Annotated in this window: 52 protein-coding genes, 9 tRNA genes, 3 rRNA genes and 1 pseudogene (2 of these 65 only partly in view); 49 read left to right on the forward strand and 16 right to left on the reverse strand. The window is 48.1% G+C overall.

Features of this window, described 5'->3' with window-relative positions:
- Nucleotides 1-1151: the 5' portion of a 3-phenylpropionate MFS transporter gene (locus tag BBI11_RS02625; RefSeq protein ID WP_068460372.1), read on the reverse strand. 1 nt of this gene lie to the left of the window's left edge; only the first 1151 of its 1152 coding nucleotides appear in the window; its start codon is at nucleotides 1149-1151; its stop codon straddles the left edge of the window (only 2 of its three bases are visible, at nucleotides 1-2).
- 124 nt (nucleotides 1152-1275) lie between these two features.
- On the opposite strand from BBI11_RS02625, the gene BBI11_RS02630 reads away from it, so the two are divergent.
- Nucleotides 1276-2139, forward strand: coding sequence for a M15 family metallopeptidase (locus tag BBI11_RS02630; protein WP_068460374.1), 864 nt, complete (start codon nucleotides 1276-1278; stop codon nucleotides 2137-2139).
- A 905-nt stretch (nucleotides 2140-3044) separates the two neighbouring features.
- Here the strand turns inward: BBI11_RS02630 and cls are convergent.
- The 5 genes from cls to BBI11_RS02655 all read right to left on the reverse strand — a co-directional run bounded on the left by cls (nucleotide 3045) and on the right by BBI11_RS02655 (nucleotide 8633).
- Entirely contained in the window at nucleotides 3045-4502 is a 1458-nt protein-coding gene (gene cls, locus BBI11_RS02635) for a cardiolipin synthase (protein ID WP_068460375.1), read from the reverse strand.
- A gap of 178 nt (nucleotides 4503-4680) precedes the next feature.
- A complete protein-coding gene (locus tag BBI11_RS02640; protein WP_068460377.1) occupies nucleotides 4681-5511 on the reverse strand; it encodes a squalene/phytoene synthase family protein in 831 nt (276 codons plus the stop codon).
- A 167-nt stretch (nucleotides 5512-5678) separates the two neighbouring features.
- The gene (locus tag BBI11_RS02645; RefSeq protein WP_237150312.1) at nucleotides 5679-6398 is read right to left on the reverse strand and encodes an HAD-IIB family hydrolase; all 720 of its coding nucleotides are present in this window, start codon (nucleotides 6396-6398) and stop codon (nucleotides 5679-5681) included.
- Nucleotides 6343-7605, reverse strand: coding sequence for a glycosyltransferase (locus BBI11_RS02650; RefSeq protein WP_068460379.1), 1263 nt, complete (start codon nucleotides 7603-7605; stop codon nucleotides 6343-6345). Before BBI11_RS02650 ends, BBI11_RS02645 begins: the two co-directional genes overlap by 56 nt.
- A 155-nt stretch (nucleotides 7606-7760) precedes the next feature.
- Nucleotides 7761-8633 carry an MBL fold metallo-hydrolase gene (locus BBI11_RS02655; protein ID WP_068460381.1) on the reverse strand — a complete coding sequence of 291 codons (873 nt, stop codon included), beginning with the start codon at nucleotides 8631-8633 and terminating at the stop codon, nucleotides 7761-7763.
- Between the two features lie 131 nt (nucleotides 8634-8764).
- On the opposite strand from BBI11_RS02655, the gene BBI11_RS02660 reads away from it, so the two are divergent.
- The gene (locus BBI11_RS02660) at nucleotides 8765-9886 is read left to right on the forward strand and encodes an NAD(P)/FAD-dependent oxidoreductase (protein WP_068460383.1); all 1122 of its coding nucleotides are present in this window, start codon (nucleotides 8765-8767) and stop codon (nucleotides 9884-9886) included.
- Nucleotides 9887-9939: 53 nt separating this feature from the next.
- Here BBI11_RS02660 and BBI11_RS02665 read toward each other — a convergent pair whose 3' ends face one another.
- Complete coding sequence (locus BBI11_RS02665) at nucleotides 9940-11169, reverse strand: helix-turn-helix domain-containing protein (protein ID WP_068460385.1); 1230 nt, start codon at nucleotides 11167-11169, stop codon at nucleotides 9940-9942.
- Nucleotides 11170-11385: 216 nt separating this feature from the next.
- Here BBI11_RS02665 and BBI11_RS02670 point away from each other — a divergent pair, with 216 nt between their 5' ends.
- From BBI11_RS02670 to BBI11_RS02680, 3 genes are all read left to right on the forward strand, one after another.
- Nucleotides 11386-12675, forward strand: coding sequence for an MFS transporter (locus BBI11_RS02670; protein ID WP_068460388.1), 1290 nt, complete (start codon nucleotides 11386-11388; stop codon nucleotides 12673-12675).
- A 127-nt stretch (nucleotides 12676-12802) separates the two neighbouring features.
- Nucleotides 12803-13657, forward strand: coding sequence for an SDR family oxidoreductase (locus tag BBI11_RS02675; RefSeq protein WP_068460390.1), 855 nt, complete (start codon nucleotides 12803-12805; stop codon nucleotides 13655-13657).
- Between the two features lie 88 nt (nucleotides 13658-13745).
- Nucleotides 13746-14063, forward strand: a complete 318-nt coding sequence (locus BBI11_RS02680; protein WP_068460392.1) for a DUF5658 family protein — start codon at nucleotides 13746-13748, stop codon at nucleotides 14061-14063.
- Nucleotides 14064-14099: 36 nt separating this feature from the next.
- On the opposite strand, the gene BBI11_RS02685 is transcribed toward BBI11_RS02680, so the two are convergent.
- The 4 genes from BBI11_RS02685 to BBI11_RS02700 all read right to left on the reverse strand — a co-directional run bounded on the left by BBI11_RS02685 (nucleotide 14100) and on the right by BBI11_RS02700 (nucleotide 18471).
- Nucleotides 14100-15287, reverse strand: a complete 1188-nt coding sequence (locus tag BBI11_RS02685) for an MFS transporter (protein WP_068460394.1) — start codon at nucleotides 15285-15287, stop codon at nucleotides 14100-14102.
- Nucleotides 15288-15426: 139 nt separating this feature from the next.
- Nucleotides 15427-17814, reverse strand: a complete 2388-nt coding sequence (locus BBI11_RS02690; protein WP_068460396.1) for a heavy metal translocating P-type ATPase — start codon at nucleotides 17812-17814, stop codon at nucleotides 15427-15429.
- A 66-nt stretch (nucleotides 17815-17880) separates the two neighbouring features.
- Nucleotides 17881-18102, reverse strand: a complete 222-nt coding sequence (gene copZ, locus BBI11_RS02695) for a copper chaperone CopZ (protein WP_068460398.1) — start codon at nucleotides 18100-18102, stop codon at nucleotides 17881-17883.
- A 48-nt stretch (nucleotides 18103-18150) separates the two neighbouring features.
- Entirely contained in the window at nucleotides 18151-18471 is a 321-nt protein-coding gene (locus tag BBI11_RS02700; protein WP_068460399.1) for a metal-sensitive transcriptional regulator, read from the reverse strand.
- Nucleotides 18472-18756: 285 nt separating this feature from the next.
- Between BBI11_RS02700 and BBI11_RS16430 the strand changes: the two genes are divergently transcribed.
- Complete coding sequence (locus BBI11_RS16430; RefSeq protein ID WP_167358136.1) at nucleotides 18757-18900, forward strand: Lmo0850 family protein; 144 nt, start codon at nucleotides 18757-18759, stop codon at nucleotides 18898-18900.
- Nucleotides 18901-18944: 44 nt separating this feature from the next.
- On the opposite strand, the gene BBI11_RS02705 is transcribed toward BBI11_RS16430, so the two are convergent.
- The gene (locus BBI11_RS02705; protein WP_068460401.1) at nucleotides 18945-20126 is read right to left on the reverse strand and encodes an FtsW/RodA/SpoVE family cell cycle protein; all 1182 of its coding nucleotides are present in this window, start codon (nucleotides 20124-20126) and stop codon (nucleotides 18945-18947) included.
- 157 nt (nucleotides 20127-20283) lie between these two features.
- Here BBI11_RS02705 and BBI11_RS02710 point away from each other — a divergent pair, with 157 nt between their 5' ends.
- The 7 genes from BBI11_RS02710 to BBI11_RS02740 all read left to right on the forward strand — a co-directional run bounded on the left by BBI11_RS02710 (nucleotide 20284) and on the right by BBI11_RS02740 (nucleotide 28475).
- Complete coding sequence (locus BBI11_RS02710) at nucleotides 20284-21054, forward strand: hypothetical protein (RefSeq protein WP_068460402.1); 771 nt, start codon at nucleotides 20284-20286, stop codon at nucleotides 21052-21054.
- Nucleotides 21055-21303: 249 nt separating this feature from the next.
- Nucleotides 21304-22374: a D-alanine--D-alanine ligase gene (locus BBI11_RS02715; RefSeq protein WP_068460404.1), complete on the forward strand. Its 1071-nt coding sequence runs from the start codon at nucleotides 21304-21306 to the stop codon at nucleotides 22372-22374.
- 13 nt (nucleotides 22375-22387) lie between these two features.
- A complete protein-coding gene (locus tag BBI11_RS02720; protein WP_068460406.1) occupies nucleotides 22388-23746 on the forward strand; it encodes a UDP-N-acetylmuramoyl-tripeptide--D-alanyl-D-alanine ligase in 1359 nt (452 codons plus the stop codon).
- The gene (locus BBI11_RS02725) at nucleotides 23743-24438 is read left to right on the forward strand and encodes an alpha/beta hydrolase (RefSeq protein ID WP_068460408.1); all 696 of its coding nucleotides are present in this window, start codon (nucleotides 23743-23745) and stop codon (nucleotides 24436-24438) included. The genes BBI11_RS02720 and BBI11_RS02725 overlap by 4 nt, the downstream gene beginning before the upstream one ends.
- Before the next feature lie 336 nt (nucleotides 24439-24774).
- Nucleotides 24775-26280 carry a degradosome RNA helicase CshA gene (gene cshA, locus BBI11_RS02730; RefSeq protein WP_156889025.1) on the forward strand — a complete coding sequence of 502 codons (1506 nt, stop codon included), beginning with the start codon at nucleotides 24775-24777 and terminating at the stop codon, nucleotides 26278-26280.
- A gap of 151 nt (nucleotides 26281-26431) precedes the next feature.
- Complete coding sequence (locus tag BBI11_RS02735) at nucleotides 26432-26911, forward strand: PH domain-containing protein (protein ID WP_068460409.1); 480 nt, start codon at nucleotides 26432-26434, stop codon at nucleotides 26909-26911.
- On the forward strand, nucleotides 26904-28475 hold the full coding sequence (locus BBI11_RS02740) for a PH domain-containing protein (protein WP_068465558.1): 1572 nt from the start codon (nucleotides 26904-26906) through the stop codon (nucleotides 28473-28475). The genes BBI11_RS02735 and BBI11_RS02740 overlap by 8 nt, the downstream gene beginning before the upstream one ends.
- Nucleotides 28476-28491: 16 nt before the next feature.
- Here the strand turns inward: BBI11_RS02740 and BBI11_RS02745 are convergent, their stop codons facing one another.
- The gene (locus tag BBI11_RS02745; protein ID WP_068460411.1) at nucleotides 28492-29106 is read right to left on the reverse strand and encodes a rhomboid family intramembrane serine protease; all 615 of its coding nucleotides are present in this window, start codon (nucleotides 29104-29106) and stop codon (nucleotides 28492-28494) included.
- A 68-nt stretch (nucleotides 29107-29174) separates the two neighbouring features.
- Here BBI11_RS02745 and acpS point away from each other — a divergent pair, with 68 nt between their 5' ends.
- The 30 genes from acpS (at nucleotide 29175) to tsaD (ending at nucleotide 48243) form a co-directional block, all read left to right on the forward strand.
- Nucleotides 29175-29528: a holo-ACP synthase gene (gene acpS / locus BBI11_RS02750; protein WP_068460414.1), complete on the forward strand. Its 354-nt coding sequence runs from the start codon at nucleotides 29175-29177 to the stop codon at nucleotides 29526-29528.
- 16 nt (nucleotides 29529-29544) lie between these two features.
- The gene (alr, locus tag BBI11_RS02755) at nucleotides 29545-30693 is read left to right on the forward strand and encodes an alanine racemase (protein ID WP_068460415.1); all 1149 of its coding nucleotides are present in this window, start codon (nucleotides 29545-29547) and stop codon (nucleotides 30691-30693) included.
- Nucleotides 30694-30736: 43 nt separating this feature from the next.
- The gene (locus BBI11_RS02760; protein WP_068460417.1) at nucleotides 30737-31021 is read left to right on the forward strand and encodes a transcriptional regulator; all 285 of its coding nucleotides are present in this window, start codon (nucleotides 30737-30739) and stop codon (nucleotides 31019-31021) included.
- Between the two features lie 4 nt (nucleotides 31022-31025).
- Nucleotides 31026-31376 carry a type II toxin-antitoxin system PemK/MazF family toxin gene (locus tag BBI11_RS02765; protein ID WP_058381776.1) on the forward strand — a complete coding sequence of 117 codons (351 nt, stop codon included), beginning with the start codon at nucleotides 31026-31028 and terminating at the stop codon, nucleotides 31374-31376.
- A 177-nt stretch (nucleotides 31377-31553) separates the two neighbouring features.
- Nucleotides 31554-32384, forward strand: coding sequence for an RsbT co-antagonist protein RsbRA (locus BBI11_RS02770; protein ID WP_068460419.1), 831 nt, complete (start codon nucleotides 31554-31556; stop codon nucleotides 32382-32384).
- Complete coding sequence (locus tag BBI11_RS02775) at nucleotides 32381-32743, forward strand: STAS domain-containing protein (RefSeq protein ID WP_068460422.1); 363 nt, start codon at nucleotides 32381-32383, stop codon at nucleotides 32741-32743. The genes BBI11_RS02770 and BBI11_RS02775 overlap by 4 nt, the downstream gene beginning before the upstream one ends.
- A gap of 2 nt (nucleotides 32744-32745) precedes the next feature.
- Nucleotides 32746-33147 carry an anti-sigma regulatory factor gene (locus BBI11_RS02780; RefSeq protein ID WP_068460424.1) on the forward strand — a complete coding sequence of 134 codons (402 nt, stop codon included), beginning with the start codon at nucleotides 32746-32748 and terminating at the stop codon, nucleotides 33145-33147.
- A gap of 12 nt (nucleotides 33148-33159) precedes the next feature.
- Nucleotides 33160-34161: a PP2C family protein-serine/threonine phosphatase gene (locus BBI11_RS02785; protein ID WP_068460426.1), complete on the forward strand. Its 1002-nt coding sequence runs from the start codon at nucleotides 33160-33162 to the stop codon at nucleotides 34159-34161.
- A 95-nt stretch (nucleotides 34162-34256) separates the two neighbouring features.
- The gene (locus tag BBI11_RS02790) at nucleotides 34257-34589 is read left to right on the forward strand and encodes an anti-sigma factor antagonist (protein ID WP_068460429.1); all 333 of its coding nucleotides are present in this window, start codon (nucleotides 34257-34259) and stop codon (nucleotides 34587-34589) included.
- A 2-nt stretch (nucleotides 34590-34591) separates the two neighbouring features.
- Nucleotides 34592-35062, forward strand: coding sequence for an anti-sigma B factor RsbW (gene rsbW, locus BBI11_RS02795; RefSeq protein WP_068460431.1), 471 nt, complete (start codon nucleotides 34592-34594; stop codon nucleotides 35060-35062).
- Entirely contained in the window at nucleotides 35040-35822 is a 783-nt protein-coding gene (gene sigB, locus BBI11_RS02800) for an RNA polymerase sigma factor SigB (RefSeq protein ID WP_068460433.1), read from the forward strand. The genes rsbW and sigB overlap by 23 nt, the downstream gene beginning before the upstream one ends.
- Nucleotides 35822-36421, forward strand: a complete 600-nt coding sequence (locus BBI11_RS02805) for a PP2C family serine/threonine-protein phosphatase (RefSeq protein ID WP_068460434.1) — start codon at nucleotides 35822-35824, stop codon at nucleotides 36419-36421. The genes sigB and BBI11_RS02805 overlap by 1 nt, the downstream gene beginning before the upstream one ends.
- Before the next feature lie 98 nt (nucleotides 36422-36519).
- Nucleotides 36520-38700 carry a Tex family protein gene (locus BBI11_RS02810; protein WP_068460436.1) on the forward strand — a complete coding sequence of 727 codons (2181 nt, stop codon included), beginning with the start codon at nucleotides 36520-36522 and terminating at the stop codon, nucleotides 38698-38700.
- A gap of 1 nt (nucleotide 38701) precedes the next feature.
- Nucleotides 38702-39166, forward strand: coding sequence for a SprT family protein (locus tag BBI11_RS02815; RefSeq protein ID WP_068460438.1), 465 nt, complete (start codon nucleotides 38702-38704; stop codon nucleotides 39164-39166).
- 360 nt (nucleotides 39167-39526) lie between these two features.
- Nucleotides 39527-39601: transfer RNA gene (locus BBI11_RS02820), tRNA-Asn, on the forward strand.
- A 7-nt stretch (nucleotides 39602-39608) separates the two neighbouring features.
- A tRNA-Glu gene (locus BBI11_RS02825) sits at nucleotides 39609-39683 on the forward strand.
- A 67-nt stretch (nucleotides 39684-39750) separates the two neighbouring features.
- Nucleotides 39751-39827 (forward strand) — tRNA-Met (locus BBI11_RS02830).
- A 3-nt stretch (nucleotides 39828-39830) separates the two neighbouring features.
- A tRNA-Asp gene (locus BBI11_RS02835) sits at nucleotides 39831-39906 on the forward strand.
- 9 nt (nucleotides 39907-39915) lie between these two features.
- A tRNA-Gln gene (locus BBI11_RS02840) sits at nucleotides 39916-39990 on the forward strand.
- A gap of 88 nt (nucleotides 39991-40078) precedes the next feature.
- Nucleotides 40079-40164, forward strand: a tRNA-Leu gene (locus tag BBI11_RS02845).
- Between the two features lie 17 nt (nucleotides 40165-40181).
- Nucleotides 40182-40258 (forward strand) — tRNA-Arg (locus BBI11_RS02850).
- A gap of 19 nt (nucleotides 40259-40277) precedes the next feature.
- Nucleotides 40278-40351, forward strand: a tRNA-Gly gene (locus BBI11_RS02855).
- A gap of 228 nt (nucleotides 40352-40579) precedes the next feature.
- Nucleotides 40580-42130 (forward strand): 16S ribosomal RNA (locus BBI11_RS02860).
- A gap of 191 nt (nucleotides 42131-42321) precedes the next feature.
- Nucleotides 42322-45255 (forward strand): 23S ribosomal RNA (locus tag BBI11_RS02865).
- A 65-nt stretch (nucleotides 45256-45320) separates the two neighbouring features.
- Nucleotides 45321-45436 (forward strand): 5S ribosomal RNA (gene rrf / locus BBI11_RS02870).
- The 16S, 23S and 5S rRNA genes sit together here with 9 tRNA genes alongside, the layout of an rRNA operon.
- A gap of 9 nt (nucleotides 45437-45445) precedes the next feature.
- Nucleotides 45446-45518, forward strand: a tRNA-Asp gene (locus BBI11_RS02875).
- A 119-nt stretch (nucleotides 45519-45637) separates the two neighbouring features.
- Nucleotides 45638-46090, forward strand: a complete 453-nt coding sequence (tsaE, locus tag BBI11_RS02880; RefSeq protein WP_068460440.1) for a tRNA (adenosine(37)-N6)-threonylcarbamoyltransferase complex ATPase subunit type 1 TsaE — start codon at nucleotides 45638-45640, stop codon at nucleotides 46088-46090.
- Nucleotides 46087-46779, forward strand: coding sequence for a tRNA (adenosine(37)-N6)-threonylcarbamoyltransferase complex dimerization subunit type 1 TsaB (tsaB, locus tag BBI11_RS02885; protein WP_068460442.1), 693 nt, complete (start codon nucleotides 46087-46089; stop codon nucleotides 46777-46779). Before tsaE ends, tsaB begins: the two co-directional genes overlap by 4 nt.
- Entirely contained in the window at nucleotides 46776-47231 is a 456-nt protein-coding gene (gene rimI, locus BBI11_RS02890; RefSeq protein ID WP_068460443.1) for a ribosomal protein S18-alanine N-acetyltransferase, read from the forward strand. Before tsaB ends, rimI begins: the two co-directional genes overlap by 4 nt.
- Nucleotides 47224-48243, forward strand: coding sequence for a tRNA (adenosine(37)-N6)-threonylcarbamoyltransferase complex transferase subunit TsaD (gene tsaD / locus BBI11_RS02895; RefSeq protein WP_068460445.1), 1020 nt, complete (start codon nucleotides 47224-47226; stop codon nucleotides 48241-48243). Before rimI ends, tsaD begins: the two co-directional genes overlap by 8 nt.
- Before the next feature lie 364 nt (nucleotides 48244-48607).
- Here the strand turns inward: tsaD and BBI11_RS02900 are convergent, their stop codons facing one another.
- Nucleotides 48608-50551, reverse strand: coding sequence for an ABC-F family ATP-binding cassette domain-containing protein (locus BBI11_RS02900; RefSeq protein WP_068460448.1), 1944 nt, complete (start codon nucleotides 50549-50551; stop codon nucleotides 48608-48610).
- A gap of 130 nt (nucleotides 50552-50681) precedes the next feature.
- Between BBI11_RS02900 and BBI11_RS02905 the strand changes: the two genes are divergently transcribed.
- From BBI11_RS02905 to tatC, 3 genes are all read left to right on the forward strand, one after another.
- Nucleotides 50682-51314 (forward strand): redox-sensing transcriptional repressor Rex, encoded by a 633-nt coding sequence (locus BBI11_RS02905; protein ID WP_068460450.1) that lies wholly within the window; start codon nucleotides 50682-50684, stop codon nucleotides 51312-51314.
- A 90-nt stretch (nucleotides 51315-51404) separates the two neighbouring features.
- Nucleotides 51405-51608: a twin-arginine translocase TatA/TatE family subunit gene (locus BBI11_RS02910; RefSeq protein ID WP_068460452.1), complete on the forward strand. Its 204-nt coding sequence runs from the start codon at nucleotides 51405-51407 to the stop codon at nucleotides 51606-51608.
- Nucleotides 51609-51628: 20 nt separating this feature from the next.
- Nucleotides 51629-52402, forward strand: coding sequence for a twin-arginine translocase subunit TatC (gene tatC / locus BBI11_RS02915; RefSeq protein ID WP_068460454.1), 774 nt, complete (start codon nucleotides 51629-51631; stop codon nucleotides 52400-52402).
- Between the two features lie 448 nt (nucleotides 52403-52850).
- Here the strand turns inward: tatC and BBI11_RS02920 are convergent, their stop codons facing one another.
- Nucleotides 52851-53621, reverse strand: a complete 771-nt coding sequence (locus BBI11_RS02920; RefSeq protein ID WP_083388984.1) for a CPBP family intramembrane glutamic endopeptidase — start codon at nucleotides 53619-53621, stop codon at nucleotides 52851-52853.
- A 196-nt stretch (nucleotides 53622-53817) separates the two neighbouring features.
- Between BBI11_RS02920 and groES the strand changes: the two genes are divergently transcribed.
- Entirely contained in the window at nucleotides 53818-54102 is a 285-nt protein-coding gene (groES, locus tag BBI11_RS02925; RefSeq protein ID WP_068460456.1) for a co-chaperone GroES, read from the forward strand.
- 36 nt (nucleotides 54103-54138) lie between these two features.
- On the forward strand, nucleotides 54139-55770 hold the full coding sequence (gene groL / locus BBI11_RS02930) for a chaperonin GroEL (protein ID WP_068460459.1): 1632 nt from the start codon (nucleotides 54139-54141) through the stop codon (nucleotides 55768-55770).
- A 187-nt stretch (nucleotides 55771-55957) separates the two neighbouring features.
- Here the strand turns inward: groL and BBI11_RS16740 are convergent.
- Nucleotides 55958-56142, reverse strand: a pseudogene (locus BBI11_RS16740) (tyrosine-type recombinase/integrase); the annotation flags it as partial.
- A 409-nt stretch (nucleotides 56143-56551) separates the two neighbouring features.
- Between BBI11_RS16740 and BBI11_RS02935 the strand changes: the two are divergent.
- Nucleotides 56552-57671, forward strand: partial view of a HEPN domain-containing protein gene (locus BBI11_RS02935; RefSeq protein ID WP_068460461.1) — the 5' portion only. It continues 671 nt past the right edge of the window; the window shows 1120 of its 1791 coding nt (coding positions 1-1120); the start codon lies at nucleotides 56552-56554; its stop codon lies off the right edge, out of view.

Consider the following 57671-nt stretch of genomic DNA (forward strand, 5'->3'; position numbering starts at 1 on the left):
TAATAAGCAAGGCGTTTACGCGTTAACAATACGAGCACGACGGCCGGGAAAGATGATGCGGCCATCCCGAGAAACGAATAGCCCGGCGAGATCTCGTATAGATAGCCGCCGGCAAACGTCAGCAATGCGACACTTAAGCTCATGCCAAGGGCGGCATACATGCCTTGTGCCGATGGGATATTGACCGGATCGAGCTTTTGGAAGATATAGCGAATAAAGGCGAAATGAGCAACACCGAAAGACACGGCGTGAAGGGTCTGTGTCAAAATGAACACCCAAACCGACGGAAATAGGAAAATCAAAATCCAGCGCAAGGTCGAACCAATGCCTGCGAGCAAGAACATGGAAGATACGGACCATTTCTCGAATAGCGTATCAGCCTTGACGAAAAAAACAATTTCGAAAATCACCGCTACATTCAAAATTAAGCCGATGTAAAAACTGTTGACGCCGATATCCTGCAGATAGATAAAGCCGTAATTATAATACGACGCATGTGCTCCCTGCAGCAGGATGGATACGAGGAGTATCGTTAAAAACCCTTTGGATTTCAGCAGTTCTGCCGTAGCACTTGGCCCTTTCTTTGTTCTCGGTGCGGGCTTTGACTGCAGCGGGACCGGAGACACGAGCGATTGAGTAATCGCCATCAACAGCAAGCCCAGTAACATGATCCATAAAATCGCCTGTTCCTGCCACACCGCGGTAGCAGCTCCGACAATTAATAAGGCGATCGTGTAGCCAAGCGAACCATACGAACGGCTTTTGCCGTAATGAATGCGATCGGTCTGCATCAAGACGGTTGCGCCACTTTCCATCGCCGGCAGCAGGTTCGGGTAGATAAAGCTGAAGGCGAAGGTGATGATGAACAAAAGCGTATAAGAATTCGCTGGGATGTAGAATGCCATGACGACAAACGAAGCGATGGCGAGAAGTTGCATCAAACGGCCGAGCGAGAACAGCCGCGTCAGGAGCGGGAAGAAGAACAATGTCGACAGCGAGCGCGCGACCATGCCGGTTCCCATGATGACGCTGGCAGCTGAAACGCTCAGCTCTTTTTCATTGGTCAACCAGCCAGTCCAATAAGGCAAAAAGACGCCCCATGTAAAGAAAAACGCAAAAAAATTCAGTGAAAGCCATTTTTGATTGTGCATAAGTAAATCTCCACTCTTTTCCAGAAGTCTGATTAAAGTATACCGAAATATTTTCGCCCCAGGGGAATTTCCGGTAAGAAAATGATAGAATGGAAAAGGAATTGACAGGAAAGTTGGCCAGCCCATGAAACCCACAAAAAAGAAAACCGAATTCGATAAGAAATTTTATATAAAATGGATGGTGATCGCAATGACAGCAATCTGGGCAGCTATTGCCGCAGTGTGGCTTTCGATGCACAATTGGGATGCAGAAGAAAGCATGCAAGCATTGGCGCGAGCCTTTACCGAACAACCGGCAGAAACCGAGCAAGAAGCCCCGGCAGAGGAGGAAGCGCCAGTGAAAGACGAACAACCGGCAACAGAAGAAACCGAACAGCCTGAGACACAACCCGAAGAGCCGAAAGAAGAGGCTCCTGCAGCGACACCGAAGGACGCTACCGTTTATCCGGAGATCGATCAATTGCCAGCAGAACCAACGATCGTCAAAGGCATCTTGCTAGCGAATAAACAGCACCCGCTTCCGGAAACCTATGCTCCAGGCGAAAACGCGGAGGCCCGCGCAGCATTTGACTCCATGGCACAAGCCGCTGCAAAAGACGGCTTGCAATTGACCGCCTTCAGTACGTACCGCGCCTTCGATCGTCAGAAACAATTGTACGATGGCTATGTCGCAAAAGACGGCCAGGCAGCAGCCGACCGTTATAGCGCGCGCCCTGGGTTTTCTGAACACCAGACAGGCCTCGCCTTTGATATTGGCGAAGCTGGCCAGGAACAGCACTGGGCTTCTGCGTCGTTCGGGGGCACAGCAGGCGGCAAATGGGTAAAAGAAAATGCCCATAATTATGGCTTTATCCTGCGCTATCCAGAAGGAAAAGAGCAGATCACCGGATATATGCACGAATCGTGGCATTTCCGCTATGTCGGAAAAGAAGCGGCGACAGCGATCTACCAGCAGAACATTACCCTGGAAGAATATTTAGGAATTTAAGTAACGAATCAATAGAACCGGCCGTTTTCCTGAAAAGGGGAGCGGCCGGTTTTTTGTTGGATATTATTTGTGAGGAAGTGTCACTGTTAGCTGTTTTCATCCGCAGGTGTCGACGCTTAGCTGGACTTGATAGTGAGAAGAATCGGCCGTTGATTCTTTTGTCTGGTAGTACCCGCCTCCCGCTTGGGGCAGGCCTTTCGCCATAAGTCAAGAAGGGCACTTGTCTTAAGGCGTCGGCTCGCTCGTATGCGCGGTTCGGCTGTTAGGTTTCATTAGAGGTGGTGTGCGAAGATGATTCACATTTTATTGGTTTCATCCGCTAGTGTCGACGCTTAGCTGGGCTTGATAGTGAGAAGAATCGGCCGTTGATTCTTTTGTCTGGTAGTACCCGCCTCCCGCTTGGGGCAGGCCATTCGCCATAAGCCAAGAAGAGCACTTGTCTTATGGCTTCGGCTCGCCCGTGTGCGCGGTTCGGCTTTAAGATTTCATTGTATGTTAGGTGCGAGAAAGTGTCGCTGTTGATTGGAAGCATTCGCTGGTGGAGACGCTTAGCTAGTCTTGATAGTTATAAAATTACTATGGGCATTCAATTTGGACTTACGAAGCTGATCCGAATTATTCAAACTAAGTTCAGTACCGAAAATATTTCATTTCCTCTTTAAAACTAGAGATGAAGCGAAAAGGGGGCGACGCCTGAGGGACCGCGCGGGCTGGCGAGACAAATGTGTCGCGTCCTTTGCGGCACATTGGCTCAACACCCGCCCCTCGGCAAGCGTGCCCCTTGCAGCGTAATCTCCACCTTCATACATTTCCACTATCTTTTTCTGATTCTAAAACTCCATCACAACTACAACTCACAAAACGAAAAAAACGCCCCCATATGGAAAGGGCGTTCATTAGTTTGATTACAGAATCGGCGCCAATAAGCGAGCGATGGATTCTTTGGACTTGATCATACGGGTTCTTGCCATATACATTTCATAAGTCAGCTCCGAAGACAATTCCGTATCCTGTCTGAACATATCCGCGAGTTCCATCGATACTTTCTCGTCGTAAATAAAGGCATTCACTTCGAAATTCAGCTTAAAGCTGCGGACATCGATATTCGCTGTCCCGACCGTGGATGCTTCGTCATCAATGACAATCATTTTCGTATGAAGGAAACCATTGTCGTAAATGAATACTCGCGCACCCGCCCGCAGCATCTGCCCGGCATAGGAATAGGTCGCCCAGTAGACGAATGGATGGTCCGGCTTGTTCGGGATCATGATGCGGACATCGATGCCTGATAAAGCGGCGATGCGGAGGGCGTCATAGAAGCTTGCGTCCGGAATGAAATACGGCGTCTGAATGTAAATATATTCGCGCGCCAGGTGAATTAGCTTTAAATAGCCATCTTTAATTTGTTCCCATTCCTCGTCAGGTCCGCTAGAGACGATTTGCATCGAAGTCGATCCTGCTTCCGGTTGTGGCGGAAAATAGGCTTCGTCGTATTCGATGTCGTGCCGCGAGGATGCTTGGTTCCAGTCAAGGATAAACCGGGTCTGCAGCGGATACAGGGCATTGCCTTCTATGCGGAGATGAGTATCGCGCCAATAGCCAAAGCGGCGGTTGAGCCCAAGATACTCTTCTCCGACATTAAAGCCGCCGATATAGCCGACTTTACCATCGATGATGGCAATTTTTCGGTGATTGCGGTAGTTCAGCCGGGGATTGATGATCGGCATCATGGAGGGAAAGAATGTTTCCACTTCGCCGCCCGCTGCGGAGAACTCCTTGAAATGGCGCTTGCTCAAACTGCGTGAACCCATATCATCATACAGCAAGCGCACTTTTACGCCTTGTTTCGCTTTGGCGAGCAAGGCGTCCATGATGCGATTGCCGAGCTGGTCCAACCGGAAAATATAGTATTGGATGTGGATATGGTCCTGTGCCTGTTCGATATCACGAATGAGGGCATCGAATTTTTCGCGGCCGTCGTTGAAGATTTTCACTTGATTGTTTTGAGTTAACAAAGCGCCATTATTACGTAGGTGCAGGTAAATCAAATTGCTGTAATCTTTCGTGCTGACGTCTTGAAACGGAAAAGTCCCGTCGTGGATTTCGTTCATTTGGTGGGCAATCAGGCTTTCAATCCCGATCCGTTTCCGGCCTTCCTCCCATTTAAAAAGCTTTTTTTGACGCAGCTTGCGCCCCAGCAAGAGGTAGATAAAGAAGCCGGCAATCGGGATAAAGAACAGCACCAATAACCATGCCCACGTAGAAGAAGCATCCCGGCGTTCCAAAAACACCAGTGCCGCTGCCAAGAAAATATTGAGGATGAAGATTGCAGCGGTCAATACACTGATAATGGTGACGGTCATGGCCATTCTCCTTTGGGGATAGTTGTTTATTGCTTCTAGTATAGACTAGTTGTGTAAGCGAAAGAAAGGAAGAGGTGGATGGATACCATTTCCTTATCTTATTATTATTAGTAATTAAATTCCATATCATTTTAACACTACAAAAAACTGCACTCTGCGGAATAGAGTGCAGTTTTATTTAACTGAGGCGTTCTTCTTCTTTTAATTGTTCGACGATGCCTTCGACTTCTTGGCGGCTCATTTTTTCCTTGCCGGATTTGAGCGCTTTTAAGGTGCTGTGGGCCAGTGCGAGCGGCACTTTGCAGAACATCAGGATGCGTTTGTTTTTAATGGATTTTACGTAATGATCTGCTTGCGACAGGTTCTCGCGTGCGTAGCTGAACATATCATCGCGTGTCCAGCCGTCTGGAACGAATGTGACGCCGCGTTCGTAGTCTTCGTCGTAATTGCGCAGCATATTAACAGCTTGCAAACCGCGGCCAAAGCCGATGGCAAGTTCTGTATCGGTTTCGGTGCCATCATGCCATCTCCACAGGTCGGAGAGCATGACGCCGACAAGTCCGGCAACATAATAAGTGTAGTCATCAAGGTCTTCACGCGTATGAATGACCCAGTCTTTTTCAACCCATTTGGCCATTCCGCCTGCCATTATGGCTGTTGATTCGAGAACTTTTCCGCGGATTTCGGGAGGGCAGACTTCGACCCAATCCGGCAAGCGCATTGTCACGGACGGCAAATAATCCGCGTAAGGGGCGACAAGTGCCGCATATTCTGTTTCATCAATCCCTGTTTCAAGCATATGTTGGATGGAGCGCAGAAGAGACGCTTTCACTTCAGCAGGAAGCTCGGGATGGTCTTCGATTTCATCGATTGCACGCATGCACAAATAGGCGGAGCCGACGGTTTTCTTTAGGACAGGATCCAAAAAGCTGATCGGAATGAAAAAGGTCCGGCTCGTTTGTTTCAGCATCGCGAGTGATTCTTTTTGGAGATTGGCGACTTTGCTCATCTTCAGTCCTCCTTTACGTAAAAATTTAACGTGCTTATGTATGGGCATGGCCCACCTGATTCGTAAAATGTCTTCCCTCTAAATATAAACGAAATAGCTGAAAAAACAAATGATTACCTATAGCGCCAAAAGAAAACCCTTCGGAAGAAACGAGTTCTCCAAAGGGGTCAGTCTGCATGAAAATGGTTCCACGCTTCGTAGATTCCGCCGGCACAATGGCGGTTTGCACGGAAAATGAGTGGATGCTCTTCGTGGTTTTTGAGTTCTGGCTGGGCGTTTCCGACAATAACAGAAGGGAAGCCGAGTGTCAGCATCTCTAAATCGTTTCCAGAATCGCCTGCCACCAGCAGTTTAGCATCGGACATGCCATGGCGTTCAAGCAAATAGCGAAGCGCTTGGCCTTTGCCGCTTGCAGGAGGCAGAATATCCAAGTCTTTGCCGCCGCTGAAAATCAGCTTATGGGGCACTGATTGAGCTTCAAGCAAGGCGCGGAATTGGTCGACTGCTTGAACATCCGTGACGTGATAAGAACGGCGACTGGTCACAGGCAGATCCTGCGGTGTCAGGCCGTCGATGGTGTTGGCCAGTACTTCGACGTGCTCAGGTTTCCACTCATCCATCAAGCGGGTTTCCCAATTTTCATCTTTTTGAAAATCAGGCCCTGTATAAATTTCAGTCCCGACATCCGTGACGAGTGCTTGGGGAATCGGAAGCCCTTCGTCTGCAATAAGCTGGCGTGCAGAAGCAAGATGACGGCCGGTAATATAAATCAAGCCGACTTCGTAAGGCTGCTGTTCATAAAAATCCAGCAATTCCTGGAGTCCGGCGCGGTCACCGACTAAGGTTCCGTCCAGGTCGGTCGCCAGCAAGTGTGTTGCTGCGTTCACGAATCATCACCTCATACAATGTATTTATTTTCTTTGAAATGCTGTTCCAATTAAAGTCTTTGCGGGCAATGCGCATTGCTTGGCGGCTGAGGCGTTCCACCAGTAAAGCGTTGACGGACAGCACTTCCATGGCAATTGCCAAGTCGATTTCATTTTGTGCTTCGACGAGCAAACCGCTGACACCGTCTTCAACAACGTTTTTCAAACCGCCAACTTTCGAGGCGATGACCGGGCTGCCGCAAGCTTGGGCTTCAGCTGCGACCATGCCGAACGATTCGTAAAAACTTGGCACGATGGTGGCGGTAGCCGAGTTGAATAACAAAGCCAATTGTTCTTGGTTTTTCGGGCCAACAAAGCGGACATACTGTTCGATGCCACGCACAGCTTGGCGCAGCTCAGGGTCTTTCGGTAAGCCTGTTTTCGCATCGATGGCATCGGGTTCGCCGCCGGCAATCACCAATCCAGGTGTGTAACGGTCCCCACTTTTTTGAGCAAGGAGTTTAAAGGCTTTCAGCAAGGTGAAGATGCCTTTTGTTGCTTCCAAACGGCCTGCAAAAACGAAGAGGGGATCTTCGTAGCCGAATTTTTTTCGGATATGATGACGGCTGCCGCGGACGCGGAACGCCTCGTCGACTCCGATGGGGATTACTGAGATGGGAGAAGCTGCAGAAACATTTTCTTTAATCATTTGCTTCTCTGTATTGGTTGTCGCCAGAATTCGGTCGCTATGGGCGAGTACCGTTTCTTCTGCTTTTTCGCGGCGGGCATCATGCGTGCCGGTCGCTTCTTCTTTAGCCCACCCGAGCGAATGGGAAGTATGAATATACGGCAAGCCAAACTCTTCTTTGAGTTTTTTGCCGATCAATCCTGACAGCCAATAATGGGTGTGGACAATATCATAAGTTGAAAGCGGCAATAAGCGCTTCATTTCTTCGTAAAAAGCCGGAAGCATGGAGTACATTTCGTTTTTCGAAACGAATCCTTTAACGCCTGCTTCGACACGGATCACTCGGCAGTTTTCGCCGAAATGTTCAATTTGTGGAGCATTTTCATCGCACCAATGGGTCACGACATCTACTTGCCACCCTCTATTTTCAAGAGCGAGTGCCAGTTGCTTGACGTAATTGTTTTGGCCGCCTGCTTGTTTCCCGCCGAGCTTTGCCAAAGGATCGCCATGGTCTGATACAAAAAGCACTTGTTTAGTCATTGTCGTTCATCTCCGTTCGTTAGTTCCTCCTCCATAGAGGAGAGAGTGCATATTATCTATACCCATATTTAGGAAATGGTAAACGGGATATCTGAAAAATCCCAAAACTTTTCTTCATTAAAAAAGAACGCTTATCACAGCGTCCTTTTTGCAAATCATTTGGTGTGGACAAATTTACCGTAAGATGGAACGGAGACATCCGGGAAATGGTCCGCCAATTCAACGAGACCTTGAGCCAATGAAGAACCTTTCATCGGCTTGCCATGGCCGGTAGCAGCAAAGGAAGGTTGCAAGTCTGCCAGTTTACACACCGATTCCCAGGCAGCACGCCAGTCAGTCGTCAAATAAACCGGTGGGCCGTGGACTTCTTTTTTCTGCCGCATGACCTTATAGAGCGAATCCTGTTTGACTGTGACAAATGCATCCCCTGCGATCAGCACGCGGCCAACGTCCTTGAAGAACGACACATGGCCTTTTGTATGGCCAGGTGTATGGAGCCAGCGCCAATCCGGCAAATCAGGAATGCTGCCGTCTGAGGGAAGTTCAACCAAGTGTTCGGAAATATCGATCGCTTTGACGGGGAAAGTCTTGGAGATTTTCGCGACCATTCCGCCTTCTACGCTGGAATCAGGCTGTGGGTAATCTTCGCTTCCGTTCAAGTAAGGAATTTCGTCTGGATGTGCATAGACTGGGACGGGATGCTTTTCAAGGATGTCGATGAGTGCGCCGACATGGTCGAAGTGTCCGTGCGTCAGCAAGATTGCCTGCAATTGCTGATCCGGGCCAAAACGTTTTTCTGCTTCCTTTAAAATCTTTTCCGCGGAATGTGGCATGCCAGCATCCACCAACACCCATTGCGGGCTGGTGGCGGGGTTGCCGATTAAGAAGACATTGGAAATTTTCGTCGTGTAGCAATACGCATCCGGAGCAATTTCGATACCCGAACCGCTGCGGATCGATGTGATTGGCAAGGGAGCTTCGGTTTCAGTGCTGCGTTCCATAACGATTGATTCCTCCTTCAAATTCATCCATTAGATTTTCTTCATATGATTGCTTTACCCGAAATGAAAATTTCAAATCCAGTCCAGTCGGATTTGAGTCTCCTGCCACAATTCGATAGAATGGACAAAAGATTGTCAAGGAAGCAAGGTGCAGAAAAATGAAGTCTATCGTCATCATCGGCTCCGGCATTGTCGGAGCTAGTGCTGCGTATTACGCGGCAAAAGCAGGGAATAAGGTTACATTGATTGACCGCGCGGACCGCGGCCAGGCGACCGGCGCGGCAGCGGGCATCGTTTGCCCGTGGATCTCTCAGCGGCGCAACCAAGCCTGGTACCGCCTCGCTTCAAGCGGCGCCGCCTACTACCCGGTTCTCATTAAAGAACTCGAAGCACTCGGGGAGAAAGAGACCGGCTATAAGCAAGTGGGCATCGTCAGCATTCACGAAGAATCGAAACTCGACAAGATGGAACAAAAAGCGCGCGAACGCCAAGCGGGATCGCCGGAAATGGGCGAACTTGAACGGCTGACCCCGGAACAAACAAAAGCTCGATTCCCGTATGCTGGCGACCGCTACGGTTCTTTGTATGTCAGCGGGGCGGCACGTGTGGACGGCAGTGCGATACGCGATGCGCTCATTCGTTCCGCCAAGCGATTGGGTGCCAAGTACATTCAAGGTGACGCTAAACTGCTACTGGAAGCGGGGCAGGCGACGGGCGTAGAAGTAAACGGAGAGAACTTCGCGGCAGACCGGATCATTTCTGCTGGTGGCGCTTGGGCAGCAGAGCTGTTCAAACCACTCGGGCTTCATTTGAAGGTCGTTCCGCAAAAAGCGCAGATCCTGCATTTGCAATCTGCTGACACGGGAACAGGCGACTGGCCGGTGGCGATGGTGCCATTCGGGCAATACATTGTCCCGTTTGGAGACGGGCGCATTGTTGCCGGTGCGACGCATGAGAACAATGTTGGATTCGATGACAAACTAACCGCAGGCGGCATCTTTCATATCTTGGATAAGACCTTGGACGTCGCACCAGGGCTTGCCGCAGCTGAATTCACGGGAGCCGCGACCGGGTTCCGCCCGGCCACACTGAGCGCCTTGCCATTTATCGGCCAAGTGCCAGGGCAAACGCAGCTGTTCGCAGCCAACGCACTCGGTGCATCAGGGCTTACAGCGGGACCGTATCTCGGCATGCAGCTCGCAAAACTGGCAACTGGCGAAACAACAGACCTTGATATCAGTTTATATGAGATAGGGGAAGCCTTCGAACAAGTAGAATAACAAAACGGCAGGAGACTCGAGTCTCCTGCCGTTTTTTATATGAAGCTGTAGTGTCAATTCGACTCGCCGTGAATTTTCCGGTAGGTGTCCAAGATAAACTGCTTGTACGGAAGGTCCGGCATCGGCTCAATCAGTTCTTTCGCTTTTTGTGCATAAATTTTCGCTTGTTCGTGATCGCCCAGTTGCTCATAGATCAAAGCCATATAGGCTTCTTTTTCGTAATGCATCGACAAGTCGTAAGGGTGGTGGATGAAGCGGTTCATCTGGTGTTGTTTGAAGCAGTCCAACGCTTCCTCAATCTGGCCCATGCCAAAAAGCGCCTTACCTTTTTCCAGGAAGTAAAAATCTTCTTCATCCAGCAGCTGACGCATTTCTTCAAGCCGGCGGTCCGCCTTTTCGTATTCATGGGTAAACGAATTCCAGTAATGAATTTCGATGGCAGTGGCATAGGCTTCGATTTCCGGGTCTTCTGAAAACTCAGCGAACAGCTTAAGTTTACCAACATAATAATCTTTGCGTTCCAAATCCCCAGCGAGCAAGGCTTCAAAGCCAGCTAAGCGATACAGCGCATTGATCTGGTAGAAAATCTGGTGTTTCTTCGAATACGTGATGGCTTCTTCCATCAGGCGGCGAGCGTTTGTTTGATCGCCTGTCGCGGAATACAAAATCGATTCGTAATAATCGAAGTCCAGTTTTTTCAGCGGGTCCAAAACGCCAGTTTGTTCTTCAATAGACTTTCTAGAATCCTGCAATGACGTTAATGCTTCGGCGTATTGATGTTCAGTGAATTTCATCATCGCGCGAAACATATGAAGATCAGCGACGGAATTAATTAAATGCAATTGTTCATAAATCGCTTCAGCACGATCGAACGCCGGTTTCCAATCGTAGCGTTTCGAGTGATAGCAACAGCGGCTGTAGATTTCAAGCAGCCGCGCTGATTCGTAGCTGAACGGTAATTTCTCTACATAAGGGTGAATGCGATCTGCCATTTCCTCATAGCCTGCTAACATTTCTTCACTAGTGCCTGAAACGTTCCGACGCTTGTCTTCAACTTCGTCAAGTAAAGCGCGAAGCTCCGCGGTCGGCATCTCCTGAAGCAATTCCGTCCGATCGATCCCAAGCCGCTCCGCAATGTAAGAAAGGCTCTCCATTGATGGATTCGCTTTATTGTTCTCAATCAAACTGAGCATGCCTTTCGACAACTCATCACCGGCAAGCGCCTGCAAAGTCAGGCCTTGTTCTTTTCGTATCTGTTTAATGCGTGCACCCAAAGTTGCCATAAACTCACCTGCTTTTTTTATAATGTACCATCTTGGTGCTGTTCTTTAGAGCATTTTCATTTCTATTGTAAATGAAGTGAGAAAATTAATGTCGCTCTCCTGTAAAATAGCAATAACCATTGGTTTAATTATATTAAACTTTCTCTTGCATTGCGAATAAATGCGTGATATATTTTGTTTAATTAAATTAAACTTATTAAAAAGGGAGCGAGTAACTTGAACGAAGCAGGTAAAATCAAACAGGCTACGTATCATCTGTACACATTCACCATTAGTAAATTGATTTCCACATTTGGAAGTTCAGTTTACGCATTTGGCATCAGCCTCTACGTCCTGGCTTTGACCGGTTCTGCCGCCAGTTTCGCCGTCAATTTGATTTGCAGCATTCTGCCCCGGACTTTGCTAGCCCCATTTGCCGGGTATATCGCGGATAATTATCCGAAAAAAGCCGTAGTGCTCTTATCTCAAGCGGCGAGCGTCGTTTCTGTTGGTGGGCTCTTGCTTTACAGTTGGTCAAATGGGCTGTCGCTTGCGGCAATCTACACCGCGACTGCATTGATTTCTGCCAGTTCCATGTTTACGAGCGTCGCCTTTTCTTCTTCCATCGCTAATTTGATCGATCCTGACCGTATCCAAAAAGCGATGGGCTATAACCAATCGGCACTCGCTATCGCAACGATCGGCGGGCCGGTCGTCGGCGGCATGCTGTTCGGCTTCGTCTCGATGAACGTCTTCCTGATGATTCAAGTGATTGCCTATGCACTTGCCGCAATGCTAGAAGCGACGATGAATTTCCGGCTCTATACGAGACGCGTCGAAACGGACACGATAGAAGACAAGAAAGGCGTCTGGCAGGGCATGAGAGAAGGGGCTGCTTACCTGCGGAAAAACAGGGTCATTACTGTGATCGTCACAACAGCTGTCGGCTTGAACTTCTTCTTCTCGGCATTGATGATCGGTTTGCCATTCATCGCCGTCCAACAATTAAAAGTGCAAGCGACGCATTTTGGGTTCATTGAAGCGATGATTGCGCTCGGCATGCTGCTGGCATCGATTTACTTTTCAGTACGCAAGGAAGTCAGATTCCCACTGCAATTTTCGAAACGCGCCATTATCGTCATGTCACTGTTGCTTGCGGCCGTGTCCTTGCCGCTGGTCGCTGGTTTGTCTTATTGGGGGAACGTCATCTATCTGCTCGTCTTGATGCTTGGGTTTGGCATTTCCAATGTTTTCGTCAATACGCCGATTGGGGTCATGATGCAAAAAGATGTCGACGAAGAATACCGCGGCCGTGTCTTTGGCATCCTGGAATCGATGGCGATGGCCATGATGCCACTTGGGTATTTATTGTTTGGCCTACTGTATGACCTGGTACCAGCGGAGTACGTGTTATGGGCTTGCAGCCTGTGTTTATTGGTTTTGACCACTTACAGTATGCGGGCTTCCATCATTCGCGAAGCTTATCCGGAACTTGCAAAAAAGCCGCTCCACAAAGCATTATCCTAAATCGGAACCAGCTGCCCAAATGGAATAGGGCAGCTGGTTTTTTGTCCATCGCCAGTTCCATGTTTTAGGAGAACCAGGAAGGGGAAGATGAAACACACAGGAAACCCGAGAAAGGTGGAGGTACTTGATGGAAGATAAAGTGGAAAAAGTTCCGGCGCAGCATCAGGAGCGCCAGCCCGGTTTTGAAAAAGTCATGGAACCAAATCCGGATTTTCAAGGCAACTTGGCCGGAACTTCGCAGCGGCTGCCAGGAAAAGCGACGCTCGTAACTGGGGGAGACAGTGGGATTGGCCGTGCCATCGCCCTTGCTTTTGCAAAAGAAGGGGCAGATGTAGCGATTTCTTATCTGGATGAACACGAAGACGCCGAAGAAACAAAACAGCTTGTCGAAAAAGAAGGGCGCAATTGCCTGCTTATCGCTGGAGACATCGGCGACGAAGCGTTTTGTAAGCAAGTTATCTCCGAGGTGATAGAGAAATTCGGAAAACTCGATGTGCTGGTCAACAATGCCGCAGAGCAGCATGTGCAAAAGTCGCTTCGGGATATTACGGCCGAGCAGCTGGAGAAAACTTTCCGAACGAATGTATTCAGCATGTTCCATCTGACAAAAGCGGCACTCGACCATTTGAAGCCAGGCGCATCAATTATCAATACCACTTCAATTACTGCTTTCCGCGGCGAACCGAGCCTCATTGATTATTCGTCCACAAAAGGCGCCATCCTGGCATTCACTCGCGCGTTATCCGGATCGCTCGCACAAGAAGGCATTCGGGTCAACGGTGTCGCACCGGGACCGATTTGGATGCCGCTCATTCCGGCATCTTTCCCGGAAGAAGAGGTCGAAGGCTTTGGAAGCAACACGCCGCTCGGTCGACCAGGACAGCCCGAAGAACTGGCTCCAGGTTATGTGTATCTAGCTTCAGACGATTCATCCTATGTCACGGGCCAAGTGCTCCATATAAACGGAGGCACTCCATATTAAAGGTTTTCAAGCATCCAATCAGTCTAACTGGTTGGATGCCTTTTTTATCCATAAAAAAAATAATTAACAGGAAAGAGGGGTGCGTGACATGTCCAAACCACTAACAACACCGTTGAAAAAACCAATCGGGGCATTAGCTGTATTGAATTTAGTAGATGGGATTTTGACCTATTGGGGGCTGCTTGCAGGAGCGATTGAAGAAGCGAATCCTTTGCTTAGCGGATTGTCGCCGCTTGCGGTCTTTACGGTTAAACTTTTGTTATCGGTTTGCCTTGCCGCGTTTCTCTTTACCTCACTTGTGCGACTCGAATCCCGGCCCTGGCGTTATTTTCTTTTGGCGGCCAATATCGTTTATGGCGGCATATTGCTGCTTCATGTGATTTGGATCACTTTTTATTATCTATAAAAAAATCCCCGAACAGCTCCACTGTCCGGGGATTTTCTATGCCGGCGTCTGCTCGGCTTGAGTTTCTGTGTAGCGCAAAGATTTTTTCGAAGCTCTGAACAGGACAATCAAGATGATGCTGAAAATGGCCAGTGCTCCGGAAAGGTAATAGATAGCACCGGATTGCATTGTCAGTAGCCAAGTAAAAAACAGCGGGCCGATAATGCGGCCGAGATTGTCCATCGAGTAGGTCATGCCGGCAGCGGTCCCGTACTTGCCGCCCGCTTCTTTTGAAGTGAGCGAAACGAGAACCGTTCGCGCGAGGGCGTTGCCGGCAGTGAAGATGCTGAGTGCGACACCGGCGAATACCAGGCTGGTCGTAAACGGCAATAGCACCAGGCCAAGAGCCGTGACAATCTGTGCCCCGATGATCCATTTCGTCTCCGTCCCATTTTTCACGCGCCGGACAACGCCGCCTTGGATCGCAGCATCCACAAAGCCGGATGCCATGAACAAGTACCCGAGCTGGAGCGGCGTGATCTCAATTTGGTCGATTTGGAACAATTGGAATGTCGACTCCAAACCTGCAAGCAGAAACGTCACCATGAACGAAAACAGGAATAGATAACGGATTCGGTATTGCCAAAGCGCAGTGGCACCTTCAGGGACCAGCTTGCGTTTGACTGCTTCGCCTCGGCGAACCGGTTCTTTTAAGACAATGCTTGCATAGACCATCAACAACAGCACGAGTACAGCGGAAGCGGTGAACGGCAAAGACAGGGACACTGCGCCAAGCAAGCCGCCGATCGCTGGGCCGAAGATAAAGCCGAGACCGATAGACATGCCGAGGAGACCCATGTATTTATTGCGTTCTTCGTCTGTCGTGATATCTGCGACATAACCTGTAACGGCTGTATAAAGCGCCCCTGAGAACAAGCCGCCGATGATGCGCGACATATACAATAGAGCGAGATTATCGAGAAACAGAGAGAACAGGAAAAAGCTGAGCGCGAAGCCAGCAAGCCCGGTTAAAATCAGCTTTTTACGGCCGGTGCGGTCGGACAATCTGCCCCATAGCGGTGCGGTAAAAAAAGACGAAAGGGCATATATCGTGATTAGTCCCCCAACGTGGATATCCGCATAGCCTTGCTGAACGATGACTTCGGGAAGGATGGGGATGATTAAGCCGAAACCAAGGTAAACAAAAAACTGAACGGACATGAGCAATAAAATGGTTTTCTTCATAAAGGAATTCCTGCTTTCTAGAAAGACTGGTGTGTTCATTTTACTCTTGTTTGCCGCTTAGAACAACGGCAGTCGGAAAAAGATGAAAACGAAAAAAGCTCCTGGCAGCCTGATGGCAGCCGGGAGCTTTGGAGATCGTTTACTTATTCAATTTTACGCGTTGCAAACGCAAGGCGTTCATGACAACGGAAACGGAACTGAAAGCCATCGCCGCACCCGCTAGCCACGGTGCAAGAAATCCGGCTGCGGCAATCGGGATGCCGACCGAATTGTAGGCGAGTGCCCAGAATAAGTTTTGCTTAATATTGCGGACGGTGAGGCGGCTCATGCGGACAGCATCTGCGATACGCATCAGATCGCCTTGCATCAAGGTAATGTCGGCTGCTTCCATAGCGATTGCCGTGCCGGTGCCCATCGCCATACCAATATCGGCGGTCGCAAGCGCAGGGGCATCGTTCAAACCATCTCCTGCCATTGCGACTTTGCGTCCCTGTTCTTGAAGTTTTGCGACATGTCCTGCTTTTTCTGCCGGCAATACGCCCGCTACAACTTCATCGATCCCAATTTGCCGGGCAATGGCGTCTGCGGTGCGCTGCTGATCGCCCGTTAGCATAACAACATGCAGTCCCATGTGTTTCATTTCTTCGACAGCGGCTTTTGCGGAATCTTTGATTGTATCTGCGACGGCAATCAGGCCCGCATATTTCCCATCGATGGCAATGAACATGGCGGTCTTGCCGTCTTGCTCCAAGTGTTCGGCCGCGTGCTCATCGACAGTCAAGCTTTCGAGTAAGCGGCGGTTCCCGACCCAGATATCCTGGCCATCGACATGGGCTTTGATGCCTTGTCCCGGGACGGCTTCAAATCTGTCAACTGCAAGTCCGCTGTCCCCGAAGTCCGCAATCGCTTGTGCGACGGGATGTTCGGATTCATGTTCGGCGCTAGCAACGAGCCGTTTCACCCGGTGTTCGTCGAAACCTGACGCTAGGATAAAGTCGGTGACGACCGGTTTGCCGTTTGTGATGGTGCCGGTTTTATCGAGCACAATCGTGTCGATGTGCTTGGTCGTCTCCAGTGATTCCGCCGTCTTGAACAAGACCCCTTGTTCAGCAGCGCGCCCGGAACCGGCCATAATTGAGGTCGGAGTCGCAAGCCCAAGCGCACAAGGGCAGGCGATGACGAGAACGGCGATCGTGCTGGTCAGCGCCGCACTAAAATCGCCAGGAGCGATCAGGAAGTACCAGATCAAGAAGGTCAGTGCCGCGATTCCAACGACAATCGGCACGAAGATGCCTGAAATTTGGTCTGCTAAACGCTGGATTGGCGCTTTTGATCCTTGCGCTTGTTCAACGACGCGGATGATATTCGACAGTACCGTGTCGTTGCCAATCTTATCGGCGCGCACTTTCAATGAACCATTGGCATTTACGGTCGCAGCATAGACTGCATCGCCCGCCGACTTATCGACTGGCAAACTTTCGCCGGTCAGCATCGATTCATCGACGGCGGAATTGCCGGAGACGATCGCTGCATCCACCGGGATGGAAGCGCCGGGTTTGATCAACAGCACATCGCCTTCTTTGACGTCTCCAATCGGAACACTGACGAATTCTTCGCCGCGTTCAACGAGCGCGTGCTGCGGCTGCAGTTTCATCAGTTTTTTAATGGCATCGGACGAGCGGCCTTTCGCACGGGCTTCAAATACTTTCCCGAGCACGATTAAGGTGATCAAGACAGCGCTCGTTTCGAAATACAAGCCCATATTGTGGCCCATCCCTAAGTTTGCGAGGACCAGGTAGACACTGTAAAAATAAGCGGCCGATGTGCCGAGTGCGACCAAGACATCCATATTGGCGCTTTTGTTTTTCAATGCGAAATACGCACCTTTATAAAAAGTAGCCCCGACCCAGAACTGCACCGGCGTTGCGAGCGCCCATTGAACGAACGGGTTCATCAGAAATTCAGGAACATACATCCAAGAGGTGAACGTGAAGTGACTGAACATCGTCCATAGGAGCGGCAGTGAGAAAGCGGCAGATATCCAGAATAAGCGGGTTTTCTTTTTGATTTCCTGCTCTTTGAAATCAGTGGCTTCCTGTTGGTCCTGCTCAAGCACAGCATCATATCCCAGCGACTGAATTTTTTGGACGAATGCGTCCGGAGTCAAAGTTCCTGCGTTATAGACCACATGGCCGCTTTCGAGTGCCAAATTGATTGTCGCAGTGTCGACGCCTTCCATTCGGTTCAGTGCCTTTTCGATTCGTGCGGAGCAGTTTGCGCAAGTCATTCCTTGGATCGAAAAATCCACTTCTTCTTGCTGAATGCCGTAGCCGAGCTGTTCGACTTTTTGATGCAAATCGCTTAACTTGGATTGCTCGTCGTCAAAGCTGATGGATGCTTTTTCGGTTGCGAAATTGACAGTTGCTTGTGACACGCCAGGAAGTTTCTGCAAACCTTTTTCAACTCGGTTGGCACATGCTGCGCAAGTCATGCCAGTTATAGGTAGCTCTGTTTGTTTAGTTGCCATACGAGATTTCGCCTCCATACCTTATAGGGGTATATAGTTTTGAAAAAAATAACTGCGTTTCCGCAGTTATTCGCTTAATGCCGCTACGTCATAGCCTTGATCTTCAATAGCAGAGGCAATTTGCGCCACATCGACATTTCCGCTGTCGTACGTGACATCCACTGCGCCTTGCTCAAGTGACACATCGACTTTTTCAACACCGGACAACGCGCCGACGCTATCTTCTACCGCTTTAACACAATGCTGGCAGCTCATGCCGCTTACTTGTAAATGAACTTGTTCTTTCATGAAAAATTCCTCCTTGGTAAAAGGTAAGCAATTCGCTTCCTTTATCTATTATTTTCTCATTAGCTTTTGAAATGTGACAAGCAGTTCGTCTAGGATCTCTTCATCTCCTGAAGCGAGGCGATCTTTGACACAGCCCTTTAAATGGCCGTCGAGCAGAACTTTCGTCACGCTGTTCAATGCAGACTGAGTAGCTGCTAATTGCGTGATGATGTCATCGCAATAAACGTCCCGGTCCACCATGCCTTTGATGCCGCGCACTTGCCCTTCGATGCGGTTCAGCCGGTTCGTCAAATCCCGTTTGACCGAAGCGGGGTGATGGCTCTTTCTACATGCATCCGCAGTTGGCGTTTCTTCAATTAATTCACTCATTCAAAACCCCTCCAATTTTCGGTTGGCGATTCACTCGCCGGCTTTGGTCTAATCAATCGGTAAACAGTTTTGATTACACCTCGAGTATACCTAAAGGGGGTATGTGATTCAAGAAATTAACTCAAAGTTTGCATTTGTCATCAAATTGATACGTTTGAAACCCTGAAATGATGGTATTATATACGTAGATAAAGAAAAGTCAACTATTTCGAACGGAACCAATCTACCAGCGAGATCTGCACACGTCCAAATTAGCAACAACTACTCTTGAAGAGGTGATCATGGATGATTAAAAATGGAGAGATCCGCAACATTGTATCGAATCTGGCAAAACTTGGCGTCCAAGCGACGATTACGAAATCACGTGTGGAGCTAAGTAAAACCTTGGCCTTGCCGCAGCCGTCCCAAGCATCATCCCATTCTTCATAAAAAACTCCGACGCCCATTGCGCCGGAGTTTTTTTATTGAGCATATTAATTTTGACGTGAACGGTCAAACATATAGTTTTTGTGATGGAACCGCATGCTGAAGACGACGCCGAGCGCGAGCATATTGCCGATCAAGGAGCTGCCTCCGTAGCTGATGAAAGGCAGCGGAATTCCGGTAATCGGCAGCAATTGAATCGTCATGCCGATATTTTGGAAGACGTGGAACGTAATCATCGCAATGATGCCTGCGCAAACATAGGTGCTGAAGGTATCTTTGAATTGCAAAGTGATCTTCGTCAAGTGATAAATGAGCATAAAGAACAATATAATGACGGCGCTGGCCCCGATAAAACCGAAGTCTTCCGAAATGACCGTGAAGATGAAATCGGTATGGTTCTCCGGCACATAGACTTGGCGACCTTGATAGCCTTTTCCGAACACTTCCCCAGAGCCGATCGCGTTCAAGGCGGCAATTAGGTTATAGCCGCCCGACTCTGCATAGGAGTAGGGGTCGAGCCAAGTGTAGATCCGCTCAAACATATACGGCTTCAAGCCGATCTTCCCAAGCAAGTCCTGCATATTGAGCGTCATCCATAATAACGTAGCTCCAATGAGCGCGACGCCGCCAAAGCTTGGCAAAATGATTTTCCATGAAATTCCCGAGACGACGACGATAGCCAATGTGATGGCGATGAATACGAGAGCCGTTCCAAGGTCCGGTTGCAGCAGGATAAAGCCGAGTGGCAAGCCGAGCATGAAGCCGATCTTCCCAAGCAACAATAAATCGGTTTTGAGGGTCCTTAGCAAATGATGCTCATGATGCGCAGAAATCATTTTCGCCAGTGCTAAAATATAGAAGGTTTTCATGAACTCGGCTGGCTGGATGTTAACGAATGGCGTGTGGAACCAAGCTTTGGCCCCGTTGATCGGCTGTGCGATCTGACCCTGTCCATCCGGTGCGATCATCAAGGCAAGCAATAGCACTAAGCCTGCACCATAAAGGTAATAGGCCATTTTTTTGTACTGATCGGTATCAAAGTACATCAACACAGCAATCATCCCGGCTGACACAATGTAAAACAGCGCCTGGCGCGGAACAAAATTGGTTAAATACTGCCCCGAAGTCTGGGCAGAAGAAATCGCGACCAAACTGACGATGAAAAACAGAAATAATATAAAAGTGAGCGACCAATCAAAGCGATCGGAAAAGCTCTTGTTAGTTTGCATATCAATTCACCCATACTTTTCTTAATCTATAACGCCCATCATTATACAGCATACGCGAAACTAATGCGCATGCAAAAAGTAATGACGATTTGAAAACAGGAATGTTTCCTAACAGCCGTACAACCCGTATAATAAGAAAGGAAATGGAGTGGGGCACATGGAGAAAAAGCCGTTGAAGACGGATTTTTACATACAACATTTATATATCTATGTGAGCGAAGCGGATCGAATGGCGCTATTCAGCGGCTTTGGCTTTGAGCACTTCCTAGAAGCGGTCGATATGCCGGAAAACCTATTGCTGTTGAAGCACCCCTACGAGGAAGCATCATTTAATATGCACACCCACTTGGATTTTGCGACGAAAGAAGAATACGGCCAGTTAAAGCGGGCGCGATCCAATCGAAAAAGTGAATTCTGCTGGATCGATTTCCGCAGCGAAAAGCAATTGAACTCGTTGACGGCCCAGGAACAGGCAGAACTTCTATATTTGGGCCATAAAAAAGAACCGGTAAAAAGCCCGTTTTTTACAACCTTGCAAAACGAATATGCGTATCTAGCTGGTGAAGAAAAGGAATGGACAAAGATCTATTTCCGGCGTATGGAAAAACTTAACGCCCTAATCGCCAATCATTTTACGCAAATCATCCGCGAGGAAACGAGTGGCCAGCATTTTTTCCGCCGCAGAACGAAAGACTCGGTCCCACAGCTTCAGAAAGAACATTTTAATAAGCTGCGTCTGGAAATGGGGGAAGGGGTCTTGTTGTCTTTGGCTGACCCCGAAAAAACCAAAAACACGATCGAACTTCACATCCGGACAGTCGGCGAAATTGATTTTATGGATGAATTTTGGGAAGACCTAGCGGAAACAATCCGCAAGCCGCTATCGGGACGAATTGTCTACGATCGAAAACTGAAAGCCTGGAAATGATACTCGGTAAGACGCGGGTATCATTTTTATTTGCCAAAGTTAAAGGCTTCGTGTCCTGCCTATTTAAATAGGTCAGATGAAAGAGTGGAAGGCGTCCGCCTGGAGCGGATTTGCCACTTTCTTTTATGCTATCTAATTCTACAACCTAACTTAATTCAGTGTGATTTTACAGCCGTTGGTAAAAAAATTTTTCGGCTGACAGCGTTCGTGATAAACTAAGCAATATGTAAAACGAAATGAGGGTCATTAATGAAAAAACGAATTGGGCTTTTATACGGCGGCAAATCCGCTGAACATGAAGTGTCGTTGACAACAGCCAGCGCCTTCTCCAAAGCGCTTGATTTTAATAAATACGAAGTTTATCCAGTCTATATCACGCAAGAAGGCGAATGGCGGAAAGGCACACCTTTAACTGGAGCGGTTTCTTCTATAGAAGAACTGCAATTGCCGGGGAACGGCGAACGCCCGAATGATATTTCCGGTTTTCTTCCGACTGATGAGGAACCCGCACTAGATGTCATCATTCCTTTGCTTCATGGACCAAACGGGGAAGACGGAACCGTACAAGGTTTGCTTGAAGTGATGAACTTGCCATACGTTGGCAATGGCGTTTTGGCCTCATCTGCGGGCATGGATAAAGTCGTGATGAAACAATTATTCGACCAGGCGGGCTTGAACCAAACCCCTTATGTCTATTTCCTGCGCCGTGACTGGAAAAACAGCCAGGACCTTTGGCTAGACAAAGTCGAGCAAGAGCTTACATGGCCGGTATTCGTTAAACCGGCAAACCTGGGTTCTAGTGTCGGCATCAGCAAAGCTGAATCACGCGCCGAACTAATTGTTGCTGTGGACGAAGCGCTCAAATTCGACCGCAAAATCGTCATCGAACAAGGCGTTGTCGGACGTGAAATCGAAGTCGGCGTCCTCGGCAATGACGCACCGGAATGTTCCGTAGCAGGCGAGATCAAGCCTTTAAAAGCTTTCTACGATTACCAGGCAAAATACAAAGACGGCAACACCGCGATGATCATCCCGGCGGAACTGCCGGAAGCAGTATACGCAGAACTCGTCGATTCAGCGAAAAAGGCCTTCAAGATTCTCGATTGTACAGGACTTGTGCGCGCAGACTTTTTTGTAACGGAGAGTCACGACATCATCATCAACGAAGTCAATACGCTACCGGGCTTTACGCCGTACAGCATGTTCCCGCTATTATGGCAGCATACCGGCCTTGAGTATTCCGATCTGATCGAGAAACTGATTGAGCTCGCTATTGAACGATACGAAGACAAACAATTATTACAATTTAAAATGGATTGAGTGGGGAGAACCGATGAAAAAAACGATTGAACAGATAGCCACATGGCTGGACATCAAAACGAATTTAAAAGGGATTGAAGTGACTGGCGTGTCGATCAATACGCGGACGCTGAAGCCGGGCGATTTGTTCATTCCGTTCCGCGGCGAAAATGCCAATGGACATAAATATGTCCGCTATGCGATTGAAGCGGGGGCTGCCGCTGCGTTGTGGCAACGTGATGAGCCGGAACCGCCGTCTGACTTGCCGCTACTGATCGTCGATGATTGCGAAAAGGCATTGCAGGAAATGGCACGCGCATATCGTAATGAATTGAAGGCGACCGTCATTGGCATTACTGGCTCAAACGGCAAGACTTCAACGAAAGACTTGGTTGCGAGCGTGTTGAAACCATATTACAAAGTTCAGAAAACGCAGGGCAATTTCAACAACGAATTGGGATTGCCGTTAACGATCTTGTCCTTGGATGAAGACACAAAATACGTAGTTCTTGAAATGGGCATGAGCGGCTTTGGGCAGATTCAATTTCTGTCTGAGCTGGCACGCCCGGATTATGCGGTCATTACTAATATTGGCGAAGCGCATATGCAGGACCTTGGATCAAGAGAAGGCATCGCCGAGGCGAAATTTGAAATCGTCGCAGGGCTTGAGCAGCATGGCAAGCTTTTCTATGATGGCGATGAGCCCTTGTTATTGCCTTTTGTCGAAGATTTTACGCAAGCGGTATCGTTCGGTTTCGGTCCGGATAACGAATTGAGTGTAGCTGACATTCAAGCAACCGAGGACGGCAGCAGCTTTTTAGTCAACGGGATCATCGACGCGAAATTTTCTATACCGGTCCTTGGCGAACATCAAGTGAAAAACACGTTGTCAGCGATTTTAATCGCTCTCGAAGCCGGATTAACCGAAGAAGAAATTCGCCGGTCCTTGAAAAATGCGGCATTGACCGATATGCGGATGCAGCTGATCGCAGCTAACAACGGTGCAGTATTCATCAATGATGCGTACAATGCAGCACCAACTTCTGTAAAGGCAGCGCTGAATTTTATCCGCGAGACCACGATGAAAGAATCTAAGTGGGCAGTCCTCGGTGATATGCTCGAACTTGGCGAAAACGAACAGCAATTTCATGAAGAATTAGCGAGTTCAATCGGTCCAGAGCTAGAAGGCGTCTGCTTGTACGGTCCGCGCATGAAATGGCTTTATGAGAAACTGTCGACTTCTTATGAAGGGAAATTACTGTGGAGCGAAGACGATTATGGGCCGATCATTGACCTATTAGCGAAACATCTTAAAAAAGACACAGCCGTCCTCGTCAAAGGGTCGCGCGGCATGGCGCTTGAAAAAGTAATCGAACCGTTTACGGACCAATGAAAACCGGTGTCTTGTGCATCCACGGCTTTACCGGCGGGCCGTTTGAAGTCGAACCGTTTGCCGATTACTTAAGCGAGCAGACGGATTGGATTATCGAAATCCCAACCTTGCCGGGGCACGGGGAAAAACTCGATCTCGGAGACCAGCGTGCTGAAGTGTGGATGATGGAAGCGGAGCTTGCGCTGAAGCGATTGAAAGCACAAGCCGATCGTGTCATCGTTGTCGGCTTTTCGATGGGCGGACTGATTGCAATGTATTTGTCGATGCGCTACAAAATCGACCGGCTGGTACTGTTGAGCGCAGCGGTGAAATACATCAGTCCTGTGCAGATCCGCGAAGAAGTGTGCGAAGCAATACGTGATTTAGTCAGCAAGCGCATCAATCAAAATGCGTTGTACCATTTATATGAATACAAATTTCGCAACACCCCGATCCGCTCAACGATAGAGTTCTTGCGTGTCGTTAAAACTGTCGAGCCGTATTACCGATTAATCGACGTGCCAGCTTTCATCGTCCAAGGCGAAAAAGACGGTGTTGTCCCGCCTTCCGCAGCGCAGCATATTTACGATCACCTTGGTTCAACGGAAAAGCATCTTTATCATTCGGCGACCGGCAAGCATTTAATTTGTTACAGCGATGATGTCGCTGAATGGTTCCCGAAAGCGCTAGAATTCATGCGCAAGGAACAGTAAACTGATAATTGGAACCTTTGCATATCAATTGCATGTGAAGGGGAAGCGTGTTATTCTGTTTAGAGCAATGGATACATTTTTGAGACACTCTTCCTTCGTGAAGAGGTTTTTTTTGAGCATAAACGGTTTGTTCTACTTACTGGGGAAGACAACCCCGCTGTGCAGACCGCTCGGCAACGACCGAGCTTTTCCTGTTCACACATCCCCTCTGACTTAAAACTCCAGAGCATGATTTTCGACGTGAAAGTTCTTAATAAAGGCTCGACCTTGTCACAAATTCATCTAAAATGTGTACCATTTGTAAATAAGATGAAGACAAAAGGAGATTGAAAAAATTTGGTTAAATTTACAGAATTAAACATCAGCGAAACAACATTGAAATCCGTAAGACGTATGGGCTTTGAGGAAGCGACACCTATCCAGGAAGGCACAATCCGCCTTGGCATGGAAGGCAAAGACATTATCGGGCAAGCACAAACAGGTACTGGTAAGACAACCGCTTTCGGTATTCCGTTGATCGAAAAAATCGACACACGCGACGGAAGTGTGCAAGGTTTGGTCATTGCACCGACACGCGAATTGGCAATCCAAGTTTCTGAAGAGCTTTACAACCTAGGTAAAGACAAAAACGTGCGCATCTTGTCCGTATTCGGTGGACAAGAAATCGGCCGTCAGATCCGCGCTTTGAAAAACCGCCCTCAAATCATCGTCGGCACACCTGGTCGTTTGCTTGACCATATTAACCGCCGCACGTTGAAGCTTGAAAACGTTAATACGCTTGTGTTGGATGAAGCTGATGAAATGCTGAACATGGGCTTCATCGAAGACATTCAGTCAATCATGTCGAATGTCCCTGATACCCGTCAGACGCTTCTGTTCTCTGCTACAATGCCGGATCCGATCCGTCGTATCGCAGAAAAATTCATGAAGACACCTGAAATCGTCAAAATCAAGTCGAAAGAAATGACTGTCGAAAACATCGAGCAGTTCTTCGTGAAATCCGTAGAACGCGAAAAATTCGATATTCTTTCTCGCTTGTTGAACGTTCAACAGCCAGAGCTTGCGATCGTCTTCGGACGCACGAAGCGCCGCGTTGATGAATTGGCACACGCATTGAACCTCCGCGGCTATCTAGCTGAAGGAATTCACGGCGACCTTAGCCAAGCGAAGCGTATGTCTGTTTTGAAACAATTCAAAGCAAACAAAATCGACATCTTGGTTGCAACTGACGTAGCAGCACGTGGACTTGATATCTCAGGCGTATCTCACGTATACAACTTCGATATTCCACAAGACCCTGAAAGCTATGTTCACCGTATCGGCCGTACTGGCCGTGCCGGTAAAAAAGGTGTAGCTGTCACTTTCGTTACACCACGCGAAATGGGCTACTTGTCTATCGTTGAAAGAACAACGAAGAAAAAAATGGAAGCTCTAGTTCCTCCAACTGCTGATGAAGCAGTAATCGGACTTCAGCGCGTTGCTGTAGAGCAATTGGAAACAATGACTGAGAAAAACAACCTCGGTAGCTACCGTGAGCTTGCAACAGAAATGTTGGAAAAACACGATGCAGTTGATTTGATTGCAGCAGCACTTAAAACGTTGACGAAAGATCCGGAAGACGCTCCAGTCCAAATTACCGAAGAGCGCCCATTGCCATCACGTGGCGGTGGCGGCTACAAAGGTAAAGGCGGCGGCGGACGTTCATCCGGCGGCGGATACAAAGGCAAAGGCGGCGGCGGACGCTCGTCTGGCGGTGGCTATAAAGGCCGTCGCGAGTCGTCAAGCTCAAGCCGTCCTTCAGGCGGAGGGCGTCCAGGACGCACTCGCCGTCACGAATCATAAAACCCGATCAATAAGATTAAAAGGTGGAGAACCGGCAGCAAATGCCGATTCTCCGCCTTTTTTGTCGTTTCAGAATAAGGTACAATGAAATGAAACATTCCGGTTCATGAAACGTATAAAGAAGAGAGTACTCTTGATTGGAGATGACATAATGAACCATCAACCGAAAAACCGGATCTCCCGAAAGGGGCTGACTGTCTGGCGCCTCTACGGAATGATCGAAACAGTGGTCGTTGCCCTGTTATTGGCCGGTGTAGGCACTCTTACATATTTTTTTGACTGGCCAAATTGGATCTATGCAGCAGCAGGTGGTCTACTAGTGCTGTTTGCTTTTCTATTTGTCTATTTATTCCCGAAAATCCGCTGGGAAAGATGGCGCTATGAAGTGCGCGACCAGGAAATCGAATTGCAGCACGGCTTGTTCATTGTCAAACGGACGCTCGTGCCAATGGTCCGCGTCCAGCACGTCGACACAGAACAAGGCCCGATCTTGCGGAAATACGATTTATCGGAGATTTCCATTTCGACTGCCGCAACTACCCATACCATTCCCGCATTGATTACGGAAGAGGCAGATGAATTGCGCTCCCGTATTTCCGTGCTCGCAAGGGTGGCGGAAGATGATGTCTGAAACGCGCTATAAACTGCATCCGATTTCAGCACTCATCAATTTCTTAAAAGGCTTAAAAGAATTGATCTTGCCTTTCGTCATTATTTTTGGTGCGAACTTGTTCCGCGAAGATGGGATTTCCGGAATGTTCAACCAAGGCTGGCAAGGGTTGTTGCCGCTGCTCATCGGCGGGGTGGTACTGGTGTTCATGCTGATTGCGGGTATCATCAAATGGAAACGTTTTGTCTACTGGTTTGAAGACGGGGAGTTGCGGATCGAGTACGGCTTATTCGTTAAAAAGAAACGTTATATTCCGTTCGAACGCATTCAAAGCTTAAATTATATAGAAGGCATTTTCCACCGGCCGTTCGGGCTTGTGAAAGTGAAGGTCGAAACGGCTGGTTCCGGGAAAGCCGGGCAGGCGGAAGCTGAACTGACTGCTATTTACCGCGCGGAAGCCGACCGCATCGAACAGGAAATGCACATGGCGAAGCGAGGTTATGCGGCACAAGCGGAGGCAACGGTCGAAATGCTCTATGGCCCGGCCGAAGCTGCACCAATGCGCGAGGAGCCTGTGGAAGAATCGGCGCGTGTATTGTACCGGATGAGCATGAAGGAATTATTGGTGCTCGCGACAACTTCCGGGGGGATCGGTGTCGTTATTTCTGGTGTCGCCTTATTCCTATCGCAGTTTGCCGAGCTGATTCCTTATGACGCGATTTATGAAGAAGTCATGCTCTTCATGCGCTTCGGCTATTTGGTCGTTGCGTTGACTGTATTTGCAGGGCTATTGCTTGCCTGGGTTATTTCGGTAGCCATGACACTCATTGCTAATTATCAATTCACCATCTACGCAGATGATGAACGGATTTACATTACGCGCGGCTTATTGGAGAAGAAAAAAGTCTCTGTGCCGTTTAACCGTGTGCAGGGCATTAAAATGACGCAAAATCCGCTGCGCCAATTATTCGGCTATGTTCATGTGACGGTCGAAAGCGCAGGTGGGACTTTAGCCGATAAAGATGAAAAAATCCGTTTGTTCCCGCTCGTCAAGCAAGAGAAAATGAAACCAGTTTTGGACGAGTTGTTCCCGGATTTTGACTGGTCGCCAGAATTGACGCGCTTGCCGAAAAGAAGCCGTCCGTTCTTCTACCGCTTGTCGATCGGCTGGCTGATTCCGGCATTCGCGGCGCTCGGCTATTTCTTTTATCCTTATGGCTTGTGGGCGCTTGCGGTCGTTCCGTTCATCATAGCCATCGGGTTATGGCAGCATCGCACAGCAGGCTACGCCATCTCGGGTCGCCAATTAACGGCGCAGTTCCGAGGGATTAGCCTGCACCGCTTTTACATGCTAAAAAAACGCATTCAAGTAGTCGTGGTGACGAGAACGATTTTCCAGCGCCGGCGAGATGTTGCGTCTGTTCATGCGACGATTAAATCCGGCATGCTTGGAGCGACTGCACTCGTGCCGAATCTGTCGCGGGAAGATGCCGAAGAAATTCTTGCTTGGTACGAGCCATCGAGGCAACGCCAGACAATGGATCGTGAACAAACGAAAAACCCTCAACCGAATGAAATCGGCTGAGGGTTTTTCGTAATGATTAGCGGCGGTTTTTGGCGCGCCAGCTAACGATGCGTTTTGGATGGAAATAACTGAGCCCGATCAAGAAACCGGTGATCATGCCAGCGATGTGCGCTGTGACATTGATGTTCGGTGTCACGAATGTCATGACTATGCTAATGACGATAATCGGGAGTATAATTTGTTTGAGTTGCGGTAATGCACGGCCGCCGTAATAAACGAGGGCACCGAATGCGCCGAAGATCCCGAAGATTGCGCCGCTTGCACCGACATGTACATAATCGAGCGGTTGCAGGAAATAAGTGGCCGCCGATGCGAACAGGCCGGCCAGCATATAAATCGTGATAAAACGCACTTTGCCGGTCAAGCGCTCAAGTTCTGGCCCGAACAAGAACAGCGAGAACATATTAAATAGCAAGTGCATAAAACCGCCGTGCAGGAAGATTGGTGTCACGAAACGCCACCACTCGCCATTTGCGATATGGAAGTTCGACCCAACGCCGTAATAGTAAATGTATTCGCCGAGCGCTGGCAACCATGTCAGCAAGTGAATGAGGACATTCAACGCGATCAATGTGGATACGACCGGGTACATTCTTAAGTACTGTGAAAAACTTTCTCTTCTGATAAACAATAAGGTCACCTCAATTTCATAGCTTTATTATACCCGTTACCCATTTGCGAATGAAAGGAGAAACCTTTATGATAACAGGAATCGGTCTGGATATTGTCGAGTTGGACAGAATCCGCAAACTCGATGAAAGATCTTCTAAATTCCGTGAGCGTGTCTTGACTGAATCGGAACTTGCGGAATATCTTCTATTGAAAAAGAAACGCCAAACCGAATTTCTAGCAGGGCGTTTTGCGGCGAAAGAAGCATTTGCCAAAGCTCGCGGCACCGGAATCGGCGCAGCATGCCCGTTTTCGGATATGGAAATCCGAAAAGACGAAAACGGCAAACCCGGCATGTTTTTCCGCGGTGTGGAATGCGGGTTCGTGTCGATCACCCATTCAAAAGAATTTGCCGCCGCACAAGTTGTTTTGCAAACCGAATGAACAGGATGTGTAGATTATGGAAAATTACCGACCGACAAAGGCAGTCATCAATTTGGAGGCAATCCGGAAAAATCTCACGGCTTTTCAGCAACGGGCTGGCCACGCTGATGTAATTGCAGTGGTGAAAGCGGATGGCTACGGTCATGGAGCGGAGGCAATTGCTCGCGTTGCCATTGAGTCCGGCGTCCGTCTGCTGGCGGTTGCCACGCCAGACGAAGCAGTATCGCTGCGCCGCGTGGGAATTGACCAGGACATTCTTGTGATGGGATCAGTGCCTGCTGCATTCGTCCCTGTTGCTCAGCGAGAAAATATTATCGTCACCGCCTTGTCGCTTGAATGGATAGAGGCGGCGCAGGATGCGATTGAACCGGGACCTCCGCTTCGTGTTCACTTAAAAGTTGATACGGGAATGGGGCGCCTTGGCATACAGCCGGAGGAAGCGGAAGTGGCATATGCCAAACTGGTGTCAGGCCCATTTTCATTCGATGGCATCTTCACACATTTCGCAGCAGCAGACGATGAAGATTCGACGCTTTTTAATCGCCAAGCTGAACGGATGAATAAGGTGTTGGAACAATTGCCAGACGGCGTGATGGTTCACCTATCAAATAGCGCGGCAACACTGATGCACCCTTCTGTCGCTTGTGACGCTGTTCGGATCGGCATCTCGCTCTATGGCATCGCCCCGTCGTCTTATGTCGGAGAACATTCGCCAATTGCGCTAGAGCCTGCTTTAAGCCTAGAAACGGAAATCGCCCACATCAAGAAAGTGCAGCCAGGTACAACAATTAGCTACGGGGCGACTTACCGCAGCGAACAAGAAGAATGGATCGCGACGCTCCCTGTCGGCTATGCAGACGGCATGCTGCGCGGCTTGCAAGGGCAAGAAGTACTTGTGCGCGGAGAGCGAGTGCCGATTGTCGGGCGCATCTGCATGGACCAATGCATGATTCGCTTGAACGAGCGCTTGCCAGTCGGTGAACCGGTCCAATTGATTGGACAACAAGGGGGCAAGGTAGTCTTAATCGACGAATGGGCCGAAAAGCTGGGCACAATCCCCTATGAGATCCCTTGTGTTTTGACGAAGCGGGTGCCGCGCGTCTATGTGAATGGCACCAAAAATGCCGGAGTGCCTTTTCAGCCGAACGATACAATGGTAAGATGAGAAGGTAACTAGACAGAGATCGGGATTTTCGGAGGTGTCGGCTGTGTACGAGAAGTCAAAGACGAAAGAAGTGGTAGTCAAGTTGCCGAAGCAATTCATGTCGGAGCTTACTGCGCACTCAGGTGAACGCATTGAGGAAAACGGTGAATTCATCTATGTATCGACTCAACGAGTAACAAAAAATGTCTACGATTCATATCATATTCGGGAAGCGATGATCAAGGGCTACGTGGAAATGTCGCAGATCAACCTGTCAATTGCCTGCGAATGTTCGCACGCTGAGTACGAAGCGGAGCACACGACAGTGCAACTCGTAAGCGGAGGGTGACAACTTGATTGTAAAACGCGGGGATGTTTTTTTCGCAGAATTATCACCGGTCGTCGGGTCTGAGCAAGGCGGGACCCGTCCGGTTTTGGTGATACAAAACGATATCGGGAACCGATTTAGTCCGACAGTGATCATTGCGGCGATCACCGCCCAGATCCAAAAAGCCAAATTGCCGACACACGTAGAAATCAACGCCAAGAAATACGGATTTGAGCGTGACTCTGTAATTTTGCTTGAACAATTGCGGACGATTGATAAATCGCGTTTGACTGATAAAATTACACAGCTGGACGATGCGTTGATGGAGAAGGTGGACGAAGCCTTAGAAATCAGTGTCGGACTTGTAAAATTTTAGCATACATACTCCATGGAATGCCCCGAGATGGTCTGTCTCGGGGTATTTTCGTATAGAAAATCACCACTACTTTGGCACTTCATCAAAAAAGATGTGAAATGCGCCGTTTTCCGATACAATGAATAGACAAGTATGAAATTGTGGCTACGAGGGTCACCGGGAGGGTTTTACGACAAGATGAACAAACAAATGGCTACATATATACAAGAAAATATGACTGGTATCATTGCTGACTGGCAACAGAAGATGAGAGATGAGAAAGACGAGCCCTCTTTTCAGGTAATGTCGGAGGAGATGGTGAACCAGACAAGCCGCGAATTTGCGGGGTTGATGACATCGAGTCTTCTTGAAAGCTACCAGATTTACGAAAACCGCTTGCAGGATTTCGCTGAGAAAGTAGTTCGCCTTGGCTGGTCCATTACCTTCATGACGAAAGCGATCGATCATTTCGCTGAAATCGTCTACGAAGGAATGCGTGAAGCGGGTACAATCCACCCGGATAATATGGACGGATTTATCCATGAATTCGCAAATTGGGCCCAACCGATTCGCAATAGCATGATTCACACATATTCCAAAGCCTGGGAGCGTACGGTGAGCTTGCAGAAGATAGCATTGCAGGAACTATCCGCTTCCTTGATCCCGGTCTTCGACAAAGTATCTGTCATGCCACTCGTCGGGACGATCGACACTGAACGGGCGAAATTGATTATGGAAAACTTACTCGACGGTGTCGTCAAGCATCGCGCGGAAGTGGTTTTGCTGGATATTACAGGCGTGCCGGTCGTCGATACCATGGTCGCTCATCATATTATCCAAGCGGCAGATGCAGTCCGCCTGGTTGGAGCGAAATGCATGCTCGTCGGGATACGGCCGGAAATTGCCCAGACGATCGTCACGCTCGGTATCAATTTGAACGACTTTACGACAACGAGCACGCTTCAGCGAGGCGTAGAACAAGCACTGGCTTGGACAAACCGAAAAATTGTGGAGGTTGAAGAAGTATGAATGTGAGAATCCCAATTCTAAAACTAAGAGATACATTAATCGTTTCGATCCAATGGGAGTTAGATGACCAAACGGCATTGCAATTCCAGGAAGATCTTTTGACTAAATTGCACGAAACTAGCGCCCGTGGGGTGGTCATCGATTTGACGTCGATCGACTTTATTGATTCATTCATTGCCAAAGTACTGGGGGATGTCATTAGCATGTCCAGCCTGATGGGGGCAAGAGTGGTTATTACCGGTATCCAGCCGGCAGTTGCCATCACTTTGATCGAGCTCGGAATTCGACTTGAAGATGTTATGACGGCACTTGACCTAGAGAACGGCTTGGAGAAACTTCAATTGGAATTGGAGGCTTGAAGATGAGCGACCAATCCTCAGTGGAAATCTTAACAGAATGGGATATTGTAGCGGCACGCCAACTCGGGCGTAATGTCGCCAAGGAGCTCGGATTCGGCACCGTGGACCAAGCGCGAATCACGACGGCCATCAGCGAGCTTGCCCGCAATATTTATTTATACGCCGGTCAGGGCAGGATCGAAATCCAGCAGCTGGCCGAAAACGGCATGAAAGGAATCCTGATCATCGCTGCTGATAGCGGCCCGGGGATTCCGGATGTCAGAAAAGTAATGGAAGACGGTTTTACGACATCAGGGGGACTGGGTGCAGGCTTACCGGGTGTCAAGCGCTTAATGGATGATTTCAAAATTGAAACGATCCAAGGCGAAGGGACAGATATACGGGCTACGAAGTGGCTCCGCTAGGGGGAACGCTAAATGCCTCAACACATTGAAGCGCAATATCAAGAGATTCTGAACGAATATGTAAAAAAGCAGACGGAGCAAAATTTGTACGTCGGCCAAAATTTCAGCAGGCAACTAATTCTGGAGAATATTTCCCCAGAAGAAGTGATCAGCATGCACAAAGCAGCCATCGGGGAGCTCTATAGCGATCTCCCGGATGTTGTTTGGCATTCATTTGATTTCCTGATCGAAATGATGATCAATTATGGATTGGCATTGCAGGAACGCCAAAGTCTATTGAAACGCCAGGAAGAATTGAAAGTGGAAATGGACTTGGCAGCCAATGTGCAGGAAACTTTGCTCAAGACAAAATTGCCGTCTTTGGATGGTTTGGATATCGGCTTATTGTCGATCCCAGCCAAGAAGATGAACGGAGATTATATTTATTTCGTCAGCGATTATGATGGATACGCCGGGGTAGCTGTTGCCGATGTCATCGGAAAAGGGCTTCCGGCGGCTCTTTGCATGTCCATGATTAAGTTTGGCATGGATAGCTTGAACAGCTCGCACGCCTTGCCGAAAGACGTGCTTGGCGTCATCAACCGGATCGTGGAAAAAAGCGTCGATGATTCGATGTTTGTCTCAATGTTTTATGCAAATTACGATGCGGGAGCAGCGAGACTTACATATGGGTCGGCAGGACACGAACCTGCAATCCTCTACCGCGCGGATTCTGGGGAATTTAGCGAGCTAGAAGCAAAAGGTTTGCTGCTTGGCGTTTCACCGGCAGCGGTATACGAAGAGCATTCCGTTATTTTGGAAAAAGGCGATATGGTCATTATGATGACAGATGGAGTAACAGAAGGCCGAACAGAAGAAGGCTTTATCGAACGGGATGTCATCTACGAATTGATCGAACAAAAGAAAACAGAGCCAGCCCAGGCAATCGTTCAGCACGTTTACGATGAACTGGAGCGGATGCAAAATGCAGAACTTCAGGATGATTTCACTTTAGTGGTTTATAAGAAGGGGTAATTTGAGGTTTAAAAGCATTAAATGGCGGGTAAGAAAGCTTAGAATGGCTTTTTTTCGGCTGAATTGAATCATACAAAACGGGGTGTCATATAGAGATGAATATTCAAGTTAATTTGACAGAAAATGACAATAAATTAAAAGGCGATATTCACGGAGAAATCGATGCACATACAGCACCGGTGCTACGTGAAAAATTAGAAGCATACCAAGAACAAGAAGGCTTGAATGCCGAACTGGATTTATCAGGAGTGGATTATATGGATAGCACAGGATTAGGCGTTTTTGTCGCTTTCTATAAATCCATTAATGCAAAAGGCGGGCATTTGAAACTGACTGGCCTATCCAGCCGCTTGAAGCGACTCTTTGATATCACAGGTTTGGGCGATATCATGGATATTGAAGCTGCAGTCGGGAAGGGTGGTAATTAATCATGCGTCCTTTCGATTATGTAGAAATGCGCGTTCCGGCCAAATCTCAATACGTAGGTGTCGCCCGTCTGACGATTTCGGGTCTCGCAAGCCGTATCGGGTTTTCATTTGATGATATCGAGGATTTAAAAATTGCCTCGAGTGAAGCAGTAACTAACGCTGTCCAGCACGCTTATTCTGAAGGTGAAGAAGGCGAAGTGGTCATTGGTTGTGCGCTGTATGAAGATAAAATTGAAATTATGGTAGCCGACCACGGCCAAAGCTTCGATTTTGAAGAAACCAAGGCAAAAGTGGGACCATATCACGATCAGGAAGAAGGAGCGTTCCTGCGCGAAGGAGGTCTCGGCCTGTATTTGATCGAAACGCTTATGGATGAAGTGAAAGTGCATCACCAGGAAGGCGTTACTGTCTTTATGACCAAGCATGTTGAAGGGGAGCGGGTGGAAGAGGATGTCGAAACAATCTCATCCTAATCAGCCAACGAAAGAACAGGTACTGGAATGGATTGAAGCTTACCAAAAAACCGAGGACGAGGAAGCGCAAACGAACCTGGTCCTCAATTATCGCCGCTTGGTAGAATCGATTGCCCGCAAGTATTCTAACGGGAAATCCTATCATGAAGACATCGCACAAGTCGGGATGCTCGGCTTGCTCGGTGCGATTCGGCGTTATGACCCATCTTATGGCCGCAGCTTCGAAGCTTTCGCAGTGCCGACCATTATTGGCGAAATCAAGCGCTTTTTGCGTGATAAAACATGGGCTATCCATGTGCCGCGCCGCATTAAAGAGTTGGGGCCGCGCATTAAAGCGACTGTGGAAGTGCTGACAACAGAGCTCCAGCGATCGCCGCAAGTATGGGAAATTGCTGAATACCTGGATGTTGAAGAAGACGACATTTTAGAAGCGATGGAGATGGGCAAAAGCTATCAAGCACTTTCCATGGACCATTCACTCGAGGCGGATTCGGACGGCAGTACAGTTACTTTGTTTGACGTAGTCGGCCAAGAAGATGACGGATATGAAAAAGCGGATCAGCGCATGCTCGTGGCGGAAGCGATGAATGTCCTTTCTGATCGGGAAAAGCAGATCATCCAATACACTTACATAGAGCAGCTGAGCCAAAAAGAAGCAGGCGACAGATTGGGAATTTCCCAAATGCACGTGTCGCGTCTTCAGCGGAAAGCCATTAAAAAGCTTCAGGAAGCCATTTTGGCTGCTGGCGGGGTTTCCTAGTGGAAGAAATTCGCCATGACAATGTGGAAGCCTATGCCTACAACGCAGCAAAAAAAGGGAATTACGAATCTGGCGACAGTTATTACACTGTATTGACGGATGAATACTTTATTTGCTCCGTAGCCGATGGTTTGGGAAGTGGGCCTGTAGCGCGTGAATCGTCACAGGTCATCCCGCAAATCCTGAAAGATTATCATCATGAGACAATCGATCAATTGATGAATCGCTTTAATGGTTTGATGATGCAAAAACGTGGAGCAGCCGTCGCTATTTTTAAAGTGGATTTCAAAAAACGCACATTAGAATACAGTTGCGTAGGCAATATCCGTTTCTATCTATATAGAAGAGGAACCGATGAAGTGATTTATCCATTACCTGTCATGGGCTATCTATCTGGCAGGCCGCAAAAGCTGAAAACTCAGCTGTACACGTATTTGGAGAATGACTTGTTTCTCATTCACTCAGATGGTGTGGATTTGCGTAATCCGAAAGCCATGATGAGACGAGCGGGTGCGCCTAAGCGCTTGTACGAAGATATTTTGGCGTCTATTCAAACTGGCGACGATGCAACATTAATTTCAGGAAGCCTTCTCCATTAAGGAGAGGCTTCTTTTTTATGGGGAAATAGAAAGGAAGCTTATTTCTCCCGCCAACCGCCGCCGTGTTAAAATAAAGAAGCAGAAAGGAAGTGCATGAAATGGACACTCAGCAATTACACGCATTAATCGCCAAGGAGGCCGGCGTGAAACCCAACCAAGCAAAACAAGTTATTGAGCTGCTTGAAGGTGGCAACACGGTGCCTTTTATCGCCCGTTATCGAAAAGAAGCAACCGGTTCATTGGATGAAGTTCAAATAAAAGCAGTAGAAGATCGATATACATACATCCAGAATTTGGAGCAGAGAAAAACCGATGTGCTTCGTTCGATCGAAGAACAGGAACAATTGACGCCAGAACTCGAAAAAGCCATCAAAGGGGCCACTGTGCTGCAAAGAGTAGAAGACCTATACCGTCCTTATAAGCAAAAGCGTCGCACAAAAGCGATTATTGCAAAAGAAAAGGGCTTGCAGGAACTGGCAGATTGGCTTTTAACACCAGGGAAAGAACAGCTGTCCAGTGTTGCGCAACGGTACATCGACAATGAAAAAGGCGTGGAAACAGCAGAAGAAGCCATCGCGGGAGCGCAAGATATCTTGGCTGAGCTATTTGCAGATGACGCCGATACACGAGAAAAAGCACGGCGAATGACTCGCGACGCCGGCATGCTGGAGACTGCAGCCAAAAAAGGGCATGAAGACGAAAAGCAAGTTTTCCAAATGTATTATGAATACAGTGAAGCCATCAAAAAAATCGTTCCACACCGCATTTTGGCCATCAATCGTGGCGAAAAAGAAGGGGTATTGAAAGTAGCTGTTGTCCCACCAATCGACCGAATCATCCGCTTGATGAAAGACAAATGGATGAAAACCGGGAATTCTGCCGCGAAAGAAGTGGAAGCGGCCATTGAAGACAGCTATAAACGCCTGATTCAGCCATCGATTGAACGTGAAATCCGTACCGAACTAAGTGAAAAAGGTGAAACACAGGCCATCCACATTTTTTCGGAAAACCTGCGTAATCTTTTATTGCAGCCTCCAATGAAAGACAAAATGGTGCTCGGCGTTGACCCGGCGTACCGCACAGGCTGTAAGCTCGCAGTTATCGACGAAACAGGGAAATTATTGGAAGTGGCGGTTATTTATCCGCATCCTCCTAGATCCGACCAACAAGGCGCGAAAAAAACTTTAAAACGCCTCGTCGATGCCTATCCAATTGAGATCATGGCGATAGGAAATGGCACCGCCTCCCGTGAAACCGAACAGTTTGTGGCGGATTTCATTGGAGAAACGGCGAACAAAGCTTCATACGTCATTGTCAACGAAGCGGGTGCGAGTGTGTATTCGGCTTCAGAAATTGCCCGTGCAGAGTTCCCGGACTTACAAGTCGAAGAGCGCAGTGCAGCATCCATCGCGCGCCGCCTCCAAGACCCGCTTTCAGAACTCGTGAAGATTGATCCGAAAGCAGTAGGCGTCGGGCAATACCAACACGATGTCTCGCAGAAAAAACTGGCAGATCAATTGACTTTTGTTGTCGAGATGGCAGTCAACCAAGTTGGCGTGAACGTCAACTCGGCTTCAGCTTCATTACTGCAATACGTCGCTGGACTCAGCAAGACAGTTGCAGAAAACATAATCAAAGCGAGAGACGAGAACGGGCGCTTTGCTTCCCGCGTTCAGTTGAAAAAAATTCCGCGTCTCGGCGCGAAAACTTATGAGCAAGCCATTGGGTTCCTGCGAATAACGGAAGGGAAGAATCCGTTGGACGCTACCGGCATTCACCCGGAAAGTTATGAGACGGCCGAGAGAATCCTTAAGCTGATCGACGCGGATAAAAAAATGATCGGCCGCCCGGAAATTGTCGCTAAGCTCGACAGTTTGGATCTGGCGTCCCTGAGCGGTGAGTGGGAAATTGGCACACTAACGCTCAAGGACATTGTCGATGCATTGAAGAAACCTTTCCGCGACCCGCGGGACGAATTCCCTCAGCCGCTTCTGAAAAGCGATGTCTTGAAGATGGAAGATTTGGCTCCAGGGATGGAAGTGCAAGGAACCGTCCGCAACGTTGTCGACTTCGGGGCTTTCGTCGATATCGGCGTAAAACAAGATGGCCTTGTCCACATTTCTAAATTGAGAAAAGGATTCGTAAAACACCCGCTTGATGTCGTAGCTGTCGGGGATATTGTCACCGTGTGGGTTGATCAAGTCGAGAAACAAAAAGGGCGGATCGCTTTGACGATGCTGCCGCCAAAAGAACAACAGCCGGATCTCCAGGAGAGATAAAATGACGAACGAAGAGCTGACCAAATTGATTGCAGAAATTTCCCGTGACGTATTTGGCAAATCATTTCGCCATCAGGGGCTATTCAACAAACGCCTTCGCACGACCGGCGGGCGATATCTATTGAGGTCGCACGATATTGAAATCAACCCGGCTTCCTACGAGAAGTTCGGCCATGATGAACTTGTTGGAATCATTAAGCATGAACTTTGCCATTACCATCTCCATCTTGAGGGGAAAGGCTACAAACATCGGGACAAGGACTTCCGCGAGTTGTTACAACAAACGGGATCTCCGCGCTTTTGTGCTCTTCTTACAGAAAAGCGCCGGCAGACAAATGGCTTTCATCTATATGAATGCATGTCCTGTAAATCCGAATTCCCGAGAAAGATTCGCATGAACACTGCCAAGTATAGATGTGGACGCTGCAGCGGAAAGCTGCGAATGAAAAGAGAAAAGGATCTATAAACAAGGGCCGCTTTTAAAGTGGCTCTTGTTTTTATTTTTGATGACTTGCAGAAAGAGAGCGAAGTTCCTGGCGAGGGCAAACGAAGATGAGGGAGACGTTTAGTAGAACGGGAGCGCAGCGAACAAGATTGAGCAGCAGCCCGACTAAAAGTAAATGCGCATGAATTTTCGACAGGTGAAATTCGTTGAGGGAAGCGAGCTGGGTCTTCGCTAAACACTTCAAAAGCAAAGCTTTTTAACGCGTGGATTTCTAAATAAAAGCCTGAGTAAAAACTAAAATATAAAATGATGAAGAAAAGTGTTGACGATTCCTGTTAGGCTCTTTATAATAGAAAAAGTCGACAAGTACTTAAACATTATTCCGAAGTAGCTCAGTGGTAGAGCACCGCACTGTTAATGCGATGGTCGTAGGTTCGAGTCCTACCTTCGGAGCCATTTATTTGGCCCCTTGGTCAAGCGGTTAAGACACCGCCCTTTCACGGCGGTAACACGGGTTCGAATCCCGTAGGGGTCACCATACATATATTGAATTACTTTTTCTATATAATACTTGTGTGCTGTACAATTGAAAATTTTATTATTGTCGCGGGGTGGAGCAGTTCGGTAGCTCGTTGGGCTCATAACCCAAAGGTCGCAGGTTCAAATCCTGCCCCCGCAACCAAATGGTCCCGTGGTGTAGCGGTTAACATGCCTGCCTGTCACGCAGGAGATCGCCGGTTCGATCCCGGTCGGGACCGCCATTTTTTTAATGGGGTATAGCCAAGCGGTAAGGCAACGGGTTTTGATCCCGTCATGCCCTGGTTCGAATCCAGGTACCCCAGCCAATTTTAGGGTGGCCGAAACGAACTTTTAAGTTTTCATTGACAAATACAGAGAGAAGTTGTACGATATAACTTGTCTCGAAAAATATTTGCGGTCGTGGCGGAATGGCAGACGCGCTAGGTTGAGGGCCTAGTGGGAGAAATCCCGTGGAAGTTCGACTCTTCTCGGCCGCACCATACATATTCAATTATTTGCGCCCGTAGCTCAATTGGATAGAGTACTTGACTACGAATCAAGCGGTTAGAGGTTCGAGTCCTCTCGGGCGCGCCATTTATCTTCTATATAATATGCGGGTGTAGTTTAGTGGTAAAACCTCAGCCTTCCAAGCTGATGATGAGGGTTCGATTCCCTTCACCCGCTCCATCATTATTTTGAACCTTGAAAACTGAACAGCAAAACGTCAACAATAGACGTCACGAGCGCCTTGGCGCGAGAACGGCTTTTGCGATGGTCGCCCTTGGGTGATCGGAGTACAGCTTTCTGAACTTCGGTGTTCGTGACACAACTTACTGATCAGCTTCGGCAGATCAAGCGAATCGCGCGTCTTTCGAGACGGCGATACGCCAGCAGTATTGAGCAATCAACTACTCTATAATGGAGAGTTTGATCCTGGCTCAGGACGAACGCTGGCGGCGTGCCTAATACATGCAAGTCGAGCGGAACCATTGGAGCTTGCTCCTTTGGTTTAGCGGCGGACGGGTGAGTAACACGTGGGCAACCTGCCCTGCAGATCGGGATAACTCCGGGAAACCGGTGCTAATACCGAATAGTTTACGGCCTCTCATGAGGCTGTACGGAAAGACGGTTTCGGCTGTCACTGCAGGATGGGCCCGCGGCGCATTAGCTAGTTGGTGGGGTAATGGCCTACCAAGGCGACGATGCGTAGCCGACCTGAGAGGGTGATCGGCCACACTGGGACTGAGACACGGCCCAGACTCCTACGGGAGGCAGCAGTAGGGAATCTTCCGCAATGGACGAAAGTCTGACGGAGCAACGCCGCGTGAGTGAAGAAGGTTTTCGGATCGTAAAACTCTGTTGTGAGGGAAGAACAAGTACCAACTAACTATTGGTACCTTGACGGTACCTCACCAGAAAGCCACGGCTAACTACGTGCCAGCAGCCGCGGTAATACGTAGGTGGCAAGCGTTGTCCGGAATTATTGGGCGTAAAGCGCGCGCAGGCGGTCCTTTAAGTCTGATGTGAAAGCCCACGGCTCAACCGTGGAGGGTCATTGGAAACTGGGGGACTTGAGTGCAGAAGAGGAAAGTGGAATTCCACGTGTAGCGGTGAAATGCGTAGAGATGTGGAGGAACACCAGTGGCGAAGGCGACTTTCTGGTCTGTAACTGACGCTGAGGCGCGAAAGCGTGGGGAGCAAACAGGATTAGATACCCTGGTAGTCCACGCCGTAAACGATGAGTGCTAAGTGTTAGGGGGTTTCCGCCCCTTAGTGCTGCAGCTAACGCATTAAGCACTCCGCCTGGGGAGTACGGCCGCAAGGCTGAAACTCAAAGGAATTGACGGGGGCCCGCACAAGCGGTGGAGCATGTGGTTTAATTCGAAGCAACGCGAAGAACCTTACCAGGTCTTGACATCCCGCTGACCGCCTAGGAGACTAGGCTTTCCCTTCGGGGACAGCGGTGACAGGTGGTGCATGGTTGTCGTCAGCTCGTGTCGTGAGATGTTGGGTTAAGTCCCGCAACGAGCGCAACCCTTGATCTTAGTTGCCAGCATTCAGTTGGGCACTCTAAGGTGACTGCCGGTGACAAACCGGAGGAAGGTGGGGATGACGTCAAATCATCATGCCCCTTATGACCTGGGCTACACACGTGCTACAATGGACGGTACAAAGGGCTGCAAACCCGCGAGGGGGAGCCAATCCCAGAAAACCGTTCTCAGTTCGGATTGTAGGCTGCAACTCGCCTGCATGAAGCCGGAATCGCTAGTAATCGCGGATCAGCATGCCGCGGTGAATACGTTCCCGGGCCTTGTACACACCGCCCGTCACACCACGAGAGTTTGTAACACCCGAAGTCGGTGGGGTAACCCTTACGGGAGCCAGCCGCCGAAGGTGGGACAGATGATTGGGGTGAAGTCGTAACAAGGTAGCCGTATCGGAAGGTGCGGCTGGATCACCTCCTTTCTAAGGATAATATCGGAACCGATTCTTACGGAATCGGGTTGACGTTTTGCGTTCAGTTTTGAAGGTTCACTCCTTACGGAGCACTTTCAAACTTGTTCTTTGAAAACTGGATAGATCGACATTGATTAAGAAACAAGCATCATAGTAGCGTGATCGCGATTGCGATCAACTTATTTTTTTTGACCATCAGTGGTTAAGTTAATAAGGGCGCACGGTGGATGCCTTGGCACTAGGAGCCGAAGAAGGACGGCACTAACACCGATATGCCTCGGGGAGCTGTAAGTGAGCTGTGATCCGGGGATTTCCGAATGGGGAAACCCACTGTTCGTAATGGAGCAGTATCCATGTGTGAATTCATAGCACATGAGAAGGCAGACTCAGGGAACTGAAACATCTAAGTACCTGAAGGAAGAGAAAGCAAATGCGATTCCCCAAGTAGCGGCGAGCGAAACGGGATCAGCCCAAACCAGAAGGCTTGCCTTCTGGGGTTGTAGGACACTCTATACGGAGTTACAAAGGAACGGATTAAGCGAAGCGACCTGGAACGGTCCGCGAGACAGGGTAACAGCCCCGTAGCTGAAAGTTCGTTCTCTCCAGAGTGGATCCTGAGTACGGCGGAACACGAGAAATTCCGTCGGAATCCGGGAGGACCATCTCCCAAGGCTAAATACTCCCTAGTGACCGATAGTGAACCAGTACCGTGAGGGAAAGGTGAAAAGCACCCCGGAAGGGGAGTGAAATAGATCCTGAAACCGTGTGCCTACAAGTAGTTAGAGCCCGTTAATGGGTGATAGCGTGCCTTTTGTAGAATGAACCGGCGAGTTACGATTACATGCAAGGTTAAGGCCTATAAGCCGGAGCCGCAGCGAAAGCGAGTCTGAATAGGGCGAATGAGTATGTAGTTGTAGACCCGAAACCAGGTGATCTACCCATGTCCAGGGTGAAGGTAAGGTAACACTTACTGGAGGCCCGAACCCACGCACGTTGAAAAGTGCGGGGATGAGGTGTGGGTAGCGGAGAAATTCCAATCGAACCTGGAGATAGCTGGTTCTCTCCGAAATAGCTTTAGGGCTAGCCTCAAGAAGAGAATCCTGGAGGTAGAGCACTGTTTGGACTAGGGGCCCATCCCGGGTTACCGAATTCAGACAAACTCCGAATGCCAGTGATTTATACTTGGGAGTCAGACTGCGAGTGATAAGATCCGTAGTCAAGAGGGAAACAGCCCAGACCACCAGCTAAGGTCCCCAAATATCCGTTAAGTGGAAAAGGATGTGGCGTTGCTTAGACAACCAGGATGTTGGCTTAGAAGCAGCCATCATTTAAAGAGTGCGTAATAGCTCACTGGTCGAGTGACACTGCGCCGAAAATGTACCGGGGCTAAACGGATTACCGAAGCTGTGGATGGACATCGTAGATGTCCGTGGTAGGAGAGCGTTCTAAGGGCGTTGAAGTCAGACCGGAAGGACTGGTGGAGCGCTTAGAAGTGAGAATGCCGGTATGAGTAACGAAAGACGGGTGAGAATCCCGTCCACCGAATGCCTAAGGTTTCCTGAGGAAGGCTCGTCCGCTCAGGGTTAGTCGGGACCTAAGTCGAGGCCGATAGGCGTAGACGATGGACAACAGGTTGATATTCCTGTACCACCTCCCCGCCGTTTGAGTAATGGGGGGACGCAGAAGGATAGGGTGAGCGTGCCGTTGGTTGTGCACGTCCAAGTTGTGAGATGAGAAACGAGGCAAATCCCGTTTCTACGTACATCAAGCAGTGATGGCAAGAGGTTTAACCTCAGAGTCCCTGATTTCACACTGCCAAGAAAAGCCTCTAGCGAGGCGGGAGGTGCCCGTACCGCAAACCGACACAGGTAGGCGAGAAGAGAATTCTAAGGTGAGCGAGTGAACTCTCGTTAAGGAACTCGGCAAAATGACCCCGTAACTTCGGGAGAAGGGGTGCTCTGGTAGGGTGTTAAAGCCCGAGAGAGCCGCAGTGAATAGGCCCAGGCGACTGTTTAGCAAAAACACAGGTCTCTGCAAAACCGTAAGGTGACGTATAGGGGCTGACGCCTGCCCGGTGCTGGAAGGTTAAGGGGAGTGCTTAGCGCAAGCGAAGGTGCGAACCGAAGCCCCAGTAAACGGCGGCCGTAACTATAACGGTCCTAAGGTAGCGAAATTCCTTGTCGGGTAAGTTCCGACCCGCACGAAAGGCGTAACGATCTGGGCACTGTCTCAACGAGAGACTCGGTGAAATTATAGTACCTGTGAAGATGCAGGTTACCCGCGACAGGACGGAAAGACCCCGTGGAGCTTTACTGTAGCCTGATATTGAATTTTGGTGCAACTTGTACAGGATAGGTAGGAGCCAGAGAACCCGGAGCGCCAGCTTCGGGGGAGGCGTCGGTGGGATACTACCCTGGTTGTATTGAACTTCTAACCCACAAGCCTTAGCGGCTTGGGAGACAGTGTCAGGCGGGCAGTTTGACTGGGGCGGTCGCCTCCTAAAGAGTAACGGAGGCGCTCAAAGGTTCCCTCAGAATGGTTGGAAATCATTCGCAGAGTGTAAAGGCACAAGGGAGCTTGACTGCGAGACGGACAGGTCGAGCAGGGTCGAAAGACGGACTTAGTGATCCGGTGGTTCCGCATGGAAGGGCCATCGCTCAACGGATAAAAGCTACCCCGGGGATAACAGGCTTATCTCCCCCAAGAGTCCACATCGACGGGGAGGTTTGGCACCTCGATGTCGGCTCATCGCATCCTGGGGCTGTAGTCGGTCCCAAGGGTTGGGCTGTTCGCCCATTAAAGCGGTACGCGAGCTGGGTTCAGAACGTCGTGAGACAGTTCGGTCCCTATCCGTCGCGGGCGCAGGAAATTTGAGAGGAGCTGTCCTTAGTACGAGAGGACCGGGATGGACACACCGCTGGTGTACCAGTTGTTCTGCCAAGAGCATCGCTGGGTAGCTATGTGTGGCCGGGATAAGTGCTGAAAGCATCTAAGCACGAAGCCCCCCTCAAGATGAGATTTCCCATTGCGCAAGCAAGTAAGATCCCTCAGAGACGATGAGGTAGATAGGTTCGGGGTGGAAGCGTGGCGACACGTGCAGCTGACGAATACTAATCGATCGAGGACTTAACCAATAACTGAAATGCGTTTCCATAATCCAATGTCGATTTATCCAGTTTTGAGCGAACAAGCTCAAAAGTCCAGTGATGATGGCAAAGAGGCCACACCCGTTCCCATCCCGAACACGGAAGTTAAGCTCTTTTGCGCCGATGGTAGTTGGGGGTTTCCCCCTGTGAGAGTAGGACGTCGCTGGTCTATAATTTTGGTCCCGTGGTGTAGCGGTTAACATGCCTGCCTGTCACGCAGGAGATCGCCGGTTCGATCCCGGTCGGGACCGTCATTCCAAAAAGTGAGCACAGCGAACCCGCTGTGCTCTTTTTCTATGGAAACAATATATTTTGATTTGCTGGGCTATCTCCGCTAAACTATGAAAAGACTCAAACGAGGTGAACAGATATGAGCTACACGATAACAGTGCAGTCGCCAGAACAAACAGAAGAACTTGCTATGCGCGTGGCTTCGCTTTTGCAACCGGGAGACCTGCTTACACTAGAAGGTGACTTAGGCGCAGGAAAGACGACTTTTACTAAAGGATTGGCAAAAGGGCTTGGTATCGAACGAACCGTCAATAGTCCAACTTTCACCATCCTAAAACAATACGATGGCAGGGTAAACTTGAACCATTTTGATGTATACCGCTTGGAAAACAGCGATGAAGATATCGGATTTGATGAATTATTTGCGGAAGAAGCAGTATCGGTCGTTGAATGGGCTCAGTTTATTGACGAATATTTACCGACAGACCGTTTAGAGATTGTCATTCGCCGCTTGTCTGAAGAGGGACGCGAAGTGGAGTTTGAACCGCACGGTATCCGTTACGAAAACTTATGCAGGGAGCTAACACGATGATTTTAGGAATCGACACGTCGAATTCTCCGTTGGCTATTGCCTTGGTGAAAGACGATACAGTATTAATAGAAGAAACTCAAAATCTAAAGATTAATCATTCGCTAACAGCGATGCCGGCGATTGAGCAATTGATGAAAAAAGCGAAAATTGCTCCAGGCGATTTGACACAAATTGTTGTTGCAGAAGGACCTGGTTCTTATACAGGTGTTCGAATAGGCTTGACGATCGCCAAGACGCTCGCTTGGTCGTTAAAAATTCCATTGGTTTCGGTATCCAGTTTGAAGGTGCTTGCAGGAAATGGCCAAGGCTTTGACGGGTTGGTTTGCCCGGTGATGGATGCGAGGCGCGGTACCGTGTTTACTGGGCTTTATGAAGGTCAACATTTGAAAACGATAATTTCCGATCAGCACAGCGACTTCAAGGCGTTTTTGGAACAAGTTCGTATGCAAGAGCGTCCAGTGTTGTTTACGGGTGTCGATCTTGAAATTCATCGCTCGTTGATCGAAGAGACGCTAGGTGAGTTGGCGCATTTTGCACCGTTTCCCAACAGACTTCCGCGTGCTTCTAAGCTGATTGCATTAGCTGCAGGTGAGAACGTCAAAGAAGTTCATCATACAGTTCCGGAATATCGGCGGATCACTGAAGCAGAAGCCAATCTGACAAAAACAGAAAAAGGTAAAAACCAATGAGCAACCCAGTGAAATTTCGTAAAATGACCATTCAAGACGTGAATGCAGTATATGAAATTGAAAAACAATCGTTTACGCTGGCTTGGACCAAAGAGGCGTTCGAGCAAGAGATGCTGAAAAATGAATTTGCGTATTACGTACTGGGTGAAACGGCAGAAGGGGTCATTGGATACTGTGGCATGTGGCTCGTAATGGACGAAGCGCATATTACCAATATCGCCATTTCCCCTCAACAACGCGGCAATAAATACGGGGAAGCTTTAATGAGAGAGGCCATGGATCAAGCAAGAGCGCAAGGCGCAAAACTGATGACTTTAGAAGCGCGTGTCAGCAATATAGCCGCGCTCAATTTGTATAAGAAACTTGGATTTCAAAATGGTGGCATCCGAAAAGGGTATTATACGGATAACCAGGAAGATGCCATAGTGATGTGGGTGAATTTCAATGAATGAAGATATTTTTGTGTTGGGAATAGAAACGAGTTGTGATGAAACGGCAGCTTCGGTCGTGAAAAATGGAACTGAGATCATCTCCAATGTAGTGGCTTCGCAAATCGAGAGCCATAAGCGTTTTGGGGGTGTTGTTCCGGAAATAGCGTCGCGGCATCATGTCGAACAAATCACGATTGTCATTGAGGAAGCATTGCAGCAGGCAAATCTGTCGCCATCTGAATTGTCTGCAGTAGCTGTCACAGAAGGGCCGGGGCTAGTTGGAGCCTTGTTAGTTGGGGTTAATGCAGCGAAAGCCTTTGCGTTTGCACATAGCTTGCCGTTAGTAGGCGTGCATCATATCGCAGGCCATATCTATGCGAATCGCTTGGAACAGGAAATGGAGTTTCCTCTTTTGTCGTTGGTCATTTCAGGAGGCCATACTGAGTTAATCCTGATGAAAGAGCATGGTGATTTTACCGTCATTGGTGAGACTAGGGACGATGCTGCAGGAGAAGCGTATGACAAAGTGGCACGGACATTGAATTTGCCGTATCCAGGAGGCCCGCATATCGATCGCTTGGCACAACAAAGTACGGAGGCAGTCGATTTTCCACGGGTTTGGCTGGAAGAAGGATCGTATGATTTCAGCTTTAGTGGATTGAAATCGTCGGTGCTGAACTATATGCATAATTTAAAACAGCGTGGGGAAGATCCAGTACCGGAAGCGGTAGCTGCAGGTTTCCAAAATAGCGTCGTCGAAGTCGTAACGGCAAAGACCTTGCGTGCAGCAAGGGAATTCGGCGTTAAACAAGTGATCGCCGCAGGAGGTGTGGCAGCAAATAAAGGGCTGCGTACATCACTGACCAAGACTTTTGAAGAAGAGCAAATTCCATTCTTCATTCCGCCGCTTCCACTCTGTACCGATAATGCAGCGATGATTGCAGCGGCTGGGACTGTTATGTATGAAAAAGGATTAACAGGAGATATGGCCATGAATGGGCGTCCGGGGATGCCTTTGAATTCCTGGATTTAACTGAAAGCAAAGCCGCAATTGATTGAGAATTGCGGCTTTGCTTCTTTTTTTATGAATAATATCCAATTCTTACAAGGACATATAAAGATGTTTTCTGTCAATAGAGAACATTTGTACTTATGCACAATTTGTGAATAAGCTGTTAATAAGCTATCGATAACTAGTGGATTTCCTATATATTGTAGGCTGGTAGGTGGAAAACTATGTGGATAAAAGAAAAAGAGCCTGTGGATAATGTTCATAAGTCTGTTGATAGTTGATTCTTCAACTTCTTAGATGTGCACAAATCTGTGGAAATATTTATTTTGATAAATGGTATTGACCTATATGTAGGGAAAAGAAAAACCACATACCCAGTATGCGGTTAGGAGTTCAGTTCTTCAAGTTGTTCTTGTAGTTCGAGCCATTCGGTCATGGTGGCTTCATGCGATTGCTTGAGCTCTTCAAGGCGTGTTTGCAAAGGCATGACGCGTTCATGGTCCTGGAAAATATCGGGCTCGCATAATTGTTCTTCTATTGCCGCGATTTCTTCATCGAGCGATTCCATCGCTTGTTCGATTTCGCTATTTTTCCTCACTAGTTGGCGTTCGAGCTTTTTTGCTTCTTTGTCAATTTGTGAAGTAGAGGAGGATGTTTGGGTTTCGGGCTGTTTCGCTTTTGCTTCTAGTGCATCGAGCGCTGCGAGTTCTTCCATTTCGAGTTTTTTCTCGACATAATAATCGTAGTCACCCAAGTACTCGGTAGTGCCGCCAGTAGATAGTTCCACCACTTTTGTGGCGATCCGGTTCATGAAATAGCGGTCATGGGAAACAAATAACAGTGTGCCGGGATAGTCGATCAAGGCGTTCTCGAGCACTTCTTTGCTGTCGAGGTCCAAATGGTTGGTCGGCTCATCCAGCAACAGTACATTGGCTTTTTGCATCATCAACTTGGCGAGTGCCACGCGGGCCTTTTCGCCGCCGGATAAAGTCGATACCGGCTTTAGCACATCGTCTCCAGTGAAGAGGAAACGACCGAGAATGCCGCGAATGTCTTTTTCGTTCACGTGAGGGTAATCGTCCCATAATTCGTTGAGAACGAGTTTATTGCCCTTTAAGTTGGCTTGTTCCTGGTCGTAATAGCCAAATTGGATGCCGGTGCCGTAATGGATCTCGCCTGCGAGTGCCGGCAATTCTTTCATAATGGTTTTAAGCAGTGTCGATTTGCCGACACCGTTCGGTCCGACGAGCGCCAAGCTTTCAGTACGGTAGAGTTTCAACGCGACGTTGTTCGACACGGCTTGATTGTGGTAGCCGACCGATAAGGACTGAATGTTCAACACGTCGTTGCCGCTTTGCTTTAGGATATCAAAGCCAAAACGGGCCGATTTTTCGTCGCCTTCAGGAGCTTCCATCCAATCGGTTTTCTCAAGCACACGCCGCCTGCTTTGCGCCATTTTGGTCGTGGAGGCGCGAACTAGATTGCGGGCCACATAATCTTCGAGTTTGGCTTTTTCGCCTTGCTCTTTTTCGTAATGTTTGCGGTCAAGTTCGTATTGCTTCGCTTTTTCGCTCAAATAGCGGCTGTAGTTGCCGGTATATTTCCGAACCTTCTTGCGCGACACTTCGTAGACGAGCGTGACGACTTGGTCCAGGAAATAACGGTCATGCGATACGATGAGCAAGGCACCCGGATAATTTTTCAAATAGTTTTCAAGCCAGCTCAAGGTTTCGATGTCCAAGTGGTTGGTCGGCTCATCGAGAATCAATAGCTGAGGCTTGGCAAGCAGAAGCTTCGCCAGCATGAGGCGGGTTTTCTGGCCGCCTGATAGGGAAGTGATTTTCTTTTCGTAGTCTTCCGGATAAAACTTCATGCCGTGCAACACCGCGCGTGTGTCAGCTTCAAACTGATAGCCACCGGCGTCTTTGAAATTGGTTTGCAACAAGTCGTATTCCTGCATGACTTTGGCGTTGCGTTCTGCGTCGTTGTAGATGTCCGGGTCAGCCATATCGGCTTCGAGTTTGCGCAGCTGAGCTTCTTGCTCACGAAAATGGACAAAGATCTTCATCATTTCCTGCCACACAGTGGCATCAGAATTCAAGTCGGTTTGTTGTTCCAAATAGCCGATTGTCAGATCTTTCGGCATGATTAAGTCGCCGCTGTCATAGGACATTTCCCCAGCGATGATTTTTAGCAATGTGGATTTCCCGGCACCGTTGCGGCCAACAAGTGCGACCCGGTCGCGGTGCTGGACTTCGAGTTTGGCGCCTGAGATGATTTCCTCGGCACCGAATGATTTATGGATTTGATTGACTTGCAATACGATCATTAAGGTCACCTCTATTCCTCTTAAGTGTAGCTGATGGGACTGCGCTTCGCAATCGGGCAAGCCTTTACATATCAAGGTCCGTCATGTAAGATTGATACGATTTGACAACAGTTCAGAAGGAAGCGATCCCATGCTTGACGAATCCCACAAAATCCCGCAAGCAACAACGAAGCGGCTGCCCTTGTATTACCGATTTCTCCAGAATTTCGCCAATGCCGGACAGAAACGCATCTCCTCTCAGGAGTTGAGCGAAGCGATGAAAATCGATTCCGCGACCATTCGCCGCGACTTTTCCCATCTCGGTGCGCTCGGCAAAAAAGGTTACGGTTATGAGGTCCAAGAGCTTTTAGCGTTTTTCCGTAAGACGCTAGACCAGGACGAAGCGACCAATGTCGCCTTGATCGGTGTCGGAAGCCTCGGCAGCGCGTTTTTAAAATACAATTTCCACCGCAATCACAACACGAAAATCATCCTGGCCTTTGATACGAATAGTCCGCCAGAAGGCAAAACCATTAGTGGCATCGATACGTACCATCCGGATTTGATTGAAGAAAAGATCAAGCAATATGGTGTGGAAGTGGTTATCTTGACGGTGCCGTCGCGTTCGGCACAGGAAGTGACCGACCGACTCGCTGAGACTGACATTAAAGGCATTTTGAACTTCACGCCGGTGCGCATTTCCGTGCCGGAACATATCCGCGTGCAGACGATCGATTTATCGGTCGAGCTGCAGACCTTGATCTACCAAATCAAGCATGATTAACATAAAACCTTCACATTTGAACGGCCATTGCAAATAGCCAAAAGGCCTTGTTTCATGTACACTAGAAGCATACTACAGGAGGTGTCTGATATGGCTCCAGGTCCACTAAGTTTGATCATCATCGGGATTGTCGCCTTGCTGATTTTCGGCCCGAAAAAATTGCCGGAACTAGGTAAAGCATTCGGTTCTTCCTTGCGCGAATTCAAAAACGCTACAAAAGGATTGGCTGATGACGATGACGATGACAAACCAGCAAAGAAAAACGATCTAGATAAGAAAGACGAGCACAAGTAACACGATAGGATGTTTGTCCGATGAACCAACAAAATGAAATGACAGTAGTTGAACATATAGGTGAACTCAGAAAACGGCTGACCTTAATAGTCGTTTTCTTTCTGTTGGCGCTCATTGTGGGATTTTTTCTCGCGGAGCCACTGATTCGTTATTTGCAGTTCAGTGAAGAAGCCCGAAACCTGACTTTGAATGCGTTCAAGATTACCGATCCAATTAAGATTTATATGCAAGTCATGATGATTTTGGCTTTGATCATCACGTCTCCCCTGATCATGTACCAATTCTGGGCATTCATCAGTCCGGGGTTATCGGACCGGGAACGGAAAGTGACGCTTGGGTATATCCCGTTTTCTGTGTCGCTGTTCATCGGCGGCATCGCTTTCTCGTATTTGGTGCTGTTCCCGTATGTTATTGGGTTCATGCTCAATATATCGGAGAGCCTGGATATCCAGGAAACGATCGGGATCAATGAATATTTCCAGTTTTTGTTCCAGATTACCTTGCCGTTCGGCTTTATCTTCCAGCTGCCGGTATTGATGCTATTTTTGACACGACTCGGCATTTTGACGCCGATGTTGATGACAAAATACCGGAAATACGCGTATTTGGTGCTGGTCACGATTGCTGCGTTTATTACGCCGCCGGATATTATTTCTCATATGATCGTGACCTTGCCGCTGATTTTATTGTATGAATTCAGTGTGGTCATTGCGCGCATCGGTTACCGCAAGTTCCTGCGTGCCGAACAGCAGCAGGCCATTGATGAACAGACTGAAAACCTTCCGCCGAAATAATGGCAGGAGGTTTTTTGTTTGGAATGAAAATAGGCTGGGGATAGGAGATTACGCTCCTGGCGGCTGCTTGGGGCCCGCAGGATGCGGGTCATGCAGTTGAAGCGACAGGACGTTGCGTTTTCAACTGCCCGGGGATAGGGCGGGGGGTGAGCCAAGGCGGGAAGACCACCGCCTTTGTCTCGCCAACCCGCTTGGTCCCACAGGCGTCAGTCCCTTTCGCTCCGTCGATAGTTTTAGAGTGAAACGGACATTTCGTCACGCTCTCAATAGTATATGTGTAGATAATCTCAGCCTTTGCAAATGTATCGGCTAGTGGAATTAATATTCAACCAATAGGCAGAGTTCCTCCTCAGCCAGTTGGTGCCACCTTCACTACTATGGTATCTTCTTATTCTTCTCTTATAGAAATTAAAAACCGCCGTTCCATTAAAGGAGCGGCGGTTTTTGGTTATTGCAGGTTTTCCATTTGTTTGATAAAGGTTTCGATTTTGTCCATATTGAGCTGGATGAGCATGACGTAGCCGTTCAGCATGATGTGCGCGATGATTGGGGTAAGGATGCGCTTAGTACGCTGATAGAGGGCTGCCAGGATCAGTCCGGTCGTGAAGTAAAGCAAGAGATGCGTGAATTCGACATGGACGAGCGCGAAGACCAGTGCTGAAATGGCCGTAGCGATCCAGAAGTTCATCGTTTGGTTCAAGGAGCCAAAGACGACGCGGCGGAACACCAACTCTTCGAGTATTGGTCCGAACAGGACGACAGCGATGATTGCGAACGGTACGACTTCCGCGATTCGCACGAGTGTCTGCGTGTTGGCGGATCCCGGATCGATGCCGATAGCCATTTCAATCATGGCGGCAATCGATTGCCCGATGATGAGGAGCAAAAAGCCGAGGACGCCCCAGCCGATTGCGGCAAGAAGGCTCGATTTTTTACCTTTCCAAATATTGAAGAAGTTGCGGTCGCGCAAGATGAGTGCCATTGTCACTAAAAAGCCGACGCCCATCGTCAGGAAAATCAGCCAGCCGGAAGTGGAAGCACGGGCCGTGGCATCGTCTAGCCCTTGATCGCGGAAATAGCCGAGTGTCGGGCCGATAAAGAGAATCGGCATGAGCTGAACGGCCACGAAAACGAGCAGGACCAGGAGCGGCGTGCGCATGTTTTTGCGCTTATGCCCTTTTGATTTTGGGGAAGAAGCGGTTTTATCGGTTGAGGTCATGAAGTCAGTTTCCTTTCTTTTCGCATGCTTCTTTTATTGTAGGGCTTAAGGGAAAAAGGCGCAAAGAATTCAAAACGGCCCAAGGTTTCTGCTTGCAATTAACTGAAGATTTTATTAAACTTATCTATGGGTTAGCACTCGATGTGTGAGAGTGCTAAACGATTAGAAGTTATTTAATTTGAGGAGGGTGTTTCAATTGTTAAGACCATTAGGAGATCGTGTCATCATTGAGCTCGTCGAAGTGGAAGAAAAGACATCTAGCGGAATCGTCTTGCCAGGATCGGCGCAAGAAAAGCCGCAGGAAGGCAAAGTGATTGCGGTAGGGAATGGACTTATCCGTGAAAACGGACAGCGTACAGAGCTGGACGTAAATGAAGGAGACCGCGTCGTCTTTTCGAAATATGCGGGCACGGAATTGAAATACGAAGGCAACGAATACTTAATCCTACGTGAAAACGACATCCTTGCGATTGTCGGCTAACTAAACATACATTCTATTTATAGGAGGAACCGAATCATGGCAAAAGATATTAAGTTCAGTGAAGATGCACGCAGCCTGATGCTGCAAGGTGTAGATAAATTAGCGGACGCAGTCAAAGTCACGCTTGGGCCAAAAGGGCGCAACGTGGTACTTGAGAAGAAATTCGGCACGCCGCTGATCACGAATGACGGCGTAACGATCGCTAAAGAAATCGAGCTTGAAAACGCGTTTGAAAACATGGGCGCGAAACTCGTAGCGGAAGTAGCTTCCAAAACGAATGATATCGCTGGTGACGGTACGACCACTGCGACCGTTCTTGCACAAGCAATGATCCGTGAAGGCTTGAAGAACGTCACAGCCGGCGCTAACCCTGTCGGTATCCGCCGCGGCATCGAATTGGCTGTGGAAAGCGCAGTCACTGGATTGCAATCCATTTCCCAGCAAATCGAAGGCAAAGAATCGATTGCGCAAGTAGCGGCCATTTCTTCAGGCGACGAGGAAGTCGGTAAATTGATCGCAGAAGCAATGGAGCGCGTTGGTAACGATGGCGTCATCACTTTGGAAGAATCACGCGGCTTTACGACGGAACTGGATGTCGTAGAAGGCATGCAATTCGACCGCGGCTATCAGTCTCCTTACATGGTGACAGATTCCGACAAAATGGAAGCGGTTCTGGAAAACCCGTTCATCCTTGTTACAGATAAGAAGATCGGCAACATCCAAGAAATCCTTCCAGTGCTTGAGCAAGTCGTTCAGCAAAGCAAACCGCTTCTCATCATCTCTGAAGATGTTGAAGGCGAAGCGTTGGCAACACTTGTCGTAAACAAATTGCGCGGCACATTCAACGCAGTAGCAGTCAAAGCTCCTGGATTTGGCGACCGCAGAAAAGCGATGCTTGAAGACATTGCTGCACTTACTGGCGCTGAAGTGATCACAGAAGACCTCGGTCTTGACTTGAAATCCACCAACATCACGCAACTTGGACGCGCAGCGAAAGTGGTTGTGTCGAAAGACAACACAACGATCGTTGAAGGCAATGGCGATTCTGAGAAAATCATCGCGCGCGTGGCGCAAATCCGCAGCCAATTGGAAGAAACAACTTCTGAATTCGACCGCGAAAAACTGCAGGAGCGCCTAGCGAAACTTGCTGGCGGTGTTGCAGTCATCAAAGTCGGCGCAGCTACTGAAACTGAACTTAAAGAGCGTAAATTGCGCATCGAAGACGCATTGAACGCAACACGTGCAGCAGTTGAAGAAGGCATCGTGGCAGGCGGCGGTACGGCGTTGATCAATGTCTACAACCAAGTAGCCGAAGTTGCAGCAGAGCAAGAAGGCGACGTCGCAACAGGCGTGAACATCGTTCTTCGTGCACTTGAAGAGCCGGTGCGCCAAATCGCAACGAACGCAGGCCTTGAAGGATCGATCATCGTTCACCGCCTGAAAACGGAAGAAGTCGGCATCGGCTACAACGCAGCAACAGGCGAATGGGTTAACATGCTGGACCAAGGCATCGTAGACCCAACGAAAGTAACGCGTTCTGCATTGCAAAACGCAGCTTCTGTTGCAGCTATGTTCTTGACGACTGAAGCGGTCGTAGCAGACTTGCCAGAACCAGCACCAGCTGGCGGCGGCATGCCTGATATGGGCGGCATGGGCGGCATGATGTAATCTAACCATGCAACCCTTGATATGACGGGGTTTGTAGGGGATAGGATTTTGAAATGCTAACGTATTGCTAACTTTCGGGTTTCGAAACAATAAAATTAAGCTTTTGGTGAGACCTTTTGTAAGTTCTTTGAACTTATGGGGGGTCTTCTTTTTTGTCCTCTTTTATGAATATTTTAGTCGAATGAAATTAAAAAATGCCTTTCGCCATATGAGCGTAGATATTCATCGTTTCATTAATGTCTGAGTGTCCTAAGCGTTCCTGAATCTCTTTAATCCTGCGCCAGTTTCAATTAGAAGAGAAGTATGTATATGTCTGAAGCCTAGTGGTGTAATGTACTTATTGATGTCCAAACACTTTAAAAGACGAGTTAAAAACGGTTAATGATTTGTTTTATCTTTAAAACTCTTTAATCAAGACTATGCTTTTTAAAAAGGCAATTAAATCTTCATCTGAAGATATGGTGCGAACGGATTTCTTAGTCTTAGCGATAATAACTGATAGTCAGTTTGACCATTATTAGGGTTCTAATACTTTTTTGTTGTGCCTATGAGAAACAAAAATATAGTTATTTTATTTTTAATAAATTTATTCCCACAGCATAATAAAGAGATTATGATGTTCTTGTCTAGCATAATATTTATTGGTAAAATTAGGTTAGTAAGTATTTGTGGAAAAACTAGTAGAAAGAGAGAAGTAGGAAGATCAATCTAAAATAAATGATTTATTTTGAAGAAGGTAAACCTTCTTCTTCTTTTTTAGTATTGGAAGAGGAGACAAACAATGAGTAACTTCTATAATTTGTCAGACATGGCTAAAGAAATAACATTACCAATAAATCAATTTAGTTTATCAACAATTTTCTATTCAATTAGTATAGTTGAAGATGGAAAATTATTTCAGGCTATTCTTTTGAAAAAAAAAGAAAAAGATGTTTTTTTGCTGGTAGGTTTCAATGCCACTACAAAGGAAATTTGCTCTATTAATAAGACGCAAGCTTTACAGGCTTTAAAATTAATTTCTAGAAGAGCGAATAGTGAATATAACTTAGAAAAATTTTCATTTAAAGATATTGAAAAAGCAATAAATGAATTTGAAAAATCTATATTCGCCATAGAAAAAAAGAAAGAAAGTTTTTTTTATACGATTAATAAACGGTTTAATATTTTATTATCAAATAAAAGTCAACTAGTTCCAGTTGAATTGACTGTTATTTCAAAAGGAGATTACTCTTTAGTTCCAATATCTTTGTATTATGTGAGTCACGATCAGATTATTGACTACGGGGAATTAAGCTTCTCTGATTTAGAAAATATAGAAAATGCGAAATTTATAAATTTATTAGACTATATTGTAATAGATTTAAAAATTGGTCAAAATTCTTTTCAATACGGTGGGGAAAATTATGAAATAAGGAACGTTGATGAAGAAATTACTTTAATTTTTTCAAGCCCTTTTTATAGTTTGAATAACTTCATGATGGGAAAGGTTAAAGCTGAGAATATTAGTTTGTCTAATATGATAACGCCGATTTTGGGAGCATCAGGATTGCAAAGAGAAAATATTAATATAGAAGGCTACTCAGAGAGTTTTCTTCCTCATGTTTTATTATTTCCATTAAAAAATTTTATTGTAACGGAGAAGTTTGGTCTTGGAAGCGTGAGTTTTTTCTCTTCAGAAGATGCTTTTCCAGAAATCGAAGAAGTAAAGAGAATTTCAGGAGAAGATTTTGATTCTTTTAAAACCGAAGCTTATGCAACAGTACCTCTAATGGCAAGTAACTTTCAAGAAGCTTTTATAAAAGCTTTGGCTATGATAAATATTGCATTAGATTCCATAAGTCACATTTCTAAGCAAGATAATTTAATCAATGATATTAACGTAACTAAAAACAACATTTGGA

The sequence above is a fragment of the Planococcus maritimus genome (genome assembly GCF_001687625.2).
In the GTDB taxonomy this organism is placed as follows: domain Bacteria; phylum Bacillota; class Bacilli; order Bacillales_A; family Planococcaceae; genus Planococcus; species Planococcus maritimus.

Coding starts and splice junctions, on each gene's coding strand:
- BBI11_RS02815 (WP_068460438.1), top strand. CDS start 38,702: ATGACGAACGAAGAGCTGACCAAATTGATTGCAGAAATTTCCCGTGAC.
- BBI11_RS02770 (WP_068460419.1), top strand. CDS start 31,554: ATGAACAAACAAATGGCTACATATATACAAGAAAATATGACTGGTATC.
- BBI11_RS02740 (WP_068465558.1), top strand. CDS start 26,904: ATGTCTGAAACGCGCTATAAACTGCATCCGATTTCAGCACTCATCAAT.
- BBI11_RS02655 (WP_068460381.1), bottom strand. CDS start 8,633: ATGAATTTGAAGGAGGAATCAATCGTTATGGAACGCAGCACTGAAACC.
- BBI11_RS16430 (WP_167358136.1), top strand. CDS start 18,757: ATGATTAAAAATGGAGAGATCCGCAACATTGTATCGAATCTGGCAAAA.
- BBI11_RS02660 (WP_068460383.1), top strand. CDS start 8,765: ATGAAGTCTATCGTCATCATCGGCTCCGGCATTGTCGGAGCTAGTGCT.
- BBI11_RS02705 (WP_068460401.1), bottom strand. CDS start 20,126: ATGCAAACTAACAAGAGCTTTTCCGATCGCTTTGATTGGTCGCTCACT.
- BBI11_RS02650 (WP_068460379.1), bottom strand. CDS start 7,605: ATGACTAAACAAGTGCTTTTTGTATCAGACCATGGCGATCCTTTGGCA.
- BBI11_RS02735 (WP_068460409.1), top strand. CDS start 26,432: ATGAACCATCAACCGAAAAACCGGATCTCCCGAAAGGGGCTGACTGTC.
- BBI11_RS02685 (WP_068460394.1), bottom strand. CDS start 15,287: ATGAAGAAAACCATTTTATTGCTCATGTCCGTTCAGTTTTTTGTTTAC.
- BBI11_RS02790 (WP_068460429.1), top strand. CDS start 34,257: ATGAATATTCAAGTTAATTTGACAGAAAATGACAATAAATTAAAAGGC.
- BBI11_RS02675 (WP_068460390.1), top strand. CDS start 12,803: ATGGAAGATAAAGTGGAAAAAGTTCCGGCGCAGCATCAGGAGCGCCAG.
- rsbW (WP_068460431.1), top strand. CDS start 34,592: ATGCGTCCTTTCGATTATGTAGAAATGCGCGTTCCGGCCAAATCTCAA.
- groL (WP_068460459.1), top strand. CDS start 54,139: ATGGCAAAAGATATTAAGTTCAGTGAAGATGCACGCAGCCTGATGCTG.
- BBI11_RS02910 (WP_068460452.1), top strand. CDS start 51,405: ATGGCTCCAGGTCCACTAAGTTTGATCATCATCGGGATTGTCGCCTTG.
- BBI11_RS02905 (WP_068460450.1), top strand. CDS start 50,682: ATGCTTGACGAATCCCACAAAATCCCGCAAGCAACAACGAAGCGGCTG.
- BBI11_RS02715 (WP_068460404.1), top strand. CDS start 21,304: ATGAAAAAACGAATTGGGCTTTTATACGGCGGCAAATCCGCTGAACAT.
- BBI11_RS02775 (WP_068460422.1), top strand. CDS start 32,381: ATGAATGTGAGAATCCCAATTCTAAAACTAAGAGATACATTAATCGTT.
- BBI11_RS02665 (WP_068460385.1), bottom strand. CDS start 11,169: ATGGCAACTTTGGGTGCACGCATTAAACAGATACGAAAAGAACAAGGC.
- sigB (WP_068460433.1), top strand. CDS start 35,040: ATGTCGAAACAATCTCATCCTAATCAGCCAACGAAAGAACAGGTACTG.
- acpS (WP_068460414.1), top strand. CDS start 29,175: ATGATAACAGGAATCGGTCTGGATATTGTCGAGTTGGACAGAATCCGC.
- BBI11_RS02900 (WP_068460448.1), bottom strand. CDS start 50,551: ATGATCGTATTGCAAGTCAATCAAATCCATAAATCATTCGGTGCCGAG.
- BBI11_RS02720 (WP_068460406.1), top strand. CDS start 22,388: ATGAAAAAAACGATTGAACAGATAGCCACATGGCTGGACATCAAAACG.
- alr (WP_068460415.1), top strand. CDS start 29,545: ATGGAAAATTACCGACCGACAAAGGCAGTCATCAATTTGGAGGCAATC.
- copZ (WP_068460398.1), bottom strand. CDS start 18,102: ATGAAAGAACAAGTTCATTTACAAGTAAGCGGCATGAGCTGCCAGCAT.
- BBI11_RS02710 (WP_068460402.1), top strand. CDS start 20,284: ATGGAGAAAAAGCCGTTGAAGACGGATTTTTACATACAACATTTATAT.
- cls (WP_068460375.1), bottom strand. CDS start 4,502: ATGACCGTCACCATTATCAGTGTATTGACCGCTGCAATCTTCATCCTC.
- BBI11_RS02810 (WP_068460436.1), top strand. CDS start 36,520: ATGGACACTCAGCAATTACACGCATTAATCGCCAAGGAGGCCGGCGTG.
- BBI11_RS02630 (WP_068460374.1), top strand. CDS start 1,276: ATGAAACCCACAAAAAAGAAAACCGAATTCGATAAGAAATTTTATATA.
- BBI11_RS02690 (WP_068460396.1), bottom strand. CDS start 17,814: ATGGCAACTAAACAAACAGAGCTACCTATAACTGGCATGACTTGCGCA.
- BBI11_RS02725 (WP_068460408.1), top strand. CDS start 23,743: ATGAAAACCGGTGTCTTGTGCATCCACGGCTTTACCGGCGGGCCGTTT.
- rimI (WP_068460443.1), top strand. CDS start 46,776: ATGAGCAACCCAGTGAAATTTCGTAAAATGACCATTCAAGACGTGAAT.
- BBI11_RS02640 (WP_068460377.1), bottom strand. CDS start 5,511: ATGAGCAAAGTCGCCAATCTCCAAAAAGAATCACTCGCGATGCTGAAA.
- BBI11_RS02920 (WP_083388984.1), bottom strand. CDS start 53,621: ATGACCTCAACCGATAAAACCGCTTCTTCCCCAAAATCAAAAGGGCAT.
- tsaD (WP_068460445.1), top strand. CDS start 47,224: ATGAATGAAGATATTTTTGTGTTGGGAATAGAAACGAGTTGTGATGAA.
- tsaB (WP_068460442.1), top strand. CDS start 46,087: ATGATTTTAGGAATCGACACGTCGAATTCTCCGTTGGCTATTGCCTTG.
- tsaE (WP_068460440.1), top strand. CDS start 45,638: ATGAGCTACACGATAACAGTGCAGTCGCCAGAACAAACAGAAGAACTT.
- BBI11_RS02780 (WP_068460424.1), top strand. CDS start 32,746: ATGAGCGACCAATCCTCAGTGGAAATCTTAACAGAATGGGATATTGTA.
- BBI11_RS02785 (WP_068460426.1), top strand. CDS start 33,160: ATGCCTCAACACATTGAAGCGCAATATCAAGAGATTCTGAACGAATAT.
- BBI11_RS02680 (WP_068460392.1), top strand. CDS start 13,746: ATGTCCAAACCACTAACAACACCGTTGAAAAAACCAATCGGGGCATTA.
- tatC (WP_068460454.1), top strand. CDS start 51,629: ATGAACCAACAAAATGAAATGACAGTAGTTGAACATATAGGTGAACTC.
- BBI11_RS02700 (WP_068460399.1), bottom strand. CDS start 18,471: ATGAGTGAATTAATTGAAGAAACGCCAACTGCGGATGCATGTAGAAAG.